The sequence below is a fragment of the Ralstonia sp. OTU4908 genome (genome assembly GCF_038440115.1).
Classification (GTDB): Bacteria; Pseudomonadota; Gammaproteobacteria; order Burkholderiales; family Burkholderiaceae; genus Ralstonia; species Ralstonia pickettii.
Genome location: NZ_JASATD010000009.1, coordinates 112,865 through 168,996, shown reverse-complemented (window position 1 = coordinate 168,996; position 56,132 = coordinate 112,865). Strand labels below are relative to the sequence as shown.

General features: G+C 63.2%; 57 protein-coding genes (1 of these 57 cut by a window edge). 54 read left to right on the top strand and 3 right to left on the bottom strand.

Annotated features, from left to right (window positions below; all coding sequences use genetic code 11):
• Positions 1–262: 262 nt before the first annotated feature.
• The 12 genes from rplJ (at position 263) to recQ (ending at position 23,738) form a co-directional block, all read left to right on the top strand.
• The gene (gene rplJ / locus AAHM38_RS10865; RefSeq protein WP_004634455.1) at positions 263–769 is read left to right on the top strand and encodes a 50S ribosomal protein L10; all 507 of its coding nucleotides are present in this window, start codon (positions 263–265) and stop codon (positions 767–769) included.
• Positions 770–832: 63 nt separating this feature from the next.
• Entirely contained in the window at positions 833–1,207 is a 375-nt protein-coding gene (rplL, locus tag AAHM38_RS10860; RefSeq protein WP_004634456.1) for a 50S ribosomal protein L7/L12, read from the top strand.
• A gap of 449 nt (positions 1,208–1,656) precedes the next feature.
• Positions 1,657–5,763 carry a DNA-directed RNA polymerase subunit beta gene (gene rpoB, locus AAHM38_RS10855; protein ID WP_015855764.1) on the top strand — a complete coding sequence of 1,369 codons (4,107 nt, stop codon included), beginning with the start codon at positions 1,657–1,659 and terminating at the stop codon, positions 5,761–5,763.
• 127 nt (positions 5,764–5,890) lie between these two features.
• Positions 5,891–10,120: a DNA-directed RNA polymerase subunit beta' gene (gene rpoC, locus AAHM38_RS10850; protein ID WP_015855763.1), complete on the top strand. Its 4,230-nt coding sequence runs from the start codon at positions 5,891–5,893 to the stop codon at positions 10,118–10,120.
• Between the two features lie 258 nt (positions 10,121–10,378).
• Positions 10,379–12,232, top strand: coding sequence for a DUF2138 domain-containing protein (locus AAHM38_RS10845; RefSeq protein WP_015855762.1), 1,854 nt, complete (start codon positions 10,379–10,381; stop codon positions 12,230–12,232).
• Positions 12,229–12,933 carry a DUF1175 domain-containing protein gene (locus AAHM38_RS10840; RefSeq protein ID WP_015855761.1) on the top strand — a complete coding sequence of 235 codons (705 nt, stop codon included), beginning with the start codon at positions 12,229–12,231 and terminating at the stop codon, positions 12,931–12,933. The genes AAHM38_RS10845 and AAHM38_RS10840 overlap by 4 nt, the downstream gene beginning before the upstream one ends.
• Positions 12,934–12,941: 8 nt before the next feature.
• Entirely contained in the window at positions 12,942–17,726 is a 4,785-nt protein-coding gene (locus AAHM38_RS10835) for an alpha-2-macroglobulin family protein (RefSeq protein WP_015855760.1), read from the top strand.
• Between the two features lie 7 nt (positions 17,727–17,733).
• Entirely contained in the window at positions 17,734–19,464 is a 1,731-nt protein-coding gene (locus AAHM38_RS10830; RefSeq protein ID WP_015855759.1) for a DUF2300 domain-containing protein, read from the top strand.
• An 8-nt stretch (positions 19,465–19,472) separates the two neighbouring features.
• Entirely contained in the window at positions 19,473–20,264 is a 792-nt protein-coding gene (locus AAHM38_RS10825; protein WP_041668379.1) for a YfaP family protein, read from the top strand.
• A 10-nt stretch (positions 20,265–20,274) separates the two neighbouring features.
• Positions 20,275–21,117 (top strand): YfaP family protein, encoded by an 843-nt coding sequence (locus AAHM38_RS10820; protein WP_015855757.1) that lies wholly within the window; start codon positions 20,275–20,277, stop codon positions 21,115–21,117.
• Between the two features lie 7 nt (positions 21,118–21,124).
• Positions 21,125–21,715, top strand: a complete 591-nt coding sequence (locus AAHM38_RS10815; protein WP_015855756.1) for a class I SAM-dependent methyltransferase — start codon at positions 21,125–21,127, stop codon at positions 21,713–21,715.
• A gap of 112 nt (positions 21,716–21,827) precedes the next feature.
• Complete coding sequence (recQ, locus tag AAHM38_RS10810) at positions 21,828–23,738, top strand: DNA helicase RecQ (protein ID WP_015855755.1); 1,911 nt, start codon at positions 21,828–21,830, stop codon at positions 23,736–23,738.
• Here recQ and AAHM38_RS10805 read toward each other — a convergent pair.
• The gene (locus tag AAHM38_RS10805; protein ID WP_015855754.1) at positions 23,735–24,655 is read right to left on the bottom strand and encodes a LysR family transcriptional regulator; all 921 of its coding nucleotides are present in this window, start codon (positions 24,653–24,655) and stop codon (positions 23,735–23,737) included. The two genes, recQ and AAHM38_RS10805, sit on opposite strands and share 4 nt — an antisense overlap.
• A 99-nt stretch (positions 24,656–24,754) precedes the next feature.
• Here AAHM38_RS10805 and AAHM38_RS10800 point away from each other — a divergent pair, with 99 nt between their 5' ends.
• From AAHM38_RS10800 to dsbD, 36 genes are all read left to right on the top strand, one after another.
• Entirely contained in the window at positions 24,755–26,014 is a 1,260-nt protein-coding gene (locus AAHM38_RS10800) for an MFS transporter (protein WP_015855753.1), read from the top strand.
• Positions 26,015–26,311: 297 nt separating this feature from the next.
• On the top strand, positions 26,312–26,689 hold the full coding sequence (gene rpsL / locus AAHM38_RS10795) for a 30S ribosomal protein S12 (protein ID WP_003265519.1): 378 nt from the start codon (positions 26,312–26,314) through the stop codon (positions 26,687–26,689).
• Positions 26,690–26,875: 186 nt separating this feature from the next.
• Positions 26,876–27,346, top strand: a complete 471-nt coding sequence (gene rpsG, locus AAHM38_RS10790) for a 30S ribosomal protein S7 (protein WP_004634470.1) — start codon at positions 26,876–26,878, stop codon at positions 27,344–27,346.
• Between the two features lie 115 nt (positions 27,347–27,461).
• Complete coding sequence (gene fusA, locus AAHM38_RS10785; RefSeq protein WP_009241889.1) at positions 27,462–29,588, top strand: elongation factor G; 2,127 nt, start codon at positions 27,462–27,464, stop codon at positions 29,586–29,588.
• Positions 29,589–29,671: 83 nt separating this feature from the next.
• Positions 29,672–30,880, top strand: a complete 1,209-nt coding sequence (tuf, locus tag AAHM38_RS10780) for an elongation factor Tu (protein WP_009241890.1) — start codon at positions 29,672–29,674, stop codon at positions 30,878–30,880.
• Between the two features lie 107 nt (positions 30,881–30,987).
• Positions 30,988–31,299, top strand: coding sequence for a 30S ribosomal protein S10 (gene rpsJ / locus AAHM38_RS10775; protein WP_004634473.1), 312 nt, complete (start codon positions 30,988–30,990; stop codon positions 31,297–31,299).
• A 285-nt stretch (positions 31,300–31,584) separates the two neighbouring features.
• On the top strand, positions 31,585–32,238 hold the full coding sequence (gene rplC, locus AAHM38_RS10770) for a 50S ribosomal protein L3 (RefSeq protein ID WP_004634474.1): 654 nt from the start codon (positions 31,585–31,587) through the stop codon (positions 32,236–32,238).
• Positions 32,239–32,249: 11 nt separating this feature from the next.
• Positions 32,250–32,870, top strand: a complete 621-nt coding sequence (gene rplD, locus AAHM38_RS10765) for a 50S ribosomal protein L4 (protein ID WP_004634475.1) — start codon at positions 32,250–32,252, stop codon at positions 32,868–32,870.
• A complete protein-coding gene (rplW, locus tag AAHM38_RS10760) occupies positions 32,867–33,181 on the top strand; it encodes a 50S ribosomal protein L23 (RefSeq protein ID WP_004634476.1) in 315 nt (104 codons plus the stop codon). The genes rplD and rplW overlap by 4 nt, the downstream gene beginning before the upstream one ends.
• A 2-nt stretch (positions 33,182–33,183) precedes the next feature.
• Positions 33,184–34,014, top strand: a complete 831-nt coding sequence (gene rplB, locus AAHM38_RS10755) for a 50S ribosomal protein L2 (protein WP_015855752.1) — start codon at positions 33,184–33,186, stop codon at positions 34,012–34,014.
• 21 nt (positions 34,015–34,035) lie between these two features.
• The gene (rpsS, locus tag AAHM38_RS10750) at positions 34,036–34,311 is read left to right on the top strand and encodes a 30S ribosomal protein S19 (RefSeq protein WP_004634478.1); all 276 of its coding nucleotides are present in this window, start codon (positions 34,036–34,038) and stop codon (positions 34,309–34,311) included.
• 9 nt (positions 34,312–34,320) lie between these two features.
• On the top strand, positions 34,321–34,650 hold the full coding sequence (gene rplV / locus AAHM38_RS10745; protein ID WP_004634479.1) for a 50S ribosomal protein L22: 330 nt from the start codon (positions 34,321–34,323) through the stop codon (positions 34,648–34,650).
• Positions 34,651–34,659: 9 nt separating this feature from the next.
• Entirely contained in the window at positions 34,660–35,454 is a 795-nt protein-coding gene (rpsC, locus tag AAHM38_RS10740) for a 30S ribosomal protein S3 (RefSeq protein WP_012763158.1), read from the top strand.
• 2 nt (positions 35,455–35,456) lie between these two features.
• The gene (gene rplP, locus AAHM38_RS10735; protein ID WP_003264123.1) at positions 35,457–35,873 is read left to right on the top strand and encodes a 50S ribosomal protein L16; all 417 of its coding nucleotides are present in this window, start codon (positions 35,457–35,459) and stop codon (positions 35,871–35,873) included.
• A 12-nt stretch (positions 35,874–35,885) separates the two neighbouring features.
• A complete protein-coding gene (gene rpmC / locus AAHM38_RS10730; protein WP_004634481.1) occupies positions 35,886–36,080 on the top strand; it encodes a 50S ribosomal protein L29 in 195 nt (64 codons plus the stop codon).
• Complete coding sequence (gene rpsQ / locus AAHM38_RS10725) at positions 36,077–36,346, top strand: 30S ribosomal protein S17 (protein WP_004634482.1); 270 nt, start codon at positions 36,077–36,079, stop codon at positions 36,344–36,346. The genes rpmC and rpsQ overlap by 4 nt, the downstream gene beginning before the upstream one ends.
• A 267-nt stretch (positions 36,347–36,613) precedes the next feature.
• Positions 36,614–36,982 carry a 50S ribosomal protein L14 gene (gene rplN, locus AAHM38_RS10720; RefSeq protein ID WP_003264129.1) on the top strand — a complete coding sequence of 123 codons (369 nt, stop codon included), beginning with the start codon at positions 36,614–36,616 and terminating at the stop codon, positions 36,980–36,982.
• Positions 36,983–36,993: 11 nt separating this feature from the next.
• Positions 36,994–37,302 carry a 50S ribosomal protein L24 gene (rplX, locus tag AAHM38_RS10715; protein WP_009241893.1) on the top strand — a complete coding sequence of 103 codons (309 nt, stop codon included), beginning with the start codon at positions 36,994–36,996 and terminating at the stop codon, positions 37,300–37,302.
• A 26-nt stretch (positions 37,303–37,328) separates the two neighbouring features.
• The gene (rplE, locus tag AAHM38_RS10710; RefSeq protein WP_009241894.1) at positions 37,329–37,871 is read left to right on the top strand and encodes a 50S ribosomal protein L5; all 543 of its coding nucleotides are present in this window, start codon (positions 37,329–37,331) and stop codon (positions 37,869–37,871) included.
• Between the two features lie 9 nt (positions 37,872–37,880).
• Positions 37,881–38,186 (top strand): 30S ribosomal protein S14, encoded by a 306-nt coding sequence (rpsN, locus tag AAHM38_RS10705; RefSeq protein ID WP_004634486.1) that lies wholly within the window; start codon positions 37,881–37,883, stop codon positions 38,184–38,186.
• A gap of 27 nt (positions 38,187–38,213) precedes the next feature.
• Positions 38,214–38,609 carry a 30S ribosomal protein S8 gene (rpsH, locus tag AAHM38_RS10700; protein WP_004634489.1) on the top strand — a complete coding sequence of 132 codons (396 nt, stop codon included), beginning with the start codon at positions 38,214–38,216 and terminating at the stop codon, positions 38,607–38,609.
• 12 nt (positions 38,610–38,621) lie between these two features.
• Complete coding sequence (gene rplF / locus AAHM38_RS10695) at positions 38,622–39,155, top strand: 50S ribosomal protein L6 (RefSeq protein WP_012763152.1); 534 nt, start codon at positions 38,622–38,624, stop codon at positions 39,153–39,155.
• A gap of 11 nt (positions 39,156–39,166) precedes the next feature.
• Positions 39,167–39,523, top strand: a complete 357-nt coding sequence (gene rplR / locus AAHM38_RS10690; protein WP_009241896.1) for a 50S ribosomal protein L18 — start codon at positions 39,167–39,169, stop codon at positions 39,521–39,523.
• A gap of 21 nt (positions 39,524–39,544) precedes the next feature.
• Positions 39,545–40,063 carry a 30S ribosomal protein S5 gene (rpsE, locus tag AAHM38_RS10685; RefSeq protein WP_004634493.1) on the top strand — a complete coding sequence of 173 codons (519 nt, stop codon included), beginning with the start codon at positions 39,545–39,547 and terminating at the stop codon, positions 40,061–40,063.
• A gap of 22 nt (positions 40,064–40,085) precedes the next feature.
• A complete protein-coding gene (gene rpmD, locus AAHM38_RS10680) occupies positions 40,086–40,268 on the top strand; it encodes a 50S ribosomal protein L30 (RefSeq protein ID WP_003264137.1) in 183 nt (60 codons plus the stop codon).
• 18 nt (positions 40,269–40,286) lie between these two features.
• Positions 40,287–40,718, top strand: a complete 432-nt coding sequence (gene rplO, locus AAHM38_RS10675; protein ID WP_009241897.1) for a 50S ribosomal protein L15 — start codon at positions 40,287–40,289, stop codon at positions 40,716–40,718.
• A 57-nt stretch (positions 40,719–40,775) separates the two neighbouring features.
• Positions 40,776–42,098 (top strand): preprotein translocase subunit SecY, encoded by a 1,323-nt coding sequence (gene secY, locus AAHM38_RS10670; protein WP_009277656.1) that lies wholly within the window; start codon positions 40,776–40,778, stop codon positions 42,096–42,098.
• 26 nt (positions 42,099–42,124) lie between these two features.
• On the top strand, positions 42,125–42,343 hold the full coding sequence (infA, locus tag AAHM38_RS10665; protein ID WP_009241899.1) for a translation initiation factor IF-1: 219 nt from the start codon (positions 42,125–42,127) through the stop codon (positions 42,341–42,343).
• Positions 42,344–42,373: 30 nt separating this feature from the next.
• Positions 42,374–42,490 (top strand): 50S ribosomal protein L36, encoded by a 117-nt coding sequence (rpmJ, locus tag AAHM38_RS10660; RefSeq protein WP_003264141.1) that lies wholly within the window; start codon positions 42,374–42,376, stop codon positions 42,488–42,490.
• Between the two features lie 21 nt (positions 42,491–42,511).
• Entirely contained in the window at positions 42,512–42,877 is a 366-nt protein-coding gene (gene rpsM / locus AAHM38_RS10655; RefSeq protein ID WP_004634501.1) for a 30S ribosomal protein S13, read from the top strand.
• Between the two features lie 24 nt (positions 42,878–42,901).
• Positions 42,902–43,303: a 30S ribosomal protein S11 gene (gene rpsK / locus AAHM38_RS10650; RefSeq protein WP_003264143.1), complete on the top strand. Its 402-nt coding sequence runs from the start codon at positions 42,902–42,904 to the stop codon at positions 43,301–43,303.
• A 203-nt stretch (positions 43,304–43,506) separates the two neighbouring features.
• Entirely contained in the window at positions 43,507–44,130 is a 624-nt protein-coding gene (gene rpsD, locus AAHM38_RS10645) for a 30S ribosomal protein S4 (RefSeq protein ID WP_012763151.1), read from the top strand.
• A gap of 233 nt (positions 44,131–44,363) precedes the next feature.
• The gene (locus AAHM38_RS10640) at positions 44,364–45,344 is read left to right on the top strand and encodes a DNA-directed RNA polymerase subunit alpha (RefSeq protein ID WP_004634508.1); all 981 of its coding nucleotides are present in this window, start codon (positions 44,364–44,366) and stop codon (positions 45,342–45,344) included.
• Between the two features lie 142 nt (positions 45,345–45,486).
• Positions 45,487–45,885: a 50S ribosomal protein L17 gene (gene rplQ / locus AAHM38_RS10635; protein WP_009241901.1), complete on the top strand. Its 399-nt coding sequence runs from the start codon at positions 45,487–45,489 to the stop codon at positions 45,883–45,885.
• 158 nt (positions 45,886–46,043) lie between these two features.
• Positions 46,044–46,382: a divalent-cation tolerance protein CutA gene (gene cutA / locus AAHM38_RS10630; RefSeq protein ID WP_009241902.1), complete on the top strand. Its 339-nt coding sequence runs from the start codon at positions 46,044–46,046 to the stop codon at positions 46,380–46,382.
• A gap of 18 nt (positions 46,383–46,400) precedes the next feature.
• Positions 46,401–48,239: a protein-disulfide reductase DsbD gene (gene dsbD / locus AAHM38_RS10625; protein ID WP_039373388.1), complete on the top strand. Its 1,839-nt coding sequence runs from the start codon at positions 46,401–46,403 to the stop codon at positions 48,237–48,239.
• Here the strand turns inward: dsbD and hemB are convergent, their stop codons facing one another.
• On the bottom strand, positions 48,240–49,235 hold the full coding sequence (hemB, locus tag AAHM38_RS10620) for a porphobilinogen synthase (protein WP_009241904.1): 996 nt from the start codon (positions 49,233–49,235) through the stop codon (positions 48,240–48,242).
• A 150-nt stretch (positions 49,236–49,385) separates the two neighbouring features.
• Positions 49,386–50,087 carry a ribosome biogenesis GTP-binding protein YihA/YsxC gene (gene yihA / locus AAHM38_RS10615; RefSeq protein WP_012763149.1) on the bottom strand — a complete coding sequence of 234 codons (702 nt, stop codon included), beginning with the start codon at positions 50,085–50,087 and terminating at the stop codon, positions 49,386–49,388.
• A gap of 256 nt (positions 50,088–50,343) precedes the next feature.
• Here yihA and AAHM38_RS10610 point away from each other — a divergent pair, with 256 nt between their 5' ends.
• The 6 genes from AAHM38_RS10610 to AAHM38_RS10585 form a co-directional block, all read left to right on the top strand.
• Complete coding sequence (locus AAHM38_RS10610; RefSeq protein WP_012763148.1) at positions 50,344–51,003, top strand: c-type cytochrome; 660 nt, start codon at positions 50,344–50,346, stop codon at positions 51,001–51,003.
• 112 nt (positions 51,004–51,115) lie between these two features.
• On the top strand, positions 51,116–53,320 hold the full coding sequence (locus AAHM38_RS10605) for a cytochrome c biogenesis protein ResB (protein WP_012763147.1): 2,205 nt from the start codon (positions 51,116–51,118) through the stop codon (positions 53,318–53,320).
• 7 nt (positions 53,321–53,327) lie between these two features.
• Positions 53,328–54,515 (top strand): c-type cytochrome biogenesis protein CcsB, encoded by a 1,188-nt coding sequence (ccsB, locus tag AAHM38_RS10600; RefSeq protein ID WP_012763146.1) that lies wholly within the window; start codon positions 53,328–53,330, stop codon positions 54,513–54,515.
• A 108-nt stretch (positions 54,516–54,623) separates the two neighbouring features.
• Entirely contained in the window at positions 54,624–55,052 is a 429-nt protein-coding gene (locus AAHM38_RS10595; protein WP_012763145.1) for a COG4315 family predicted lipoprotein, read from the top strand.
• A 25-nt stretch (positions 55,053–55,077) separates the two neighbouring features.
• Positions 55,078–55,659 carry an RNA polymerase sigma factor gene (locus tag AAHM38_RS10590; RefSeq protein WP_012763144.1) on the top strand — a complete coding sequence of 194 codons (582 nt, stop codon included), beginning with the start codon at positions 55,078–55,080 and terminating at the stop codon, positions 55,657–55,659.
• An 8-nt stretch (positions 55,660–55,667) separates the two neighbouring features.
• Positions 55,668–56,132 carry the 5' portion of an anti-sigma factor family protein gene (locus tag AAHM38_RS10585; RefSeq protein WP_012763143.1) on the top strand. Its footprint extends 396 nt past the window's final position, so 465 of the gene's 861 nt are visible here — the first part of the coding sequence; its start codon is at positions 55,668–55,670; the stop codon falls past the right edge of the window.

The following is a 56,132-nucleotide window of genomic DNA, read 5'->3' as shown; positions in this document are numbered from 1 at the left end:
AGTGGTAGACGTTTGCGCAAGCAGGCCGACGCCGCTGGTTATCAAAGACCGTTGGCGGTGAAGGGCTCCTTGGAGCCAACACCTTAATCGCAGCCGATTCCGGAAACGGAGCCGATGCTCAGCCAACGCAGATGGCGCCCCCGAAGGGAATGAGTGACTTTGGTATTGCCGAAGTGATTTGTGCCAATCGGACGCCGTACTTTTGGACTGACCGAGGTGACCGCAGCGATTGCGCAAGCCGAAGTCGTTTTGGAGCTTAACCGTGGCACTCAATCTCGAAGATAAGAAGGCCGTCGTGGCCGAGGTAACGGCGCAAGTCGCCAAGGCCTCGACCATCGTCGTTGCTGAATATCGCGGTATCACGGTTGGCGATCTGACCAAGCTGCGCGCGCAAGCGCGCCAGCAAGGCGTTTACCTGCGCGTTCTGAAGAACACGCTGGCACGCCGCGCTGTTGAAGGCACGCCGTTTGCCGAACTCGCCGAGCAACTGACTGGCCCGCTGATCTACGGTATTTCCGAAGACGCAGTGGCCCCGGCCAAGGTGCTGAACGATTTCGCCAAAGGCAATGACAAGCTGGTGCTGCGCGCCGGTTCGTACGATGGCAAGGTTCTCGACGTCGACGCCGTGAAGGCGCTGGCAACGATTCCGAGCCGCGAAGAACTGCTCAGCAAGCTGCTGTTCGTCATGCAGGCTCCGGTGTCGGGCTTTGCCCGCGCCCTGGGTGCCCTGGCTGCCAAGCAAGGCGAAGGCGAGGCTGCAGCGGCCTAATAGGCTGCTCCACCGCTTACAGATCGCACGATCGATACCGAATCACATTCTGGAGTTATTCAAATGGCAATCACCAAAGACGACATCCTGGAAGCCGTTGGCGCGATGTCCGTGATGGAACTGAACGACCTGGTCAAGGCGTTCGAAGAGAAGTTTGGCGTGTCGGCTGCTGCCGTGGCCGTGGCCGGTCCGGCTGCTGCTGGTGGCGCTGCTGCCGCTGAAGAGCAAACCGAATTCACCGTGACGCTGAAGAGCGCCGGCGCGAACAAGGTTGGCGTCATCAAGGCCGTGCGTGAAATCACTGGTCTGGGCCTGAAGGAAGCCAAGGACCTGGTCGATGGCGCACCGAAGCCCGTGAAGGAAGGCGTCGACAAGAAGACCGCCGACGAGCTGGTGAAGAAGCTGGTGGAAGCCGGCGCGGAAGCCGAAGCCAAGTAAGTGCAGGTCTCGCGTGCCGTATCCGGTACGCGATGGAGGCTGGCAAAGGGAGTTTTCCCGGCGCCAGCCTTTTTGCGCTTGTGGGGCCAGTTGTTGAGCGATCCCGCAATCACGCTGTAAGTATCGTTGAAGTCTCTTCGCCGGGTTTTCCGGCAGCCGGCCCAGACAAGGCCAGCAGAGGCCAAACATCAGTGGCACACTAGGCAGCTCGCAGTCCGCTGATGTTTGTCTTCTGAACCGACTGCAGAAGGCAAGTTTGGTCGGGTACTCCCCCGTCCGTAGCATGGGCTCCATGGGCCCATGTGCGAACGGCGCGCGCAGTACCGTCAGCCAGAGGTTGGTAGCGGCCAACCGCCAAATCCCGTCACCAGTCGCTGAACACCTCAAGTGTCAGGCGTGCCTTATCGCCTTAAGTCCGTCGCGCGCACTTGCGATGATTCGGAGATCCCATGGCGTACAGCTTTACCGAGAAAAAGCGTATTCGCAAGAGTTTCGCGAAACGCGCAACGGTTCATCAGGTTCCCTTCCTGCTTGCCACCCAGATTCAATCGTATGCCCAGTTCTTGCAGGAGAACACTCCTGTTGCACAACGCAAGAGCGAAGGTTTGCAAGCGGCGTTCAACGCCATTTTCCCCATCGTGTCGCACAATGGTCTGGCACGCATGGAGTTCGTGTCGTACCACCTGTCCAACCCGCCGTTTGACGTCAAGGAATGTCAACAGCGTGGTCTGACCTTCCACTCGGCGCTGCGCGCAAAAGTGCGCTTGATCATCAACGACCGCGAGAATCCCACCAAGGTCAAGGAGATCAAGGAGCAGGAAGTCTACATGGGCGAAATTCCGCTCATGACCTCCACCGGTTCGTTCGTGATCAACGGGACGGAACGTGTGATCGTGTCCCAGCTGCATCGTTCGCCGGGCGTGTTCTTCGAGCACGACAAGGGCAAGACGCACAGCTCGGGCAAGCTGCTGTTCTCGGCGCGGATCATTCCGTACCGCGGCTCGTGGCTCGATTTCGAATTCGACCCGAAGGACATCCTGTACTTCCGCGTCGACCGCCGCCGCAAGATGCCGGTGACGATCCTGCTGAAGTCGATTGGCCTGACGCCGGAACAGATCCTGGCGCACTTCTTCGTGTTCGATAACTTCACGCTGAAGACCGAAGGCGCACTGATGGAATTCGTGCCCGAGCGTCTGCGCGGTGAAGTCGCTCGCTTCGACATTTCCGACAAGAACGGCAAGGTCGTGGTCGAGAAGGACAAGCGCATCAACGCCAAGCACATCCGCGACCTGGATTCCGCGGGCACCAAGCTGATCAGCGTGCCGGAAGACTACCTGCTGGGCCGCGTGCTGGCGAAGAACATCGTCGATCCGGACACCGGTGAAGTCCTGGCCAACGCCAACGACGAACTGACCGAAGGCGTGCTCGAGAAGCTGCGTGATGCCGGCGTGAAGGAAATCCAGACGCTGTACACGAACGACCTGGATCAGGGTCCGTACATGTCCGCGACGCTGCGCACGGACGACACGGCCGACCAGACCGCCGCGCGTATCGCGATCTATCGCATGATGCGCCCGGGCGAGCCGCCGACCGAAGACGCCGTCGAAGCGCTGTTCCAACGTCTGTTCTACAGCGAAGACTCGTACGACCTGTCGCGCGTTGGCCGCATGAAGGTCAACAGCCGCCTGAACCGCTCGACCGGTACCGGCCCGATGGTGCTGACCGACGAGGACATCCTCGACACGATCAAGCTGCTGGTGAATCTGCGTAACGGCAAGGGCGAAGTGGACGATATCGACCACCTCGGCAACCGTCGCGTGCGTTGCGTCGGCGAACTGGCGGAAAACCAGTTCCGCGCCGGTCTGTCGCGCGTTGAGCGTGCCGTGAAGGAACGTCTGGGTCAGGCCGAGACGGAAAACCTGATGCCGCACGACCTGATCAACTCGAAGCCGATTTCGTCAGCGATCCGCGAGTTCTTCGGTTCGTCGCAGCTGTCGCAGTTCATGGACCAGACCAACCCGCTGTCGGAAGTCACGCACAAGCGTCGTATTTCGGCACTGGGCCCGGGCGGTCTGACGCGCGAGCGTGCGGGCTTTGAAGTCCGTGACGTGCACCCGACCCACTATGGCCGCGTGTGCCCGATCGAAACGCCGGAAGGTCCGAACATTGGTCTGATCAACTCGCTGGCGCTGTACGCACAGCTGAACGACTACGGCTTCCTCGAAACGCCGTACCGCAAGGTTGAAAACGGCAAGCTGACCGACCAGGTGGATTACCTGTCGGCCATCGAGGAAGGCAAGTACGTGGTGGCGCAGGCCAACGCGACGCTTGACAAGGACGGCAACCTGATCGACGAGCTGGTTTCCGCGCGCGAAGGCAGCGAGCGTGAAACCCGTATGGTCACGCCGGACCGCGTGCAGTACATCGACGTGGCACCGTCGCAGATCGTGTCGGCTGCAGCTTCGCTGGTGCCGTTCCTCGAGCACGATGATGCAAACCGTGCACTGATGGGCGCGAACATGCAGCGTCAGGCCGTGCCTTGCCTGCGTGCAGACAAGCCGCTCGTGGGTACGGGCGTCGAGCGCACCGTGGCAGTGGACTCGGGTACCGCCGTGCAGGCAACCCGTGGCGGCGTGGTCGACTATGTTGACGCGAACCGCGTGGTGATCCGCGTGAATGACGACGAAGCCGTGGCCGGTGAAGTCGGCGTGGACATCTACAACCTGATCAAGTACACGCGTTCGAACCAGAACACGAACATCAACCAGCGTCCGATGGTCAAGGTGGGCGACATCGTTGCCCGCGGCGACGTGATTGCTGACGGCGCCTCGACCGACATGGGCGAGCTTGCGCTCGGCCAGAACATGCTGGTCGCGTTCATGCCCTGGAACGGCTACAACTTCGAAGATTCGATCCTGATCTCGGAGCGCGTCGTGGCTGAAGACCGCTACACCTCGATCCACATCGAGGAACTGTCGGTCGTCGCCCGCGACACCAAGCTCGGACCGGAAGAAATCACGCGCGACATCTCGAACCTGGCCGAAGCCCAACTGGCTCGCCTGGACGAGTCGGGCATCACGTACATCGGCGCGGAAGTGGAAGCCGGCGACGTGCTGGTCGGCAAGGTCACGCCCAAGGGCGAGACCCAGCTGACGCCGGAAGAAAAGCTGCTGCGTGCGATCTTCGGTGAGAAGGCGTCCGACGTGAAGGACACCTCGCTGCGCGTGCCGTCGGGCATGAGCGGTACCGTGATCGACGTGCAGGTCTTCACGCGTGAAGGCGTGGTGCGTGACAAGCGTGCCCAGTCGATCATCGACGAAGAGCTGAAGCGCTATCGCCTGGACCTGAACGACCAGCTGCGTATCGTGGAAGGCGATGCCTTCCAGCGTCTGGAGCGTCTGCTGGTGGGCAAGGTTGCCAACGGCGGCCCGAAGAAGCTGGCCAAGGGCACCGCGCTCACGAAGGAATACCTGGGCGATCTGGACAAGTGGCACTGGTTCGACATCCGCCCGGCAGAAGACGAAGTCGCGCTGCAGCTGGAAGCCGTGAAGGTTGCCATCGAGCAGAAGCGCCACGACTTCGACCTCGCGTTCGAAGAGAAGCGCAAGAAGCTCACGCAAGGCGACGAACTGCCGCCGGGCGTGATCAAGATGGTCAAGGTGTATCTGGCCGTGAAGCGTCGCCTGCAGCCGGGCGACAAGATGGCCGGCCGTCACGGTAACAAGGGTGTTGTGTCGAAGATCACCCCGATCGAAGACATGCCGTACATGGCCGACGGCACACCTGCTGACATCGTGCTGAACCCGCTGGGCGTGCCTTCGCGGATGAACGTGGGTCAGATTCTCGAAACCCACCTGGGCTGGGCCGCGCGCGGTCTGGGCGAGCGCATCGGCAACATGCTCAAGGCGCAAGCCAAGGCTGCCGAGATCCGCAAGCTGCTGGAGCAGATCTACAACGAAAGCGGCAAGGTTGAAGATCTGGACAGCCTGTCCGACGCTGAAATCCTCGAGCTGGCCGAGAACCTGAAGAAGGGCGTGCCGTTCGCGACGCCGGTGTTCGATGGTGCGCATGAGGATGAAATCCGCCGCATGCTGGACCTCGCCTATCCGGAAGACATCGCGAAGGAGAAGGGTCTGACCGCTTCCAAGCAGCAGGTCACGCTGTTCGACGGTCGCACCGGTGAAGCCTTCGAGCGTCCGGTCACGCTGGGCGTGATGCACATGCTGAAGCTGCACCACTTGGTCGACGACAAGATGCACGCGCGCTCGACCGGTCCGTACTCGCTGGTGACGCAGCAGCCGCTGGGCGGTAAGGCCCAGTTCGGTGGCCAGCGTTTCGGTGAAATGGAAGTGTGGGCACTCGAAGCGTACGGCGCATCCTACGTGCTGCAGGAAATGCTGACCGTGAAGTCGGATGACGTGAACGGCCGGACCAAGGTGTACGAGAACATCGTCAAGGGCGAGCACTCGATCGATGCCGGCATGCCGGAATCGTTCAACGTGCTGGTGAAGGAAATCCGCTCGCTGGGTATCGACATCGACCTCGAGCGCAACTAAGCGCCGATGCGGTGAGGGCGTGGCGGCAACATCGCCATGCCCTGGTAACAGCAGCCATTGACGAAGATTTAGGGCCGGCGCCTTTGGGTCACACCAAGGCGCCAGCCTCAAACTCAAGGAGTTTGGAATGAAAGCATTGCTCGACCTATTCCGTCAGGTACAGCAAGAAGAGCAGTTTGACGCGATCAAGATCGGCCTCGCGTCGCCTGAGAAAATCCGTTCGTGGTCGTTCGGCGAAGTCAAGAAGCCCGAGACCATCAACTACCGCACGTTCAAGCCCGAGCGTGACGGTCTGTTCTGCGCCAAGATCTTCGGCCCGATCAAGGACTACGAGTGCCTGTGCGGCAAGTACAAGCGCCTGAAGCACCGTGGCGTGATCTGCGAGAAGTGCGGCGTTGAAGTGACGCTGGCCAAGGTGCGCCGTGAGCGCATGGGTCACATTGAACTGGCTGCGCCGACCGCGCACATCTGGTTCCTGAAGTCGCTGCCGTCGCGTCTGGGCATGGTGCTCGACATGACGCTGCGCGACATCGAGCGCGTGCTGTACTTCGAAGCATTCGTCGTGGTTGAGCCGGGCATGACCGCGCTCAAGAAGAGCCAGATCATGTCGGAAGACGACTACCTGGCCAAGTGCGACGAGTACGGCGAAGGCGAATTCGTCGCCATGATGGGCGCCGAAGGCATTCGCGAGCTGCTGCGCGGCATCGACATCGAGAAGCAGATCGAGACGATCCGCGCCGAGCTGCAAGCTACGGGCTCGGAAGCCAAGATCAAGAAGTTCGCCAAGCGCCTGAAGGTGCTCGAGGCATTCCAGCGTTCGGGCATCAAGCCGGACTGGATGATCCTCGAAGTGCTGCCGGTGCTGCCGCCCGAGCTGCGTCCGCTGGTGCCGCTGGACGGCGGCCGTTTCGCCACGTCGGACCTGAACGACCTGTATCGCCGCGTGATCAACCGGAACAACCGTCTGAAGCGTCTGCTCGAGCTGAAGGCGCCGGAGATCATCGTGCGCAACGAAAAGCGCATGCTGCAGGAAGCAGTGGATTCGCTGCTGGACAACGGCCGTCGCGGCAAGGCGATGACCGGCGCCAACAAGCGTCCGCTGAAGTCGCTGGCTGAAATGATCAAGGGTAAGGGCGGCCGTTTCCGTCAGAACCTGCTGGGCAAGCGCGTGGACTACTCGGGCCGTTCGGTCATCGTGGTGGGCCCGACGCTGAAGCTGCATCAGTGCGGCCTGCCCAAGCTGATGGCGCTCGAGCTGTTCAAGCCGTTCATCTTCCACAAGCTGGAAACGATGGGCATCGCCACCACGATCAAGGCGGCGAAGAAGGAAGTGGAAAGCCAGACGCCGGTGGTGTGGGACATCCTCGAAGAGGTGATCCGCGAACACCCGGTGATGCTGAACCGTGCGCCGACGCTGCACCGTCTGGGTATCCAGGCGTTCGAGCCGGTGCTGATCGAAGGCAAGGCCATCCAGCTGCACCCGCTGGTCTGCGCGGCGTTCAACGCCGACTTCGACGGCGACCAGATGGCTGTTCACGTTCCGCTGTCGCTCGAAGCGCAGATGGAAGCGCGCACGCTGATGCTGGCGTCGAACAACGTGCTGTTCCCGGCCAACGGCGATCCGTCGATCGTGCCGTCGCAAGACGTGGTGCTGGGTCTGTACTACACGACCCGCGACAAGATCAACGGCAAGGGCGAGGGCATGACCTTCGCCGACATCTCGGAAGTGATCCGCGCCTACGAGAACAAGGAAGTCGAACTGGCTTCGCGCGTGAACGTGCGGATCACCGAGTATGAGCTGGTGAACCCGGAAGCCGACGGCGACGCCCGTTTTGCACCGAAGATCACGCTGCAATCGACCACGGTCGGCCGCGCGATCCTGTCGGAGATCCTGCCGAAGGGTCTGCCGTTCTCGGTGCTGAACAAGCCGCTGAAGAAGAAGGAAATTTCGCGCCTGATCAACACGGCATTCCGCAAGTGCGGTCTGCGCGAAACCGTGATCTTCGCTGACAAGCTGCTGCAGTCGGGCTTCCGCCTGGCAACGCGCGCCGGTATCTCGATCGCCATCGACGACATGCTGGTGCCGCCGGCCAAGGAGAAGATCATCTCCGAGGCAGCCGCCAAGGTGAAGGAATACGACAAGCAGTACATGTCGGGTCTGGTGACGGACCAGGAGCGTTACAACAACGTCGTGGACATCTGGGGCGCCGCCGGCGACCAGGTGGGCAAGGCGATGATGGAGCAGCTCCAGACCGAAGACGTGGTCGACCGCAACGGCAACACCGTCAAGCAAGAGTCGTTCAACTCCATCTACATGATGGCCGACTCGGGCGCACGGGGTTCCGCAGCGCAGATCCGTCAGCTCGCCGGTATGCGTGGCCTGATGGCCAAGCCGGACGGCTCGATTATTGAGACGCCGATTACCGCGAACTTCCGCGAAGGCCTGAACGTTCTGCAGTACTTCATCTCGACCCACGGTGCACGTAAGGGTCTGGCTGATACGGCACTGAAGACCGCGAACTCGGGTTACCTGACCCGTCGTCTGGTCGACGTGACGCAGGATCTGGTGGTGGTGGAAGACGATTGCGGCACCTCCAACGGCGTGGCCATGAAGGCCCTGGTCGAAGGCGGTGAAGTGATCGAAGCCCTGCGCGACCGTATCCTCGGCCGCGTGGTCGTCAACGACGTGGTGAACCCGGAAACGCAGGAAACTGCGATCGAGGCCGGCACGCTGCTCGACGAAGACATGGTGGACCTGATCGACGCGCTCGGCGTGGACGAAGTGAAGGTCCGCACGCCGCTGTCCTGCGACACGCGTTACGGCCTGTGCGCTAAGTGCTACGGTCGCGACCTCGGCCGCGGTGTGCTGGTCAACTCCGGCGAAGCAGTGGGTGTGATCGCTGCGCAGTCGATCGGTGAACCGGGCACGCAGCTGACGATGCGTACGTTCCACATCGGTGGTGCGGCATCGCGTGCGGCAGTGGCATCGAGCGTGGAAGCGAAGGCAACCGGTACCGTGCGTTTCACGGCGACCATGCGTTACGTCACCAACGCGAAGGGCGAGCAGATCGTCATCTCGCGTTCGGGCGAAGCGCTGATCACCGACGACCACGGCCGTGAGCGTGAGCGCCACAAGATCACGTACGGCGCGACGCTGCTGGTCAAGGATGGTCAGGCCATCAAGGCCGGCACGCAGCTCGCCACGTGGGATCCGCTGACGCGTCCGATCATTTCGGAGTACTCGGGCACCATCAAGTTCGAGAACGTCGAAGAAGGCGTGACCGTCGCCAAGCAGATGGATGAAGTGACCGGTCTGTCGACGCTGGTGGTGATCGATGCGAAGCGTCGTACCGCTGCCACGAAGGGCATCCGTCCGCAAGTGAAGCTGCTCGACTCGTCGGGCGCCGAAGTGAAGATCCCGGGCACGGACCACTCCGTGACCATCGGCTTCCAGGTGGGCGCGCTGATCACCGTGAAGGACGGTCAGCAAGTGCACGTGGGTGAAGTGCTCGCACGTATCCCGACCGAATCGCAGAAGACGCGTGACATTACCGGTGGTCTGCCGCGTGTGGCCGAGCTGTTCGAAGCGCGTTCGCCGAAGGACGCCGCCGTGCTGGCGGAAGTCACCGGTACGGTTTCGTTCGGTAAGGACACCAAGGGCAAGCAGCGCCTGGTGATTACGGATCTCGACGGCAACGCCCACGAGTTCCTGATCGCCAAGGAAAAGCAGGTGCTGGTGCACGACGGCCAGGTGGTCAACAAGGGCGAGATGATCGTCGAAGGCCCGGCCGACCCGCACGACATCCTGCGTCTGAAGGGCGTGGAAGAGCTGGCGACCTACATCGTCGACGAAGTGCAGGACGTGTACCGTCTGCAAGGTGTGAAGATCAACGACAAGCACATCGAAGTGATTGTTCGTCAGATGCTGCGCCGCGTGCAGATTGTCGATACCGGCGACACCCGCTTCATCCCGGGTGAACAGGTGGAGCGTTCGGACCTGCTCGACGAGAACGACAAGGTGATCGCGCTGGGCAAGCGTCCGGCGACCTACGAAAACCTGCTGCTGGGTATTACGAAGGCATCGTTGTCGACCGACAGCTTCATCTCGGCGGCGTCGTTCCAGGAAACCACGCGCGTGCTGACCGAAGCCGCCATCATGGGCAAGGTCGACGACCTGCGTGGTCTGAAGGAAAACGTCATCGTTGGCCGTCTGATCCCGGCCGGTACTGGCCTGGCCTACCACCGCGCCCGCAAGGCGAAGGAAGTGGCCGACCGCGACCGCGCTGCAGCGATTGCCGAAGAAGAAGCCGCTTCGATCTTCGAAACGCCTGCCGTTCAGCAAGAAGGCGACGCGTAAGCGAACGCCAGCAACACCATCAAAGCCCGGCCATGTGCCGGGCTTTTTTTGTCCGTTTTTCGCCAAGGCACCGTGTGCAGACACCAAACAACACTGGTGCTGTCGGGTCCGTATTTTCTTGAGACGTTAACCCGCCTTAACATGCCAACCGCTATGATTTCCCGGCTATAGACCGGCACTTTTTACAATCTGCGCGCCCTCCAGCGGAGCAGATTCCAGCAAGTCGCCGGCCCCTCCAGTCTTGCCGACGATTCCTCCATGAAGCTCACACGCAAGCAGATCGCCGCTGGTGCGGTCGCCCTGGTCGTTGCCGGCGCGGCGGTGGTGCAGATTGTCTGGCACCCGTTTGGCCGCACACGCGCGCTGCACGCCCGCCAGGTCCAGCTCGACCTGACGTATCCCGACGCCCTGATCGACAGCCAAAGCCTGTCGCAACTGCCGCGCGACGTGCTGCGCGTGCCGCTGCTGCGCGATGTGCTGACCGAAGATTTCGTCGCCTATTACGAAGGCAACGAAGACCGCCTCTCGGTGGCCGGTGCGCTGCGCCGCCTGGCGTACGAGCAGAAGCTCGACCTGGCCGAGACGGTGCTCAAGCACGTGTTTGACGAACCCGCCCGCGTGATGCTGTGGCGCGGCCCCGACGACAAGCTGCGCTACTGGGTGCTCTCGATGCAGCGCAACGGCCTCGCCAAGGCGCTGGAAGCCGTCGCCACTGTTGCCACCAGCGACACGCAGCTCACCAAGGTCGCCGACCGGCTCGGCGATTCCGGCGCGCCGGTCTATGCGCTCAGGCTTTCAGCCACGCGTTCGATCCTGATTGCCAGCAAGGGCGACCGGCTGATCGCGCTGTCCGAGCCCGGCATGCTGCTGGACAAGGACGGCAAGCCGATCTCCAAGCAGGCGAACGCGCTGGCGGCGCTGTTCTCCGACGATGCCGGCAAGCGCAATGTGCAAGGCACGGCGTACGCGCTGCCCGCGCAGGAACCGACGGGCCATCACGTTGTGGTGAGCGCCAACTATCTGTCGTTCGGTTATCAGCAGTACTTCCCCGGCATTGAAGCGCTGCGTTTCGACTTCGGTTCGGGCAAGGACGGCACGGGCAACGGCTGGCAGAGCGCCGCGCTCATCGACCCGGCCCGGCTTTCGGCCAAGTGGGATAACGCCGGCCTGTGGCGTGCGTTGCCGACCGATCCTGCCGCGTGCGCGACGCTGCCGGTCGACTGGAAGGCCGCTGGCTCGCTGCTGAAGTCCGTGGCTGGCGATGCCAAGGAGGTCAGCGAAGCCGCCGCGCATGTCGGCGAGGCATTCGCGGGCCCGGCTGCAGTGTGCTGGTACGGCAAGTCGTCGCTGGTGGCGCCGTTGTTCGTCGCGAAGCTGTCGTCGGCATCGCAGGCAGAAGCCGTTAAGCCGGCGCTCGGCGCGCTGTTCGGCAAGATCGTCGGTTCGTACGAAGCCAAGGCGCAGGCCGACGACAAGTCTGGTCCGTACAAGCGCCTGCCGGTGACGACAAGGCCGGGCCCCGCCAACGTCACCCTGTGGCAGCGCCCGGTCAGCGCGCGCTACGGTACAGCGCAATCGGCCGGTGCACCGTTTGCGGCGCAGCTGTCGGCCGATCGCTACTTCCCCGTCACGCTCGCGATTGCGGGCGATGTGGTCGTATTCTCGCCCGACGCGCGTCTCGTCGAAGACGCCTTGGCGGTGCTCGCCAAGCGCTTCCCCGCCGTGGCCGATAGCCTGCCGAAGGACAAGACCGATCGCATCGTCCTGACAATGACGCCCGCATCGCTCGCGCCGCTCGTTCGCCGCGAAGCCGGTGCCGCGCTGCCCGCCGATCAGGAAGCGGTGTTCCTCAACGCGGCGCAGACGCATCTGTTTCCGAAGCTCAAGGCGTTGTCGCGATATGCGCCCGTATCGCTGGCGCTGGATGGCGGTGTGCCGTCGGCGCGCGGCTGGGTGCCGGTGACGTGGCTCTCCAGCGGACGTGGCCTGCCTGCCGGTGGAGACGGCACGCCGCCGCCGGCTGACGCAACGGCAGCGCAAGCTCCGGCGGCCGATGTGCCGACCGCAGCGGCTGCGGCGCCCGCCTCCCAAGACAACACCAGCTCGCAATGACGCTGCGCGCCCAGGCCGCTGCGTTGAACCGCCGCCGTTGGTTGGCGGCGGCGGGCGCCTGCCTGCTCGCTCCGTCTGTACATGCGCTGTCGGGCTGGGCTGATACGGCGCCCGCCGATGCCGATGCCCTTACGCCGGACCAATCCAGCGTGTTCCGCGCGTGGTTCGTTCGCATCGTCAACGAGCAACTCCGCCAAGGCCCGACCCCGCGCTGGACGCACCGTGACTGCGCCGGCCTCGTGCGCTTTGCCGCCGGCGAGGCGCTGCGCCCCCACGACGCCCGCTGGCTGCGCGCCAACGGCATGCGCGATGCGGAATCCACACGGCAACTGCCGCCCGAGCTGAATCTCACGCCTGCCCAGCGCACGCTCACCCAGCGGTGGGCACGCTTCGATGGCAGCACCGGCGCCTATGTTTCGGCGCTGGGGCTCATCCAGCAGAACAGCCGCTTCATCGCCAAGGACGTCAACCAGGCGCTTCCGGGCGATCTGCTCTTCTTCGATCAAGGCGACGACCAGCATCTGATGATCTGGATGGATCGCTACATCGCTTACCACACCGGCACCGTCACCCGCACCGACAACGGCCTGCGCGCGGTTTCGGTTTCTGAACTGATGCAATGGAAAGACTCGCGCTGGCAGCCGCAGAGCGGCAACCCCAACTTCATCGGCGTGTTTCGTCTGGCCTTTTTGACACGGTAGAAAACCTCATGCGCAACCGTTGGCTGTCGTTCAATCTCGTTGCCGCCGTCTGCGTGACGGTGCTGGCGTTGGTCGCTTCGGTGCCGACAGCGCACGCGGCCGACGCGCCGGAAGCGCCGAACCCCACGCTGTTCGACGTGCCGGGCAGCGGCTACGAGCCGATCAAGGGGCAGCCGTTCTTCCTGCTCTCGGATGCGAGCTACGGCACCGATCAGGAAGCGCTGGTCCGCCTCGAAGCCCCGGGCCGCGAGTACAAGGACGAACTGTCCCGCTACGGCGGCGCCGACATCCTCGTCTACCGCGTGCCGCAGCCGCTGGAATTTCTGAAGGCGCAGAAGAACCTGCACCGCATCGACGTCAAGGCCAACTACACGGGCGAAGGCCTGGCCAATACGCTGGCCTATCTGTGGGACAACTGGACGCGCCAGGCCCGCCGCGCCTGGCAGCGCGTGCTGTCGTTCGCCACGCGCAGCAAGGCCGTGGAGACCGCGCCGCAGTTCAGCATGGGCGATCAGATGACCGCGCCCACGCGCTTCTCGAACAACCCGCAGTACGCGCCGCTCAAGGGCTACGAACTGCTGGGCCGCTTCCGCTACCCGATCTGGGATGCCAAGCCCATCGCACCGCCCAAGGACGTGCAGCTCGAAGGCAGCAGCAGCGAATGGATACCGCAGAACGCCGGCAACGTGATGATTCCGGTCGGCAAGCTGCCGGCGGGTTTGTACATCGTTGAAGCCGTGATTGGCGCGTACCGTGCGCACACGCTGTTGTTCGTGTCGGACACCGTGGCCGTTACCAAGGGCACCTCGCAAGGGATGATGGTGTGGACGGCCGAGCGCAAGAGCGGCAAGCCCGTTGCCGGCGCATCGGTCAGCTGGACCGACGGTGTGGGTGTGCTGGCTTCCGGCACCACCGAAGCTGACGGCACGGCCGACCTGCGCCACGTGTCTCCCGAACGCAGCTACGTGATCGGCAGCGACCGCGCGGGCGGCGTGTTCATCTCCGAGAATTTCTACTACGACAGCGAGATCTACAACACCAAGCTGTACGCCTTCACCGATCGTCCGTTGTATCGCCCGGGCGACGAGGTGAGCGTCAAGTTCATCGGCCGCAACTTCAAGAACGCGACCGAATCGACCGTGCCGGCGGCTGGCGACATCAAGCTGCAAGTGCTCGACCCGAATGGCGCACCGGTGGCCACGTCCACCACGCGCCTGACGGGTGAGACCGGTGCCGACGCGCGCTTTACACTGCCGTCTAACGCGCCTGCCGGCGGCTACTCGCTGCGCTTCGACTACAACGGCAGCACATACGGCGGCGCCTTCCGCGTGGCTGAATACATCAAGCCGCACTTTGACGTGAACCTGTCGCTCGACAAGGCGAGCTACGGCACGGGCGAAGCGGTCAAGGGCAAGATCAGCCTGCGCTATCCGGATGGCAAGCCCGTCAAGAACGGCAAGGTGTCGGTCAGCTTGCGCGCGCAGCAGGTGACGATGGTGGAGGGCGAGCTGCGCTACGCGGGCCTGTTCCCCGTCAAGCTGGAGCAGCAGGAACTGACCACCGATGGGGACGGCAACGCCAAGCTTGAACTGCCCGCCGCCAAGGAGCCGAGCCGCTACGTGGTGACCGTGTTTGCCAACGATGGCGCGGCGTACCGCGTGAAGGTCACGCGCGAATTGCTCATCGCGCGCGGGGCCACGCCATACAAGCTGTCGACCACGTCGAACTTCACCACGCCGGGGCAGAGCGACTCGTTCACGCTGACGCCGATGCCGGTGGTGGGTGGCGCAAGCGGTGCCAGCGCGCCGCCCGCCAAGTGGGACTTGGTGCGCCTGGAAACGCGCACGCGCACCGAAGGCACGCTGGCGCCGGATGCCAAGGGCAATGCCACGTTCCCGGTCAAGTTCGACCAGCCGGGTTCGTACACGCTGTCGGTGCGCGATGCGGCCGGTAACCTGCTTGCCGCATCCAGCCACTGGGTGGCCGGCGATGGCGTGCAGACTGTGCCGGGCAACATCGAAATGGTGTTCGACCGCGATCGCTACCAGATTGGCGACACGGCCGAAGCGCTGATCACCTTCCCGCTGCCGGTGGACGATGCGCTGCTCACGCTCGAGCGTGACAAGGTCGAGCACCACGCGCTGCTCACGCGCGGCGGCGAATGGCTCAGCCTGACGAAGGTCACGCCGTCGCAATACCGCGCGCGCATCAAGATCGGCGCGGAGTTCGCGCCCAACATGACGTTCTCGGTGCTGTACGTGCGCGACGGCGACATGGTGTTCCAGAACGCCGGCATCGTCGTCACGCAAACGACGCTGGACCTGGCCGTGCATGCCGACAAGGCCGTCTACGCCCCGGGCGAGACCGTCACGCTGGACCTGACCAGCGCGCTGGCGGGCAAGCCCGTGCCGGCCAACCTGACCGTGTCGGTGGTCGACGAAATGATCTACGTGCTGCAGCCCGAAGTGGCGCCCAGCATCGTCGATTTCTTCTATCACCCACGCCGCAACAGTGTGCGCACCACGTCGAGCCAGAGTTTCATCAGCTACGATCTGGCGCTCGCTTCGCTGCCGGGCAAACCGGGTGGGACGTATGGCCGCCACAACGAGCGCGGCGTGAAGGTGCTGGAGCGGCCCCGCCGCGACGAGCAGGACACCGCCGCTTGGGTCGCCAACCTGCAGACCGGCGCTGACGGCCGCGCCCGCATGACGTTCAAGATGCCGGATTCGCTGGCGCGCTGGCGGATCACGGTGCGTGCGGTGTCCACCACCGGCGCATCGGACGGCGTCGTTGGCCAGCGCACGGCGAGCATTCGCTCTGACAAGCCGCTGTACCTGAAATGGACGGGCCCGCAACGCTTCCGCGAAAACGATCAGCCGCGTCTGGACATGGTCGCCTTCAACCAGACCGACAAGGACATCACCGCCGACTGGATCGTCTCCGGCGCTGGCCTGAACATCAACCAGCGCGTGACGCTCAAGCGCGGCGCCAACTACCTGCGCGCGCCCGTCACGGCGCTGCAGGCGGGTGTCGTGAACGCCGAGCTAAAGCAGGACGACAAGGTTTCGGACCGTCTGCAGACCGCGCTCAGGCTGGATGCAACGGGCTGGCTGGCCGACCGTGAAAATGTCGTCCCGCTCACGCAGCTGCAGGGCACGCGCCTGCCGCTTGGCCTGCCGGCTGATGCGCGCGACGTGCGCCTGCGTGTGGTCGGCAACACCGCCAGCCAGTTCGCCCGCGTGGCGGATGACCTGATCGAGTATCCGTACGGTTGCGCCGAGCAGACGGCCAGCCGCCTGATCCCACTGGCACTCGCCCAGCAGAGCCTGGCAGCCACCGGGACGCGCTTGGGCGATGGCGGTCCGGCCGGCACGCAAGGCGTCGACGCGCTGCTGCGCACGCAACGCCAGCGTCTCGCACTACTGGCAGGCACCAACGGCACCTTCGGCTGGTGGGGCGAGCTGACCACCAGCAGCGCGCTCATCACGTCGTATGCGTATTACGCGGATTGGCTTGCCAGCCGCTCGGTCGGCATCAGCCTGCCGGCAGACAACTGGAAGCAGGTGCTCGAAGCCTACAAGCGCACCAGCCAGAACGAGCCGCTGCTGCACCGCGCGCTGGCCCTGTGGTTCGCCAATGAGATGGGCCTGCCGGTGGCGACGCCGCTCTCGGGCGTGGCGAACGAGCTTGCGCCCACTGGCGGCAAGGCGGCCAAGGCCACGGCTGACGCCGACCCCGCAGCGGGTGACAGCCTGATCTTCGTGGCGCCGGATGCGCCGCGCGGGCGCCAGGTCGCGACGGTGCTGACGGCACAGCTGATGCGCCAGATCGGTCAGCCGGTGCCGGAAGCGCTGGTCTCTGCCGAGATTGCTGCACGCAGTGCGCTGGCTGCCAACACCTCGCCGCTGGTGCAGAGCCTGTTGCTGATGGGCGGCGGGCGCTCGGCTGCCGACCCGGCCCCGCTGCTGGCCCGCGCCAGCGCGGCCCTGCCAACGATGGATCGCGCTGTGGCGCTGGTTTGGCTGCAGAAGGGTTTGGGCGGCCTGCAAGGTGCCAGCGTTGCCGCCATCCAGCCGGCTCTCTCTGCGGGCGGTTGGCAGGCGACGCGCTCTCCGGTTGGTGTGCCGACGTGGCGCTGGACCGGCGCACAAGCCCCCGCCGCGCTGGACCTGACGGCGGCTCCGACCGACGTGACCACCCAATCGGCCATCGTGTCGTACCGCAGCCGCGCGGCTGAGGCCTCCAAGCTGCCGATCACGGTGGAGCGCAAGCTGTACCGTCTTGAGCCGACCGACAGCGCGCCCGCCAAGGCCGATCCAAAGGCGCCCAAGCAGGCGGCGGCCGGCGCCAGCAGCAGTGGCATCGCCTTTACCGCCAAGCCGGTCAAGCCGGGCGACACGCTCGACAGCAATGCGCTCTACGTCGACGAGGTCGTGCTGACGCCGCGCCAGGGCACGTACCGCTACGGCCTAGTCGAAGTGCCGCTGCCGCCTGGGGCCGAAGTGGAGGCCACCACGTGGGGCATCCAGATCGACGGTCTGAAGGGTGAGCCGAACGAAGGCAATGGCGCGCAGGCGTTCGAGCGCAAAGCCGCGTATGAAATGGGCCAGCTCTCGTACAACCAGCCGGTGCCCGCGCTGGAGCGCCCGACCGTGCTGCGCCAGCTGGTGCGCTTCTCGCTGCCTGGCCGCTTTGCGCTGCCGCCGGTGCGCTATTTCCGCATGTACCAGCCGGAAGCCAAAGCGTTCCAAGGCGACGGCAAGACCGCCAGCTATCCGTTCAAGGTGGAGTGATCTGGCGATGCCTTCCCGCCTGCTCGCGCGTGGTTTGCTGACAGGTCTGCTCTGGGCCGGCGGCGCACTCGCGCCTGCCGGGCAGGCTGGGCACGCCGTCGCCGCGCCGGTTGTCCAGTCGCTTTCGCAGCTGCGATATGCCGCTTTGCATGGCGACGAAGCCAAGCTCTGGCAATTCAGCGCTGACCCTGCCGGCGGCGTGCCGCAAGCCACCGCGTTGCCGCGCGACACCGAAACACCGCTCGGCAGCGTCTGGAAACTCTTCGTCTACAGCTATCTCGTCTCGCGCCGCATCAGCACGCCCGACTACACGTGCCACGGTAACGACCCCGAAGAGGTCTACTGCTGCACCGCCGGCAACAGCATCGACCGCGAGCGCGCGCTCATCCAGTCGTGCGGACGCTATTTCGAACCGGTGCGCCTCGGGCTGGACCGCGCAGACTGGCGCCGTTTCTGGCAGCAGGCCGGGGCGCCCACATGGCTGCGCGAGCTGCGTGCCATGCAGCCGACGCATCGCGTGCCGGTCGCCGATCTGCTCACCGCGCTGCGCAGCGTTCCGGCCGATGGGCGCGAAACGGCCGCGCAAACGCTCATCTCGGTGCTGACCGTCGGGCGTGGCGAGGGCACGGTATCGGATTTCGGCGGTCTGCTGCGCGCCAAGACGTGGACGATGCCCGACCCGCAGCGCCCCGGCGCGTCCATCGGCGGCGCCGCGGGCTGGCTGGCCGACGGCACGCCTGTCTGGCTAAGTGGTGCCGGATCGAGCAACCAGGTGCTGGCCGCCGCCGCACCGCGTCTCACATCGTTGATCGAGCAGACGCCCGTGCCCGACGACGATGCCTGTGTCGTGGTGGATTTCTTCGCGCGTTACCCGATTCGCGAAGTGCGCGACGCCAGCGGCAAGCCGGTCGCCGCCGGTCGCCTGGAAGGCCGCTACGCAGTGCGCTTCGTCAACGGCAACACGCTGCCCATCGAGAGCAAGGGGGAGCTGACGCTCGCGCGCCAGAACAACGTGCCGGTCATTACCGGCCGCCTGGGCATGAACGATTACGTGGCACGGGTGGTTGAGCGCGAAGGCGAACTCGCCGAGCCCCAGGCAGCGCGTGCGTTGGCCGTGGCGGCGCGCAGCTACCTCGTGCAGCACGCCTCGCGCGACAAGGGCTGCTACCGCATCGCCGACAGCTCGCGCACCCAGCGTGTGCTGCCGCGCCCGCCGATGGCCGCCGCACGCAAAGCAGCCGAATTTACCGACACGCTGGTATTGGCGGGCCAGTCCGTGCAATACCACGGCACCATCAGCGCGCGCGGCCAGATGAGCTGGACCGCCGCGCGCGCCGCTGCTCAGCGCGGCCAGGGGTTCGACGCCATCCTCGCGCAGTGGTGGCCGCAGGCGACGCTCACGTCATTTCAGAGCCCGGTGGCGGGGGATTGTTCACCCGTGGCAGGGGCACAGCAGTGGCTCCAGGCGCGTGCGCCCGGTTGGTCCGCGCGTCTTCGCGCAGAGGCGGGCTATGAGGCGCCGCCGCTGCCCGCCGTGTGCGTCGTGCACGAGGGCCGGCCGTACGCCGATGCGCGCCGCAACCGGCTGTACGTGCACCGCCTTGCGACCGAGGAAGACCGCATCGCGCTGACGCACGAGTATCTGCACCTCGCCTTTGCGCGCCACCCGCGCGGGCAGGACGAACAGTTTGTCGAGGCGATGGCGCGTCGCCTGATCCGAGGGGAGGGTTTGCTGTGAAGAGTGGGATGACGCGCTTGGCGCTGGGCACCGTCGCGCTGCTGCTGGCCGCTTCGGCGCTGGCTGAGCCGGTGGCCGATCTGGAAGGGCCTATCGGCGGCTGGCGCAACAGCAAGCTGACCAACGAGCTGGAACAGTACACCGCGGCGTATCCGAACCCCCCCGTGGACCGTGGCGCGCAAAAGTACCGCACGCTCATCGCCGGGCGCATCCGCGCGGCGGGCAAGCAGCGCCGCCCGCCGGTGCTCGTCGTCAACGGCAACGCCATGCCGCTGTATGGCGATGGCGAAGGCCGTTTTGCGCGCCCCTGGGCGTTCGGCCCCGGCTCGAACAGCGTCGAAATCGTCAGTGCCGACGGGCAGTCACGCCAACGCCTGCAGTTCTACGAGGCCGACACCACCAAGACATCGGCCAAGCTGCGCGCCGTCCTCACGTGGGACGACCCGCGCGCCGAGGTCGACATGCACGTCATTTCGCCGATTGGCGACCACGCGTTCTGGGCGCAGCCGCTGCTGTCCGACGGCGGCGGCCTCGACGTGGACAGCGTCGACGGTGCCGGGCCGGAGATTTTCTCGACCGCCGCGCCACGCCCGGGCGTGTGGCTGTTCTACGTGAACTATTGGGGCAACTTCAACGCCGGCGGCTACAACTTCGACGAAAAGGCACATGACCGGGATCTCATCACCGCACAATTGACGCTGATCTATAACGAGAACACGCCCAACGAGCGGCGCGAGTTCGTCAGTGTGCCGCTGCGCAAGATCGGCGAGCTGGCGCTGATGAAATCGATCCGCTTCTGACGTGACGCACATGATGCCTTCCACTTTCCGTCTCGCCGCTGCCATCGCGCTGGCCGCGTTTGCGGCCGCTGGCAGCGTGCTTGCGCAAACCGACGCCGGCAATATCGAGATGACTGCGCCGCTCAATGGCTGGCGCAATTCGGCGGGCGATGAATCCCGCTACACGCAGGACGTGCATTACCCGGCCGTATCGGTGTCGACGCCCCAAGGGCAGGGTGTGGCGTCGATGATCGCCGGGCGCATCCGCAACCAGCCGAAGGCTGCTGCAGCAATGGACGAAAGCAAGCCGCGCCGCCGCCGTGGCGCCGACGGCTCGTCGGTGGGCACGCTGATCGTCAATGGCGTGGCCATGCCGCAGCGCATCGAGGCAGACGGTACGTTCTCGCGCCCGTATGCATTTGGCGCCGGCAGCAACAGCGTGGAGGTGCGCAGCGCGCGCGGCGACGCCAAGCGCGTGCAGTTCTACGACAGCTACGCCGGCAAGCAGCGTCCGCGTTTGCGCGTGGTCCTGTCGTGGGACACCGATGGCACCGATCTCGACTTGCACGTCATATCGCCCGATGGCCAGCATGCCTGGTACGGCAACCGCGTGGTCGAAAACGGTGGGGCGCTCGACGTGGACGTCACCACCGGGTATGGTCCCGAGATCTACTCGAACCCGGCCCCCGTGCCCGGCACGTATCTCGTCTACGTGAATTACTACGGCAGCGGCAATGACGGCAGTGCGATCACCACCGCCACCGTCAGCATCATCACCGACGAGAACACGCCGTCCGAGCGCCAGCAGACGTTTGTCGTGCCGATGCGCAAGGCCGGCGATCTGACGCTGTTACGCAGTTTCACGATGAAATAGGATCGCCATGGACTCCCAGACTGTTGCCGCCTACGACACCCTCGCCGAAACCTTCGCGCAGGAGTGGCGCGATCAGCCGGCGCCTGAAGACCTGTATGCGTTGCTGCGCCGTGAGTTCAAGGCAGGCGGCGCCACCGCCGACATCGGCTGCGGCGCGGGCCGCGAGGTGGCGTGGCTCAACGCCAATGGGTATCCCGCCGTCGGCTACGACGCCTCCGCCGGGTTGCTCGAAGCCGCGCGCGAGCAGTATCCGGGGCTGTCGTTTCGGCAGGCGCTGCTGCCCGAGTTGGTCGGTATTGCCGAAGGCGCGTTCGACAACGTCCTCTGCGAGACGGTCATCATGCATCTGCCGCCCGAGCAGATTGGCGCGTCGGTGGAGCGCCTGGTGTCGTTGCTGCGCCCGGGCGGCACGCTGTACCTGAGCTGGCGCGTCACGCCTGAGGCGGATCAGCGCGATGGGCGCGGCAGGCTCTTCACGTCGTTCGATGCGGCGCCCGTGCGCGAGGCGCTGGCCGGCACTGAGGTGGTTTTCGACGAAGCGGCTGTCAGCCAGTCATCGGGGCGGACGATCCATCGCATCGTTGCGCGCACGGTCTGATCGCTGCGTTGCCCACAATCCGAGTGTCCTGATTGACCGCCCCTCGGCGGGGTTTGTCACAATAGCGGTTTCGCCCAGCCCGCGCGTGACACCGCGCGCACCCGCCGTCCCGATGTACGACTCCCCCGCCATAGACCACGCGCTGCAGGCGCTGCCCGAAGACACCGCCGCCGCCACGCATGCGGTGCTGCACGATGTGTTCGGCTACAGCGCATTCCGCGGCCCGCAGGCGGAGATCGTCGCGCACGTCGCCGACGGCGGCGATTGCCTGGTGCTGATGCCCACCGGCGGCGGCAAATCGCTTTGCTATCAGATACCTGCACTCGTGCGGCACCGGCGTGGGCAGGGCGCCGGCATTGTGGTTTCGCCGCTGATCGCGTTGATGCAGGACCAGGTGGCCGCGCTTGAAGAAGCCGGCGTGCGCGCCGCGTACCTCAACTCCGCGCTGACAGGCGCTGAGGCCGCGCAGGTCGAGCGCGATCTGGCGGCGGGCCGGCTGGACCTCGTCTACGTGGCGCCCGAGCGGTTGATGACGCCGCGCTTCCTCGAGCTGCTTGAGCGATCGCGCATCGGCCTGTTCGCCATCGACGAAGCGCACTGCGTGTCGCAGTGGGGGCACGATTTCCGGCCGGAGTACATCCAGCTTTCCGTGCTGCACGAGCGTTTCCCGCACGTGCCTCGCATTGCGCTGACCGCCACGGCCGACGCCGTCACGCGCGACGAAATCGTCGAGCGGCTGGCGCTGACGGACGCGCGCGTCTTCCTCTCGAGCTTCGACCGCCCGAACATCCGCTACACCATCGTCGAGAAGGACAGCGCGCGGCAGCAGCTGCTGCGCTTCATCCGGGCCGAGCACATGGACGGCGACACCTGCGACGCCGGCATCGTCTATTGCCTGTCGCGCAAGAAGGTGGAAGAGACCGCGCAGTGGCTGGCCGAGCAGGGCATCCGCGCGCTGCCGTATCACGCAGGGATGGACTCCCAAGTGCGTGCCCGCCATCAGGCGATCTTCCGCAAGGAGGAGGGCGTCGTGATGGTGGCGACCATCGCTTTCGGCATGGGCATCGACAAGCCGGACGTCCGCTTCGTTGCGCACCTCGATTTGCCCAAGAGCCTGGAGGGTTACTACCAGGAGACCGGCCGCGCGGGCCGCGACGGCCTGCCCGCCAACGCATGGATGGCCTACGGCCTGGCCGACGTGGTGCAGCAGCGCCGCATGATCGACGAGTCCGATGCGGACGACGTGCACAAGCGCGTCTCCACCGCCAAGCTCGAAGCGCTGCTCGGCCTGTGCGAAGCCGCAACCTGCCGCCGCGTGGCGCTGCTTGCGTACTTCGGGGAAAGCAGCCAGCCCTGCGGCAACTGCGATACGTGCCTCACGCCGCCGCAAACCTGGGATGCCACGCGCGAGGCGCAGATGGCGCTGTCGTGTGCATACCGCGTGCAGCAGGCGAGCCGCGTGACCTTTGGCGCCGGCCAGCTCATCGATATCCTGCGCGGCAACGCAACGGAGCGCGTCAAACAGTGGCACCACGAAACGCTCTCTACCTTCGGCATCGGCAGCGATCTGTCCGAAGCCGCGTGGCGCAGCGTGTTCCGACAACTGGTCGCGCAAGGCCTCTTTGCGGTGGACCACGGCGGCCATGGCGCGCTGATCCTGACCGACGCGGCGCGCCCCGTGCTCAAGGGCGCGCAATCGGTGATCCTGCGTCGTCAGGCCGAGAAGGTGCGTGGCGCGTCATCGTCGACGAAGAAGGAGCGTCGCGCCGATCCGGCCGCCGAGCTTTCTACCGAAGCGCAGGTGCGCTGGCAGGCGTTGCGTGCCTGGCGGACGCAGGCTGCGCGCGAGCACAGCGTGCCTGCGTATGTGATCTTCCACGACGCCACGCTGGCGCGCATTGCCGAGACCGATCCCGACTCGCGTGAAGCGCTGGGCGAGCTTCCCGGTATCGGCATGGCCAAGTTGGACCGCTACGGCCAGGCGCTGCTCGACGTACTGGAGAAGTGCCGCGAGCAAGCCTAGGCGGACAGCGGCAGTGGCCCCATCGCGCCGGTGCTGCTCAGGTGGTCGCCCAGGAAATCGACAAACGCCCGCACCTTCGGTAGCAGGTGCACACGCTGCGTGAACACCGCGTGCAGCGGCACCTCCCGCGCCGTGTAGTCGGTCAGCACCGCCTGCAAGCGCCCAGCCGCAACATCGTCACGCACCAGATACGCTGGCCCCAGCGACACGCCCAGCCCTGACCGTGCGGCCTCGCGCAGCACCAGGCTGTTATTGGCGAGCATCGAGCCCGCGACGTGAGCGATATGACGATGGCCGGCGGCGTCCGTCAGCACCCAGTCGTGTGGCCCGTCGTAGTTGGCGTAGACGAGGCAGTTGTGATTGCGCAAATCCTCGGGCGACTGCGGAATGCCCCGCTCGCGAAAATACGATGGCGCCCCGTAGATGGCGTGCGCGCAATTCGCCAGCCGCCGCGCGACCAGCGAAGAGTCCTCGAGCATGCCAATGCGGATCGCCACGTCGATGCGCCCCGCGACCAGATCCGCGTAGCGGTCGTTCATGTCCAGGTCGATCTGCACGGCGGGATAGCGCGCCTGGAATGCGCCCAAGAGCGGCGCCAGCAATGTCACCGCATACGAGGCCGGCGCCGACACGCGCAGCGTGCCGCGCGCCTCGTCGCGCAAGGCGCTCACGGCCTGTTCGGCCGCATCGACGAGCGCCAGGCCCTCGCGGCTTTTCTCGAAGAACGCCGCGCCCGCTTCGGTGAGCGACAGGCGCCGCGTTGTCCGTTGCAGCAGACGCGTCTGCAACCGCGCCTCCAGCCGCGCCAGCGCCTTGCTGATCACCCCGCGCGACATGCCCATCGCCTCGGCCGCCGCCGACAAGCTGCCGCGCTCCACTACCTGCACGAAGATCGCCACATCAGAGAGCCGGTCCATATTTGCGCATGTATGGAAACAATATGGCGCCAGAGCCTACCTTAATCTGCGCGAATCGGCTGTCTACGATGGGTCCTCCGAACCTTCGTCCTGTTCATCATGACTACCGAAGCTCCTGCCATCGCCGATCCCAACCCGCCCGCCGCCGACCGGCTCCCCCTGGGCGCCACGCCGCTGTTTGCCGTCGCCGTCGGGCTTATCGTCATCAACCTGTTCGGCATCCAGCCGCTCATTGCCGAGATCGCCGCGAGCATTGGCTGGACCACCGCCGCCGCTGGCTTGCTCGTCACCGCCACGCTCATCGGCTATGGCATCGGTCTGTTGCTGCTGATGCCGTTGACCGACCTGCAGGACAACCGCGCGCTGGCCTCGCGCACGCTGTGGGGCGCGGTGGCTTCGCTGGCGCTGACCACCGTCGCGCACAGCGGCCAGGTACTGATGCTCGCCGCCTTCGCCATCGGCCTGACGTCGACTGTCATTCAGATGCTGATTGCACTGGCGGGGCGCTTGGCCGCCGACCAGCGGCGCGGGCGCGTGCTGGGCGACATCATGATCGGCCTGAACCTGGGCATCCTGCTCTCCCGCCCGGCCGCCAGCTTCATCGCAGCGCAGTGGGGGTGGCGGGCGTTTTACGGTGCTTCTGGGGTGGCGATTGCCGTGCTGGCCGTCCTGCTGCCGCGCGTGATGCCGACCTTCGTGCCGCCGCGCACGTTGTCATACGGCGCGCTGCTGGGCTCGTACGGCAACCTGCTGCGCAGAGAGCCGGTGTTGCGTCGCCGTGCCGCTACGCAGGCCTTGCTGATGGCGGCGTTCACGCTGTTCTGGACGGCTGTGGCGCTGCGGTTGGTGGCAGCGCCGTTCCATCTTTCGCAAAATGGCATCGGGATCTTCGCGCTGTGCGGTGCGGCCGGTGTCGTGGCCGCGCCGATTGCCGGGCGGCTGGCGGATCGCGGTCTCGTGCGCGTGGGTACGCTGCTCGCGCACGGCTGCGCGGCAACGGGTTTGCTCGTGGCGCTTGCTTCGGCGCTGCTGCCGGGCCTGAGCGTTCCCGTCATGTTGGCGATGCTCGTGGCTGCGGCGCTGTTGCTCGATTTCGGCGCCATCGGCGACCAGGCGCTTGGCCGCTACATGGTCAACACGCTGTCGACCGAGATCCGGGGGCGCGTGAACGGTCTGTACACCGGAGCGTTCTTCTTCGGCGCGGCAGCAGGCGGTGGATTGGCCGGCGTGGCGTGGGCCCGCGCCGGATGGATCGGCGTATCCGTTCTTGCGCTCGGGTTTGTGGCCGCGGCTGCACTTGTCTTCGTATGGCCAGCGCGTGCGCCGCGTGCCATTGGCGCCACACCGCGCCGTTGCTGACCTCTTCACGCGTCGCCAGACTGGCGGCGCGCTTGACGCTTGCAAGACAGGCCGCTATAATGCCAGATTCGAGTTTTTGGCTTCTGGTTTCGCGCGTCCGTGCCCGGCAAATGCCGTGCAAGGCATCTGAAACCAGACGGGCTCGCGCTCTTTGGTCTTGATCTGTTCCCGCAGGTCCTCCCTTCAGAGCGTTCTGCTCGCCACTTCCATAAAACCCGATTGCGCCGTCCGCCTCACAAATGAGGCGTTCACGTTATGTGAGCCGGCGATTTTTCAAAAACCAAGCTGGATTGAACAATGCCAACCATCAATCAACTGGTTCGCAAGCCCCGCGTCTCGGAAAAGCTGAAGAGCAAGAGCCCGGCACTTGAGAACTGCCCGCAGCGTCGCGGCGTGTGCACCCGCGTGTACACCACGACGCCGAAGAAGCCGAACTCGGCACTGCGTAAGGTCGCCAAGGTGCGCCTGACCAACGGTTTCGAAGTCATTTCGTACATCGGCGGTGAAGGCCACAACCTGCAAGAACACAGCGTCGTGCTGATCCGCGGCGGCCGTGTGAAGGACTTGCCGGGTGTGCGTTACCACATCGTGCGCGGCTCCCTTGACCTGCAAGGCGTCAAGGACCGTAAGCAAGCGCGTTCGAAGTACGGCGCGAAGCGTCCGAAGGCGGCCTAAGTCGTCAGTGGGATCGCGCCGCTTTTGCGGTCACGGTCTTGTCATGAGCAGGCGGTACAACGGTGCGTTTTTTGACCGCACTGGCACCGTCGAGTAAGTGGTCACCCGGCTCAGATTGTTGGAAGACAAGCTAGTTGGTGGCCGGAGAACCGAAGCGGTTCTCAACTGAACAGAGAAGGAAAGAAGATGCCACGTCGTCGTGAAGTCCCCAAGCGGGAAATTCTGCCGGACCCGAAGTTCGGCAATGTGGAAGTCGCCAAGTTCATGAACGTCCTGATGCTGGACGGCAAGAAGTCGGTGGCTGAACGTATCGTCTACGGTGCGTTCGACCAGATCGAAAAGAAAGCAGGCAAGGCGCCGATCGAGGTGTTCACGCTGGCTATCGGCAACATCAAGCCGGTGGTCGAAGTGAAGAGCCGTCGTGTTGGTGGCGCCAACTATCAGGTGCCGGTCGAAGTCCGGCCGTCGCGTCGTCTGGCATTGGCGATGCGTTGGCTGCGGGAAGCTGCGAAGAAGCGCAGCGAGAAGTCGATGGCCCTGCGTCTGGCTGGTGAGCTGCTCGAAGCCTCGGAAGGCCGCGGCGGCGCCATGAAGAAGCGCGACGAAGTGCACCGCATGGCTGAAGCCAACAAGGCGTTCTCGCACTTCCGCTTCTAAGCGACGCGACAACGTTGTTGGTTGCTGGGCGGGCTGTGTGCGCACATCTCGCCCATTTGTATTAGGGGCGCTTGGCCGTAGGCCAGCGCCCCGTTGACGAATCTGAGGATTAACCGTGGCTCGTAAGACCCCCATTGAGCGCTACCGTAACATCGGTATCTCCGCTCACATCGACGCCGGCAAGACCACCACGACCGAGCGGATCCTGTTCTACACCGGTGTGAACCACAAGATCGGTGAAGTGCATGATGGCGCCGCCACCATGGACTGGATGGAGCAGGAGCAAGAGCGCGGCATCACCATCACGTCTGCTGCGACCACCGCCTTCTGGAAGGGCATGGGCGGCAACTACCCCGAGCACCGTTTCAACATCATCGACACCCCGGGCCACGTGGACTTCACCATTGAGGTGGAGCGTTCCATGCGTGTGCTGGACGGCGCGTGCATGGTGTACTGCGCAGTGGGTGGCGTGCAGCCGCAGTCGGAAACCGTCTGGCGTCAGGCCAACAAGTACAAGGTGCCGCGTCTGGCGTTCGTCAACAAGATGGACCGTACCGGCGCGAACTTCTTCAAGGTCTACGACCAGCTGAAGACCCGTCTGAAGGCCAACCCGGTGCCCGTCGTGGTGCCCATCGGCGCTGAAGACGGCTTCCAGGGCGTCGTCGATCTGCTGGAAATGAAGGCGATCATTTGGGACGAAGCCAGCCAGGGCGTGAAGTTCGAATACCACGACATCCCGGCCAACCTGGTTGACGTCGCGAACGAGTGGCGCGAGAAGATGGTCGAGTCGGCAGCTGAAGCCAGCGAAGAGCTGATGGAAAAGTACCTGGGCGGCGAAGAGCTGTCCCGTGCTGAGATCGTCAAGGCACTGCGCGACCGTACCATCGCCTGCGAAATCCAGCCGATGCTGTGCGGCACCGCGTTCAAGAACAAGGGCGTGCAGCGCATGCTCGACGCCGTGATCGACTTCCTGCCGTCGCCCGTCGACATTCCGCCGGTTCAAGGCATCGACGAAAACGACGAAGAGAAGAAGCTCGAGCGCAAGGCAGACGACAACGAGAAATTCTCGGCGCTGGCGTTCAAGATCATGACCGACCCGTTCGTTGGTCAGCTGATCTTCTTCCGCGTCTACTCGGGCAAGATCAACTCCGGCGACACCGTGTACAACCCGGTGAAGCAGAAGAAGGAGCGTCTAGGCCGTATTCTGCAGATGCACGCCAACCAGCGCGAAGAAATCAAGGAAGTGCTGGCAGGCGACATCGCCGCTGCGGTGGGCCTGAAGGACGCCACCACGGGCGACACGCTGTGCGACCCGAGCGCCCCGATCATTCTCGAGCGCATGGTGTTCCCGGAGCCGGTGATCTCGCAGGCTGTCGAGCCGAAGACCAAGGCTGACCAGGAAAAGATGGGTATCGCCCTGAACCGCCTGGCTGCTGAAGATCCGTCGTTCCGTGTGCGTACCGATGAAGAATCGGGCCAGACCATCATTTCGGGTATGGGCGAGCTCCACCTCGAAATTCTGGTCGATCGCATGAAGCGCGAATTCGGCGTGGAAGCCAACATTGGCGCCCCGCAAGTTGCCTACCGCGAAACCATCCGCAAGAAGGTCGAAGACGTCGAAGGCAAGTTCGTCAAGCAGTCCGGCGGTCGCGGCCAGTACGGTCACGCTGTGATCACGCTGGAACCGGCGGACGAGGAGGCGAAGAAGGCTGGCAAGAACTTCGAATTCGTCGACGCCATCAAGGGCGGTGTGATTCCTCGCGAATACATTCCGGCGGTCGAGAAGGGTATCGTCGACACGCTGCCGGCCGGTATTCTGGCGGGCTTCCCGGTGGTGGACGTGAAGGTCACGCTGACGTTCGGTTCGTACCACGACGTGGACTCGAACGAAAACGCGTTCCGCATGGCCGGTTCGATGGCTTTCAAGGAAGCCATGCGCCGCGCCACGCCGGTTCTGCTGGAGCCGATGATGGCTGTGGAAGTGGAAACGCCGGAAGACTACACGGGTACCGTGATGGGCGACTTGTCGTCCCGCCGCGGCATCGTGCAGGGCATGGACGATATGGTGGGCGGCGGCAAGATCATCAAGGCCGAAGTCCCGCTGTCGGAAATGTTCGGTTATTCGACGTCGCTGCGCTCGCAAACGCAGGGCCGCGCCACGTACACCATGGAATTCAAGCAATACGCTGAGGCACCGAAGAACATCGCCGAAGCAGTGATGGCTGCCAAGGGTACGAAGTAATCAACGTGTTTTGGCGGCGCGCGCGTGCGTGCCGCCTGCATCCCAAATCTAGTAATTAGCTGATTCCGAATTGAGGAGCTGACATGGCAAAGGAAAAGTTCGAGCGGACCAAGCCGCACGTGAACGTTGGTACGATTGGTCACGTTGACCACGGCAAGACGACGCTGACCGCAGCGATCGCAACCGTGCTGTCGAGCAAGTTCGGTGGTACCGCGAAGAAGTACGACGAAATCGACGCAGCGCCGGAAGAAAAGGCACGCGGCATTACGATCAACACCGCGCACATCGAGTACGAAACGGCCAACCGCCACTACGCGCACGTTGACTGCCCGGGCCACGCCGATTACGTCAAGAACATGATCACCGGTGCCGCCCAGATGGACGGTGCAATCCTCGTGTGCTCGGCCGCTGACGGCCCGATGCCGCAAACGCGTGAGCACATCCTGCTGGCCCGTCAGGTCGGCGTGCCGTACATCATCGTCTTCCTGAACAAGTGCGACATGGTGGACGACGCTGAGCTGCTGGAGCTGGTCGAGATGGAAGTGCGCGAACTTCTGTCGAAGTACGACTTCCCGGGCGACGACACCCCGATCATCAAGGGTTCGGCCAAGCTGGCGCTGGAAGGCGACAAGGGCGAACTGGGCGAAGTGGCCATCATGAACCTGGCCGACGCACTGGACACCTACATCCCGACGCCGGAGCGCGCTGTTGACGGTACGTTCCTGATGCCGGTGGAAGACGTGTTCTCGATCTCGGGTCGCGGCACCGTGGTGACCGGCCGTATCGAGCGCGGCGTGATCAAGGTCGGCGAAGAAATCGAAATCGTCGGTATCGCCATGGACGGCGACAAGCCGAAGATCGACAAGACGACCTGCACGGGCGTGGAAATGTTCCGCAAGCTGCTGGACCAAGGTCAGGCAGGCGACAACGTCGGTATTCTGCTGCGCGGCACGAAGCGCGAAGACGTCCAGCGCGGCCAAGTGCTGGCCAAGCCGGGCTCGATCAAGCCGCACACGGAATTCACGGGCGAGGTCTACATCCTGTCGAAGGACGAAGGCGGCCGTCACACGCCGTTCTTCAACAACTACCGCCCGCAGTTCTACTTCCGTACGACGGACGTGACCGGCTCGATCGCCCTGCCGGAAGGCAAGGAAATGGTCATGCCGGGCGACAACGTGTCGATCACCGTCAAGCTGATCGCCCCGATCGCCATGGAAGAAGGCCTGCGCTTCGCAATCCGTGAAGGTGGTCGTACCGTCGGTGCTGGCGTCGTTGCCAAGATCCTGAAGTAAAAGGCGGATTGATGCGCTGTTCCTCGCAAGGGGTGCGGCGCATCGCCTGTTGCATCGCTCTTTCAATCTACCGGCGGCCCGGCCGCCATGCTCTTTAAGGAAACATCATGCAGAACCAGAAGATCCGTATCCGCCTGAAGGCTTTCGACTATCGCCTGATCGACCAGTCGGCCGCTGAAATCGTCGAGACCGCCAAGCGCACCGGCGCGATCGTCAAGGGCCCGGTGCCCCTGCCGACTCGCATCCAGCGTTTCGACGTTCTGCGTTCGCCGCACGTCAACAAGACCAGTCGCGACCAGTTCGAAATCCGCACGCACCAGCGCCTGATGGACATCGTCGACCCGACGGATAAGACTGTCGACGCGCTGATGAAGCTGGACCTGCCGGCCGGTGTGGACGTCGAGATCAAGCTGCAATAAGCAAGACAACGCTGCCGGATCCTTCCGGTAACGGGCAGACGGCGAGCCAAGTGCTCGCCGTTTTGCTCTTGAGGTGGCGGATGTTGCATTGCACACGACGTCCGGGCGCTATCCGGCAATCGGCCTTGCATATTGTTCGTAACCGGGATATATTGTACGGCTACCCCTTTAGTCAGGGGAGTGGGCTGGCCATTTGGCCTCGCGCCGTCTCTTTAGGCGCAGTCCAGTTCAAGATTCGTAGTATCAATCAGCCCCGGCCAATCGCAGCTGGGAATGGAGCAAACCATGAGCCTTGGCCTTGTAGGTCGCAAGGTTGGCATGACCCGTATTTTCACGGACGACGGCGATTCGATTCCCGTCACCGTGCTCGAGGTCGGCGACAACCGCGTGACGCAAATCAAGACGGACGAGACCGACGGTTATACCGCGGTTCAAGTCACCTTCGGCACCCGACGCGCCAGCCGCGTCACCAAGCCGCTGGCGGGTCATCTCGCCAAAGCCGGCGTGGAAGCGGGCGAAGTCATCAAAGAATTCCGAGTGGATGCCGCTCGTGCCGCTGAATTCCAGCCTGGCGCGAACATCAGCGTCGACCTGTTCGAAGTCGGTCAGAAGATCGACGTCCAGGGTGTGACGATTGGTAAGGGCTACGCCGGTACCATCAAGCGCTACAACTTCTCGTCGGGCCGCGCCTCGCACGGTAACTCGCGCTCGCACAACGTGCCGGGCTCGATCGGTATGGCGCAGGATCCGGGCCGCGTGTTCCCGGGTAAGCGCATGACCGGTCACATGGGTGACGTCACCCGTACCGTCCAGAATCTGGAAATCGCCAAGATCGACGCAGAGCGCAAGCTGCTGCTGGTCAAGGGTGCGATTCCGGGCGCCAAGGGCGGTCAAGTCATCGTCACGCCGGCCGTGAAGGCCCGCGCCAAGAAGGCATAAGGAGCAAACGCATGGAACTGAAGCTGCTCCAGGACAACGGTCAACTCGGCGCCGGCGTTGCTGCCTCGCCGGAAGTGTTCGGCCGTGACTACAACGAAGCCCTCGTTCACCAAGTCGTCGTCGCTTACCAGGCCAACGCTCGCAGCGGTAACCGTAAGCAGAAGGACCGTGAAGAGGTCAAGCACACGACCAAGAAGCCGTGGCGTCAAAAGGGTACGGGCCGCGCCCGTGCAGGTATGAGCTCCTCCCCGCTGTGGCGCGGGGGTGGTCGTATCTTCCCGAACAGCCCGGAAGAAAACTTCTCGCAGAAGGTCAACAAGAAGATGTACCGCGCCGGCATGCGCTCGATTTATTCGCAGCTCGCCCGTGAAGGTCGCATCAACGTCGTTGACAGCCTGTCCGTCGACGCGCCCAAAACCAAGCTGCTGGCCGACAAGTTCCGCGCCATGGGCCTGGATTCGGTGCTCGTGATTACCGATAACCTGGACGAAAACCTCTTCCTGGCATCGCGCAACCTGGCGCACGTGCTCGTGGTTGAGCCGCGTCACGCCGACCCGCTGTCGCTCGTGCACTACAAGAAGGTGCTCGTGACCAAGGCAGCCGTCGCGCAGATCGAGGAGTTGCTGAAATGACGCAAGTTGCCAAGAACGACCATCGCCTGATGCAGGTGCTGCTGGCACCTGTGGTGTCTGAAAAGGCAACCCTGGTGGCCGAGAAGAACGAACAGGTCGTGTTCGAAGTGGCTCGCGACGCCAACAAGGGCGAAGTGAAGGCTGCTGTCGAGCTGCTGTTCAAGGTCGAAGTCGAGTCCGTCCAGATCCTGAACCAGAAGGGCAAGCAAAAGCGCTTCGGCCGCTTCATGGGTCGTCGTGACCACGTGAAGAAGGCCTATGTGTCGCTGAAGCCGGGCCAGGAAATCAATTTTGAAGCGGAGGCCAAGTAATCATGGCACTCGTCAAAACCAAGCCGACATCGCCGGGCCGCCGCTCGATGGTGAAGGTCGTTAACCCCGACCTTCACAAGGGCGCGCCGCACGGTCCGCTGCTGGAAAAGCAAATCCAGAAGTCGGGTCGTAACAACAACGGCCACATCACTACCCGTCACAAGGGCGGTGGTCACAAGCATCACTATCGCATCGTCGATTTCAAGCGTAACGACAAGGACGGTATCCCGGCCAAGATCGAACGCCTGGAATACGACCCGAACCGTAGCGCCAACATCGCGCTCGTGCTGTTCGCTGACGGCGAACGCCGCTACATCATCGCCCCGAAGGGCGCTGTGGTTGGCCAAGCCATCGCCAACGGCTCGGAAGCGCCGATCAAGGCCGGTAACAACCTGCCGATCCGCAACATCCCTGTCGGTACGACGATCCACTGCGTGGAAATCCTGCCGGGCAAGGGCGCTCAAGTTGCCCGTTCGGCCGGTACGTCCGCCGTGCTGCTGGCTCGCGAAGGCATCTACGCTCAAGTGCGTCTGCGCTCGGGTGAAGTGCGCCGCGTGCACATTGAGTGCCGCGCGACCATTGGTGAAGTCGGCAACGAAGAGCACAGCCTGCGCCAGATCGGCAAGGCCGGTGCAACCCGTTGGCGCGGTATTCGCCCGACCGTTCGCGGTGTGGTGATGAACCCGGTCGATCACCCGCATGGTGGTGGTGAAGGTAAGACTGCTGCTGGCCGTGATCCGGTGTCCCCGTGGGGTACGCCGACCAAGGGCTACCGCACCCGTCGTAACAAGCGCACTGACAGCATGATCGTTCAGCGCCGTCACAAGCGTTAATCGGTAGGTAGGAGCTTAGATATGACTCGTTCCGTAAAAAAGGGTCCTTTCATTGACGCCCACCTGCTGAAGAAGGTTGAGGCGGCAGTGCAAACGAAGGACAAGAAGCCCATCAAGACTTGGTCGCGTCGTTCGACCATTCTGCCGGACTTCATCGGCCTGACGATCGCCGTTCACAACGGCCGTCAGCACGTGCCCGTGTATGTCACGGAAAACATGGTTGGCCACAAGCTCGGCGAATTTGCGCTCACGCGTACGTTCAAGGGCCACGCTGCCGACAAGAAAGCGAAGCGATAAGGGGCAATCATGGAAGTTAAAGCGATTCATCGCGGCGCCCGTATCTCCGCACAGAAGACGCGCCTGGTCGCTGACCAGATTCGCGGCCTGTCGATCGAGCGCGCGCTCAACGTGCTGACGTTCAGCCCGAAGAAGGCGGCTGGCATCGTGAAGAAGGTGGTTGAGTCCGCCATCGCGAACGCCGAGCACAATGAAGGCGCCGATATCGACGAGCTGAAGGTCAAGTCGATCTACATCGACAAGGCCACGTCGCTCAAGCGTTTCACGGCGCGTGCGAAGGGCCGTGGCAACCGCATCGAGAAACAAACCTGTCACATCACTGTGACGCTGGGCAACTAAGGGGTCACGATGGGACAGAAGATTCATCCGACTGGCTTCCGTCTGGCTGTCAGCCGTAACTGGGCATCGCGTTGGTACGCGAGCAACACCCAGTTTGCCGGCATGCTCAAGGAAGACATCGAGGTTCGCGAGTTTCTGAAGAAGAAGCTGAAGAACGCGTCGGTGGGCCGCGTGGTCATCGAGCGTCCGGCCAAGAATGCTCGTATCACCATTTACAGCTCACGTCCGGGCGTGGTGATCGGCAAGAAGGGCGAGGACATCGAACTGCTGAAGGCCGAACTGCAGCGTCGCATGGGCGTGCCCGTGCACGTTAACATCGAAGAAATCCGCAAGCCGGAAGTCGATGCACAGCTGATCGCCGATTCGATCACGCAGCAGCTCGAGCGCCGCATCATGTTCCGTCGCGCAATGAAGCGCGCGATGCAGAACGCGATGCGTCTGGGTGCCCAAGGCATCAAGATCATGAGCTCGGGCCGTCTGAACGGCATCGAAATCGCCCGTACCGAGTGGTACCGCGAAGGCCGTGTGCCCCTGCACACGCTGCGCGCAGATATCGACTACGGCTTCTCCGAAGCGGAAACCACCTACGGCATCATCGGTGTCAAGGTGTGGGTATACAAGGGTGACCACCTCGGTCGCAACGACGCACCCGTCGTGGAAGAGCCGCAAGAAGAGCGCCGCAAGCGTCCGGGTCGCCCGGAAGGTCGTCGCCGTGAGGGCGAAGGTCGCCCGGCCGGTCAGCGCCGCGGTGCTGGTGCTGGTGCAGGTGCCCGTCGTGGCGCCGACGCCAAGACTGGAGAATAAACATGCTGCAACCTAAGCGCAGGAAGTACCGCAAGGAGCAGAAGGGCCGTAACACCGGTATCGCGACGCGCGGCAACGCAGTCTCGTTCGGCGAGTTCGGTCTGAAGGCGATGGGCCGCGGCCGTCTGACCGCGCGTCAGATTGAGTCGGCCCGTCGTGCGATGACCCGTCACATCAAGCGTGGCGGCCGCATTTGGATCCGGATTTTCCCGGACAAGCCGATCTCGAAGAAGCCTGCCGAAGTCCGTATGGGTAACGGTAAGGGCAACCCGGAATACTACGTGGCTGAAATTCAGCCGGGCAAGATGCTGTACGAAATGGACGGCGTTGGCGAAGAACTGGCACGCGAGGCATTCCGCCTGGCCGCTGCCAAGCTGCCGATCGCGACCAGCTTCGTGGTGCGTCAGGTCGGAACGTAAGGAGCACACACCATGAAAGCATCCGAACTGCGCGACAAAGATGTCGCCGGGCTGAACCAGGAGCTCTCCGAGCTGCTGAAGGCTCAATTTGGCCTGCGCATGCAAAAAGCGACGCAACAGCTGCAGAACACCAGCCAGCTGAAGAAGGTGCGTCGTGACATCGCGCGTGTCCGCACCGTGCTGGGCCAGAAGGGGAACCAGAAATGACTGAAGCCGCAACGTCCCTGAAGCGCACGCTCGTCGGTCGCGTTGTCAGCAACAAGATGGACAAGACCGTCACGGTCCTGATCGAAAACCGCGTCAAGCATCCGCTGTACGGCAAGTACGTGGTGCGCTCGAAGAAGTACCACGCGCACGACGAAGCCAATCAGTACAACGAAGGCGACAAGGTTGAGATCACGGAGTCGCGTCCGCTTTCCCGCACGAAGTCGTGGGTGGTGTCACGTCTGCTTGAAGCTGCACGCGTGATCTAAAACAACAGCGGAGCAGTTTGCTGTTGCAAGGCCGAGATTATGTGATATAGTCTCGGTCTTTCCCTTTCAGAGGGTGGCTGGCAAATCTGCTGGTGGCTCGGGTGAGGGAAAAAGCGAATGGGCCAGGCGGCAATCGCCGTCGGGCAGCTACCGACTTCAAGTTGATCAACCCAATCGCAGTTGGCGCAATGCCAGCAGCCGGCGGGACCAAGACTGATCGCCTCTGCGCATTGTGCGTTTGGCGAATTAAGTTGGGACGAGAACACCATGATTCAGACAGAAAGCCGGCTCGAAGTGGCCGATAACACGGGTGCGCGTGAAGTCATGTGCATCAAGGTGCTGGGCGGTTCGAAGCGCCGCTACGCCAGCGTCGGCGACATCATCAAGGTCAGCGTCAAGGACGCTGCCCCGCGTGGTCGCGTGAAGAAGGGCGATATCTACAATGCCGTGGTGGTGCGTACCGCCAAGGGCGTGCGCCGTCCCGACGGCTCGCTCATCAAGTTCGACGGCAATGCCGCCGTGCTGCTGAACACCAAGCTTGAGCCGATCGGCACCCGTATCTTCGGGCCGGTCACTCGCGAACTCCGTACCGAGCGCTTCATGAAGATCGTGTCGCTCGCGCCGGAAGTGCTGTAAACGGAGGCCGCATGAACAAGATTCGCAAGGGCGATCGCGTCATCGTCCGTACCGGTAAAGACAAGGGCAAGCAAGGTACGGTGCTGGCCGTGCTCGCCGAGCATGTGACGGTTGAAGGCGTGAACGTTGCCAAGAAGCACGTGCGTCCGAACCCAATGCTGGGTACCACGGGTGGTGTGGTCGACAAGGTCATGCCCATCCATATTTCGAACGTTGCGCTCGTGGATGCCAATGGCAAGCCGTCGCGCGTTGGCATCAAGGTTGAAGGCGGCGTGAAGACGCGCGTGCTGAAGACCACCGGTGCTGCCGTCGGCGCTTGATTCTGGGCAATAGAGAGGAGTTGAGCATGACTGCACGTCTGCAAGAGTTTTACAAAGAGAAGGTTGTGCCCGAACTGATCAAGCAGTTTGGTTACAAGTCCGTGATGGAAGTGCCGCGCATCACCAAGATCACCCTGAACATGGGTCTTGGTGAAGCCATCAATGACAAGAAGGTCATCGAGCACGCCACGGGCGACCTGATCAAGATCGCTGGCCAGAAGCCCATCGTGACGAAAGCCCGCAAGGCTATCGCCGGCTTCAAGATTCGCCAGGGTTACCCGATCGGTACGATGGTCACGCTGCGTGGCCAACGGATGTACGAATTCCTGGATCGCTTCATCACCGTGTCGCTGCCCCGCGTGCGCGACTTCCGTGGTGTGTCGGGTAAGGCGTTCGATGGTCGCGGCAACTACAACATCGGTGTGAAAGAGCAGATCATTTTCCCCGAGATCGAGTACGACAAGATCGACGCACTCCGTGGTCTGAACATCAGCATCACGACGACTGCGAAGAACGACGAGGAAGCGAAGGCGCTCCTCAATGCGTTCAAGTTCCCGTTCCGTAATTAAGGGGTTACCGTGGCTAAATTGTCTCTGATCGAACGCGAGAAGAAGCGTGCCAAGCTCGTGGCCAAGTACGCTGAGAAGCGCGCCGCTCTCGAAGCCATCGTGGCCGACCAAAGCAAGTCGGAAGAAGAGCGCTACGAAGCGCGTCTGAAATTGCAAGCGCTGCCGCGCAACGCAAATCCGACGCGTCAGCGCAACCGCTGCTCGATCACCGGTCGTCCCCGCGGTACGTTCCGTAAGTTCGGCCTGGCGCGTAACAAGCTCCGCGAGATCGCCTTCAAGGGCGAGATCCCGGGTCTGACGAAAGCCAGCTGGTAATCACGCACAGGCTACAGGAGAAACAGTATGAGCATGAGCGATCCGATCGCCGATATGCTGACGCGTATCCGCAACGCGCAAGCGGTGGAAAAAGCGTCGGTGGTCATGCCGTCGTCGAAGCTGAAGGTGGCAATCGCCAAAGTCCTGAAGGACGAAGGCTACATCGACGAATTCGCCGTGACCGAGCAGGGTGGCAAGTCCACGCTGACGATTGGTCTGAAGTACTACGCTGGCCGCCCGGTCATCGAGCGCCTGGAGCGCGTCTCGAAGCCTGGTCTGCGTGTGTACAAGGGCCGTAATGAAATTCCGCAAGTGATGAACGGCCTGGGTGTCGCCATCATCTCGACCCCGCAGGGTCTGATGACGGACCGCCGCGCCCGCGCAACCGGTGTCGGTGGCGAAGTCATTTGCTACGTCGCCTAAGGGAGGGGAACCATGTCTCGCGTAGGTAAGGCTCCCATCGCGCTGCCCAAGGGCGCCGAAGTTAATTTCGCTGGTGGTCTGCTGACCGTTAAGGGCCCGCTGGGCACCCTGACCCAGCCGATCCACTCGCTGGTCAAGGTCACCACCGACAACGGCACGATCACGTTCGCGCCGGCAGATGAGTCGCGTGAAGCCAATGCGCTGCAAGGTACGATGCGCGCCCTGACGGCCAACATGGTCAAGGGTGTGACGACGGGCTTCGAGCGCAAGCTGAACCTGGTCGGCGTGGGTTACCGGGCATCGGTTCAGGGCACCGCTCTGAAGCTGCAACTCGGTTTCTCGCACGACGTGATCCATGAGATGCCGGAAGGCGTGAAGGCGGAAACGCCGACGCAAACCGAGATCATCATCAAGGGTTCGGATAAGCAAAAAGTTGGTCAGGTCGCCGCTGAAGTGCGTGGTTATCGTCCGCCGGAGCCTTACAAGGGCAAGGGTGTGCGCTACGCCGATGAGCGTGTGATCCTGAAGGAAACCAAGAAGAAGTAAGGGTGCACATCATGAACAAAAATGACTCGCGTCTGCGCCGTGCACGTCAGACCCGCCTGAAAATTGCGGAACTGAACGTCGCCCGTCTGGCTGTGCACCGTACGAACCTGCACATTTATGCGCAGGTCTTCTCGGAAGATGGCACCAAGGTCCTGGCTTCGGCCTCGACGGCGGAAGCCGAAGTCCGCAAGGAACTGAACGGCAACGGTGGCAACACCGCTGCTGCCACCCTGGTGGGTAAGCGTATCGCTGAGAAGGCGAAGGCTGCCGGCATCGAAGCCGTGGCGTTCGATCGCTCGGGTTTCCGTTATCACGGTCGCGTAAAGGCTCTGGCCGACGCGGCACGCGAAGCTGGCCTGAAGTTCTAAGCCGGCATAGAGGATATCGTCATGGCAAAAATTCAACCTAAGGTCCAAGGGGACGAACGCGACGACGGTCTTCGCGAGAAGATGATCGCGGTCAACCGTGTGACCAAGGTGGTCAAGGGCGGCCGGATTCTCGGTTTCGCTGCTCTGACTGTGGTCGGCGACGGCGACGGCCGTATCGGCATGGGCAAGGGTAAGGCTAAGGAAGTCCCGGTGGCCGTGCAGAAGGCAATGGACGAAGCCCGTCGCAAGATGGTCAAGGTCCCGCTGAAGAACGGTACGCTGCAGCACGAAGTGGTTGGCAAGCATGGCGCCGCGAAGGTGCAGATGATGCCCGCGAAGGACGGTACCGGCGTGATCGCCGGCGGCCCGATGCGCGCTATCTTCGAAGTGATGGGCGTGACGAACATCGTGACCAAGTCGCACGGTTCGACCAATCCTTACAACATGGTGCGCGCAACGCTGGATGGCCTGCGCAAGATGAGCACCCCGGCCGAAGTTGCCGCCAAGCGTGGCAAGTCGGTCGAAGAGATCCTCGGCTAAGCCGAAGGGATAGGTGAACGATATGTCGCAGAAAACCGTGAAAGTCCAACTCGTGCGCAGCCTGATCGGCACGCGCGAAGACCACCGCGCCACGGTGCGCGGCCTGGGCCTGCGCCGCATGAACTCGGTGTCCGAATTGCAGGACACGCCCGCAGTGCGCGGCATGATCAACAAGGTGTCCTACCTGGTCAAGGTCATCGGCTAAGGCAAGACGGAGAAGAACATGCAACTGAATAACCTGAAGCCGGCAGCCGGCTCCAAGCACGCCAAGCGCCGCGTTGGTCGCGGTATTGGTTCGGGCCTGGGCAAGACGGCTGGTCGTGGTCACAAGGGTCAGAAGTCGCGTTCGGGTGGTTTCCATAAGGTCGGCTTCGAAGGCGGCCAGATGCCCCTGCATCGTCGTCTGCCCAAGCGTGGTTTCACCTCGCTGACCAAGGAATTCACCGCTGAAGTGCGTCTGGGCGACCTGGCGGGCCTGCCGATCGAAGAAATCGATCTGCTGTCCCTCAAGCAAGCCGGCCTCGTTGGCGAGATGGTCAAGAGCGCCAAGGTGATCCTGTCGGGCGAAATCGACAAGAAGGTCACTCTGAAGGGTATCAGCGCGACGGCTGGGGCGAAAGCTGCAATCGAAGCGGCTGGTGGCTCGCTGGCCTAATAGCCTGCTGTTTCACACTGACGGAGCATCCGTTTGGCCACGGCGAAACCTAATGTGATGGCCCAGGCCAAGAACACGGCCAAGTACGGCGATCTTCGCCGTCGGTTGGTGTTCCTGGTTCTGGCACTGCTGGTGTACCGGATCGGCGCGCACATTCCTGTGCCCGGTATCGATCCGGATCAACTGGCGCAGCTTTTCCAACGGCAGTCGGGTGGCATCCTCGGGATGTTCAACCTGTTCTCCGGTGGTGCGCTGTCGCGTTTCACGGTGTTTGCGCTGGGGATCATGCCGTACATCTCGGCGTCGATCATCATGCAACTGCTGACGATCGTGTTGCCGCAGCTGGAATCGTTGAAGAAGGAAGGCCAAGCCGGCCAGCGCAAGATTACGCAGTACACGCGCTACGGTACGGTCGTCCTGGCAACGTTCCAGGCGCTGGGGATTGCAGTGGCACTCGAAGCGCAGCCGGGTCTGGTTTTGGATCCGGGTCTGATGTTCCGGGCCACCGCCGTGATTACGCTGGTGACGGGCACCATGTTCCTGATGTGGCTGGGTGAGCAGATCACCGAGCGTGGTCTGGGCAACGGGATCTCGATCATCATTTTCGGCGGGATTGCTGCCGGGCTGCCCAATGCGATCGGCGGGTTGTTCGAGCTGGTGCGTACGGGATCGATGGGGATTTTCTCGGCGATCCTGGTGGTGGCGATTATTGGTGCGGTGACGTTCGTGGTTGTGTTCATCGAACGGGGCCAGCGCAAGATCCTCGTCAATTACGCCAAGCGGCAGGTTGGTAACAAGATTTATGGCGGACAGTCGTCGCATCTGCCGCTGAAGTTGAATATGGCCGGGGTGATTCCGCCGATCTTTGCGTCGTCGATCATTCTGTTCCCGGCCACGATCGCGGGCTGGTTTACAGCTGGCAACTCGACGAATCCGGTTGCACGGGTTGTCAAGGACCTCGCGGCAACGCTGTCGCCGGGTCAGCCGGTGTACATCCTGCTGTATGCAGCGGCGATCATCTTCTTCTGTTTCTTCTACACCGCGCTGGTCTATAACAGCCGGGAAGTGGCGGATAACCTGAAGAAAAGTGGGGCGTTCATTCCGGGCATCCGTCCGGGCGAGCAAACCACGCGGTATATCGACAAGATTCTGGTGCGGTTGACCCTGGCGGGTGCGATCTACATCACGCTGGTGTGTCTGTTGCCGGAGTTCTTGGTGCTGCGCTGGAATGTGCCGTTCTACTTCGGTGGGACATCCCTGTTGATCATCGTGGTTGTCACGATGGACTTCATGGCGCAAGTGCAGTCCTACGTGATGTCTCAGCAGTACGAGTCTTTGATGAAGAAGGCGAATTTCAAGGGAAACCTGACGCTCCGCTAAGAGCGATCGCACGAACCTGAAGGGACATGGCTAAAGATGACGCGATCCAGATGCAGGGCGAGGTGCTGGAAAACCTCCCCAACGCAACGTTTCGCGTCAAGCTAGAGAACGGCCACGTAGTGTTAGGCCATATTTCCGGCAAGATGCGCATGCATTACATCCGCATCTTGCCCGGGGACAAGGTGACGGTCGAATTGACCCCGTATGATCTGTCCCGCGCGCGCATCGTATTCCGGGCGAAGTGAGCGGACTGGAATTGAAGGAAGAGGAAAATCATGAAAGTGCTGGCTTCTGTTAAGCGCATTTGCCGCAACTGCAAAATCATCAAGCGCAAGGGCGTGGTGCGTGTGATCTGCTCGTCGGACCCGCGTCATAAGCAGCGCCAAGGCTAATTTCGCAAAGAGGATTGACGAATGGCACGTATCGCAGGGGTCAACATCCCCAACCACAAACATACCGTGATTGGCCTGACGGCGATCTACGGTATCGGCCGCTCGCGCGCTCAGAAGATTTGCGAGGCTACTGGCATCCCGACCGACAAGAAGGTCAAGGACCTGACGGATCCGGACCAGGACGCGCTGCGTAAGGAAATCGAGAAGTTCCTCGTTGAAGGCGATCTGCGCCGTGAAACGACGATGAACATCAAGCGCCTGATGGATCTGGGCTGCTACCGTGGCGTGCGCCATCGCAAGGGCCTGCCGATGCGTGGTCAGCGTACCCGCACCAATGCCCGTACCCGTAAGGGTCCGCGCAAGGCCGGCGTCGCGCTCAAGAAGTAATCCGTCGGGTAAAGGATAGGAACTATGGCAAAAGCAGCGAATACCGCCGCCCAGCGCGCGCGCAAGAAGGTTCGCAAGAACGTCGCCGACGGCATCGCGCACGTTCACGCGTCGTTCAACAACACAATCATCACGATCACCGACCGCCAGGGCAACGCTCTGTCGTGGGCGACGTCGGGTGGCCAAGGCTTCAAGGGCTCGCGTAAGTCGACGCCGTTCGCCGCCCAGGTTGCGGCTGAAAGTGCTGGCCGCGTGGCGCAGGACCAAGGCATCAAGAACCTGGAAGTGCGCATCAAGGGCCCGGGCCCGGGTCGTGAATCGGCTGTGCGTGCACTGAACAACCTGGGTATCAAGATCCAGTTGATCGAAGACGTGACGCCGGTGCCGCATAACGGCTGCCGCCCGCCGAAGCGTCGTCGTATCTAAGCGATTCGACCGACCGCGCCCGCTGTTGGCGAGGTCGGTCTGCGGGTGCTATACTCGCCCGCTTGCCTGTCTTCCGGATTTCCCGGAAGGCGGGTTTCGTCTTTTCATAAGCCCACTGTTCGCTGCGGTCCCGTTGTTAGGGCTGAGCAGGCGGACCATCCGAAGCCGTGCGCCTCGGATGACTGATAACGAAGGAACATAACGTGGCACGCTATACCGGTCCCAAGGCGAAACTGTCTCGCCGCGAAGGTACTGACCTTTTCCTGAAGAGCGCACGTCGCTCCCTCGCCGACAAGTGCAAGCTGGACAGCAAGCCTGGTCAGCACGGCCGCACCTCCGGCGCCCGCACCTCCGACTACGGCAACCAACTGCGTGAAAAGCAGAAGGTCAAGCGCATCTACGGCGTGCTTGAGCGTCAGTTCCGCCGCTACTTCGCTGAAGCCGATCGTCGCAAGGGCAACACGGGTGAGACCCTGTTGCAACTGCTGGAATCGCGCTTGGACAACGTCGTGTACCGCATGGGCTTCGGCTCGACCCGCGCAGAGGCGCGTCAGCTGGTGTCGCACAAGGCGATTCTGGTGAACGGTCAAGCCCTGAACGTGCCGTCGGCCCAGATCAAGACGGGCGACGTGATTGCCATCCGTGAAAAGTCGAAGAAGCAAGTGCGTATTGCTGAATCGCTGACGCTGGCAGAGCAAACCGGCTTCCCGACGTGGGTTGCTGTGGATGCCAAGAAGATGGAAGGCACCTTCAAGCAAGTTCCGGATCGCGCAGATATCGCCGGCGACATCAACGAAAGCCTGATCGTCGAATTGTATTCGCGTTAATGACGAGGCCCGTACCGCAAGGTGCGGGCTTGTGCGCCTTTTGGGGACGCTCATCGTCTACATTGTGTTCGAGCGCTGGATATCACTGGTGCGCAGATCCAATCCGAATCGTTACGTGCCGCAACGCGATTGCGGCACGCGCGTCTTCCGTCACGTATTCCGTGGCGGATTCTTTTAGTCCCCGTCAGCCTTATCGGTGTAACGAGCCGAGGGTATTGAAATAGGACAACCTAATGCAAACAGCACTCCTGAAGCCCAAAATTATTGCGGTTGAGCCGCTTGGCGATCATCACGCGAAGGTCGTCATGGAACCGTTCGAGCGCGGCTACGGCCACACGCTCGGTAACGCGCTGCGCCGCGTGCTGCTGTCGTCGATGGTCGGCTATGCACCGACCGAAGTGACGATCGCTGGGGTCGTCCACGAGTACTCCACCATCGATGGCGTTCAGGAAGACGTCGTCAACCTGTTGCTGAACCTGAAGGGCGTGGTGTTCAAGCTGCACAACCGTGATGAAGTCACGGTGTCGCTGCGCAAGGAAGGCGAAGGCGTGGTGACTGCGGCCGATATCGAGCTGCCGCACGATGTCGAAATCATCAACCCGGGTCACGTCATTGCGAACCTGTCGGCTGGCGGCAAGCTCGATCTGCAGCTGAAGGTCGAGCAAGGCCGCGGCTATGTGCCGGGCAACGTGCGCAAGTTCGGCGATGAGTCGAGCAAGGTCATCGGCCGCATTGTGCTGGACGCATCGTTCGCGCCGGTGCGCCGTGTGTCGTACGCCGTTGAGTCCGCTCGCGTGGAGCAGCGTACCGACCTCGACAAGCTGGTGATGAACATCGAAACCAATGGCGTGATTTCGCCGGAAGAGGCGATCCGCCAGTCGGCTCGCATTCTGGTGGATCAGCTGTCGGTGTTTGCCGCGTTGGAAGGCACTGAAAGCGCCGCCGAGGCCGCCGCCGCCCGTGCACCGCAGATCGATCCGATCCTGCTGCGCCCGGTCGACGACCTGGAGCTGACGGTGCGTTCGGCCAACTGCCTGAAGGCGGAAAACATCTACTACATCGGCGATCTGATCCAGCGTACCGAGAACGAACTGCTCAAGACCCCGAACCTGGGTCGCAAGTCGCTCAACGAGATCAAGGAAGTCCTCGCTTCGCGTGGCCTGACGCTCGGCATGAAGCTCGAGAACTGGCCGCCCGCAGGTCTGGAGAAGTAAGTTGCAGTGCTCGGCCGGTGCGTTCGCATCGGCCGGTTTTCCCGCCGTTGCTGTCTGAACGGCCTATTGTTAAAGGCTACCGGCCCGCGCCTCGCAAGAGGTGATAGAAGAGCTGGTCAAACACTCTTAAGAAGGAATCATCATGCGTCACCGTCATGGTTTGCGGAAACTGAACCGCACCTCGTCGCACCGTCTCGCGATGCTGCGCAACATGTCCAACTCGCTGCTGCAGCACGAGCTGATCAAGACCACCGTGCCGAAGGCCAAGGAGCTGCGCAAGGTTGTCGAGCCGCTGATCACGCTGGCCAAGAAGGACACCGTCGCCAACCGCCGTCTGGCATTCGCCCGCCTGCGCGACCGCGACATGGTTACCAAGCTGTTCAACGAACTGGGCCCGCGTTTCGCGACCCGTCCGGGCGGCTATACCCGTATCCTGAAGTTCGGCTTCCGCCAGGGCGACAATGCGCCGATGGCGCTGGTCGAGCTGCTGGACCGTCCGGAAGTTGCTGAAGCAGTCGATGCCGAAGCTGCTGCCGAGTAAGGTCAGCCTAGGTTTGCCTGTGTGACATGACGTCGCGCCGGGTGAGCCGCCAAATGCGTGTTTTCATGCGCATTACAATGAAGCCAGGATTCGCATCCTGGCTTTTTTGTTAGCTGCGTCGGGTCTTCTTTCAGCCCGGACACGTGTGTGGAGAACAAATGTCTGACGGAACCGATGTGCTGCTCGTCTTGACCAACGTGCCTGATGCTGCCAGTGCCGACCGGGTTACCCAACTCGTGTTGGAATCGCGGGCGGCAGCCTGCGTCAATCGCTTGTCAGAGTGCGCTTCAACGTACTGGTGGAACGGCGTGTTGGAGCGCGCAACGGAGATCCCCTTGCTGATCAAGACCACGCGTGCCGCTTACCCCCAATTGGAGGCCGCGGTGCGCCAGGCCCATCCGTATGAGGTGCCTGAAATCATCGCTGTGCCAGTGGTAGCCGGTTTGCTGGCCTATCTTGCGTGGGTAGCTGGCGAAACGCGCCCCGCTTCTGTTTGATGTTCGATTGCCGTTGATATGACTTCCTCTTCGTTTCCGTCGATGCGGCGTGTGCTGCAACTGCTGATGTTGCTAATGGCTGTGGCGATGTTGCGCGTGCCTGCCTACGGCGGAGACGAGTTCCTGCCACCCGAGCAAGCTTTCCGCTTTTCCGCCATGCAGGTGGACGGGCAAACCGTTGAGGTCAAGTTCGGCATCGCTGACGGCTACTACATGTATCGCGAGCGGCTGGCGGTCGCTGCGGATCCGGCAACCGTCACATTCGCGCCGCTCGAGCTCCCTGCTGGCAAGATCAAGCGCGACGAAAACTTCGGCAAAGAGGTGGAAACCTATCGCCACGAACTCGTCTTCCACGTGAGGGCGCAAAGCGCCTCCGTGCCGTTCACGCTGATCGTCACTTCGCAAGGCTGCGCGGATCAAGGGCTGTGCTACCCGCCGATGAAGAGCCGCTTCCAGGTGCGTCCGTCGTCCGCTTCGGTCGTGCCGGTCGCTCCGGCTGCCACGGCGGCAGACAGCATCGAGCCCGAAGGCAAACAAGGACGGATTGCCAGCACGCTCGATAGCGGCAACCTCGGCGCGATCGCCGCGCTGTTCTTTGGTCTGGGCTTGCTGCTGACCTTTACGCCGTGTGTGCTGCCGATGCTGCCGATCGTGTCAGCCATTGTGGTGGGGGAGCACGCCACGCGTATGCGGGCGGCATTCGTGTCGGTGGGCTACGTGCTCGGCATGGCTATTGTTTATACGGCGCTTGGCGTGGCGGCCGGGCTGGCAGGCCAGGGGCTGCAGGCGGCGCTGCAGAATGCCTGGGTGCTGGGTGCCTTTGCGCTGCTGATTGCGCTGCTGTCGTTATCGATGTTCGGCTTGTACGAGCTGCGATTGCCGGCGGCGTGGCACCACCACTTGACGCAGGCATCCAACAAGCTCAGTGGCGGTCAGGTGGTAGGTGCTGCCGTCATGGGCGCGCTGTCTGCCTTGATTGTGTCGCCGTGTGTGACGGCACCGCTGGCGGGGGCGCTCGTCTATATCTCGCAGACGGGCAACGCGGCGGTGGGTGGGACGGCACTGTTCGCGCTGTCCATGGGGATGGGCGTTCCGCTGATTCTCGTGGGCGTGGGTGCGGGCAATCTGCTGCCACGTTCGGGGCATTGGCTGGTGGTGACCAAGGCGGTCTTCGGTTTCATCCTGCTGGCGGTGGCTTGGTACATCGTGCAGCCTGTGTTGCCATCGTGGGTGGCGATGGTTGGCTGGGGTGCGTTGCTAATTGGCGCGGCCGTGTTTTTGCGGACGTTCGATTCGCTGCCCGATGGCGCAGGCAACGTGCAGCGCTTGGGCAAGGTGATTGGCGTGGTGCTGGCGCTGGCCGGCGCGGCGCAATTGGTGGGCGTGGCCGCAGGCGGGCGCGATCCGCTGCAGCCGTTGGCGGGCGTACTGCGTGCCTCGACGGTGGCGAGTACTTCCACGTTGACCTTCAAGCGCGTGAAGAGCGTGACTGAGCTTGGTGCCGAAGTGCGCAACGCTAGCGCAGCGGGCAAACCTGTGATGCTCGATTTCTACGCCGACTGGTGCGTGAGCTGCAAGGAGATGGAGCGCCTGACCTTTACCGATGTGCGTGTGCGCAAGGCGCTTGCCGATGTGGTGCTGCTGCAGGCTGACGTGACTGCCAATAATGCGGACGACCAAGCGCTGCTCAAGCGCTTCGGCCTATTCGGCCCGCCCGGCACGGTCTTCTTTGATACGCAGGGCCGCGAGGTTCAGGCTCGCGTGATCGGCTTTGAGCGCGCCGATACGTTTCTCGCCAGCCTGCGCCGCGCGCTCGGTGCAAGCGGCGCAGCACAGCCGGCGAAGGCTTCCACCTGATCAGCCGCGCAGCAGGCGTGCGGCGTCCAGCGCGAAATAGGTCAGGATGCCGTTCGCGCCGGCGCGCTTGAACGCCAGCAGCGACTCGAGCACGACCTTGTCGTGATCGAGCCAGCCGTTCTGCGCGGCGGCCTTCAGCATCGCGTATTCACCGCTGACCTGATAGACGTACGTGGGAAAGCGGAACTCATCCTTCACGCGTCGCACGATATCGAGGTACGGCATGCCGGGCTTGACCATCACCATGTCGGCGCCTTCGGCGATGTCGAGTGCCACTTCGCGCAACGCCTCGTCCGAGTTGGCCGGGTCCATCTGGTAAGTCATCTTGTTGCTCTTGCCCAGATTGGCGGCCGAGCCCACCGCATCACGGAACGGGCCGTAGAACGCCGAAGCGTACTTTGCCGCATAGGCCATGATGCGGGTGTAGATGTGGTCGTCGTTCTCCAGCGCCAGGCGGATCGCACCGATGCGGCCATCCATCATGTCCGACGGCGCGACGATGTCCACGCCCGCCTCGGCTTGCACCAGCGCCTGGCGTATCAGAATGTCGACGGTCTCTTCGTTGAGCACATAGCCGTTGGCATCGAGCACGCCGTCCTGGCCGTGGCTCGTGTACGGATCGAGCGCCACGTCGGTCAGAATCCCCAGTTCAGGGAAGCGCGCCTTGAGCGCTTTCACCGCGCGCGGGATCAGTCCGTCCGCATTGGCGGCCTCGATGCCATCCGGCGTCTTGAGCGACGGCTCGATGACAGGGAACAGCGCCAGCACTGGAATGCCAAGCTGCACGCACTGCTCTGCCACGCCCAACAGTACATCGATCGACACGCGCTCCACGCCCGGCATGGACGGCACGGCTTGGCGCACATTGGTGCCTTCCAGGATGAAGACGGGGTAGATGAGGTCGTCGGGAGTGAGGCGCGATTCGCGCATCATGCGGCGGGAGAAATCGTCGCGGCGCATGCGGCGCGGACGATGGTCGGGGAAGCTCGCGATCATTTCAGCAGACCCTAAGAACACACTGTGAAGTTTCGAAACCTTTGTCGCGATTATCCATCCTATGCACGGACAATGCGCCAGCGACGCTGATGCAGCGTCCCCCGCGGCTCCTCCCTGACGCGGGTTCCCATCGATGGCTCGATGGGGTCGTTACCCCCGTTGCGCGTTTGGCGACGGGGTTTTTTTTGCCTGTTCGGCTTGCGGCTGGGGCTCCAGCGCCTCTGGCAGGCACAGCCAGCCGGCGACAATTCGCTGCGCTTCTTCAATGCCGCGGCGCTTCAGGCTCGAGAACAGCTGCACCGTCAGCGACACATCACCGTCGATCTGCGCACGGTAATCGGCCAGCACCTTGCGTGCCGCCATGAGCGCGCGCGAGGCATCGTTATTGGTCAGCTTGTCCGCCTTCGTGAGCAGCACGTGGATCGGCTTGCCTGTCGGCAGGAACCATTCGACCATCTGGCAATCGAGGTCGGTAAACGGCCGGCGCGCGTCCATCATGATGACGAGCCCGGCGAGTTGTTGGCGCGCCTGGACGTAGTCGCCCAGCAGATGAACCCAGTGCGATTTCGTCTCGCCAGGTGCTTCGGCATAGCCGTAACCGGGCAGGTCGACCAGAAAGCCGAGCGGGTCTTCCGCCTTGGCAGGCATCACCGAGAAGTAGTTGATGTGCTGCGTGCGGCCGGGCGTCTTGCTGGAAAACGCCAGCCGCTTCTGATTGCACAGGATATTGATTGCGGTCGATTTGCCTGCGTTGGAGCGGCCCGCAAACGCGACTTCCGGCACGGCGGTCGCCGGTAAATCACGCAGATGATTGACGGTGATGAAGAAACGGGCTTGATGCAGAAGCGACATGCGCGGCAGTACCTGTAAACTGCAGTTCAGAACTGCGTGGTTGCTGCGCCGCGAGGTCGCATTGCAGAGGTGTTATTGTACAATACGCCGGTTTACGGACGTCCCCACCAGATCCGTCGCAGGACCGCCCCGAGGCCCGGGCCGGTCCGTTTTCATGCGCTGATCCGGCACGAGGAGAAGGGGGCGCCCGGCGCCGCAGGGTCCCGCATAGGGCGGCGCACGCAGCATTCGAAAACAATCTAAACAAGGTGTGCGAATGAACCGCATCGCGAACGTTTTTGCTGTCGCAACGCTGTCCCTGGCATCGGCCTTTTCCGTGGTCCATGCCGAAGAGCAAAAAGTCGCCAAGGCCGACGCCGCGCGCGGCGAAACGATCTTCAACAACGGTGTGCCGGCCAATGGCGTGCCCGCGTGTACCAGTTGTCACGGCGCCGGCGGCAACAGCGCCATGAACGTCAACCCGAAGCTGGCCGGCCAGCACGCCGAATACGTCGAAAAGCAGCTCAAGGATTTCAAGGCAAAGACTGATCGCAACCACCCGGTCATGTCGCTGTACGCCAGTGCGCTGTCGGATCAGGACATGAAGGACATTGGCGCCTACCTGGGCAAGCAACCGGCCTGGAAGCCGGGATCGGCCAAGAGCAAGGACACGATCGAACTGGGCCAGAAGCTGTATCGCGGCGGGGACGCCAAGCGCGGTATCGCAGCGTGCGCAGGCTGTCACGGCCCGACGGGTGCTGGCATCCCGGCGCAGTATCCGCGTATCGCCGGTCAGTTCTCTGAATACACGGAGGCTCAACTGGTGGCCTTCCAGAGCGGCGCCCGCAAGAACAGCGTACAGATGCACGACCTGGCCGGTCGCATGACGGCCCAGCAGATCAAGGCGGTGGCCGACTACATTGCCGGCCTGCGCTAATCTGCCGCACCCGGCTGTCATGTGACGGCCGCACAATCAATAAGAAGAACAGGGTGGCAATGCGCCTGGCATCGCCACCCTGTTTTCGTTTCTGAACAGGTTTTTTCCCCGCATGTCTTCGGTCTCCACTTCCGGCGTCCAGATTCGCTCCCGTCGTCGCGCGTTGCGCGAAACGGTCGAGCTGCTGTCGTCGATGCGTTTTGCGATCAGCCTGCTGACGGTGATCGCCATCGCCAGCGTGATCGGCACGGTGCTCAAGCAGAACGATCCGTATCCGAACTACGTCAACCAATTCGGGCCGTTCTGGGCCGACGTATTCCGATCGCTGACGCTGCCGACCGTCTATAGCGCGTGGTGGTTTCTGCTGATCCTGACGTTCCTGGTGGTTTCGACCTCGCTGTGCATCGTGCGCAATGCGCCCAAGATGCTGGCCGACATGCGCGCCTGGCGCGAGAACGTGCGCGAAGGCAGCCTGCGCGCGTTCCATCACCGTGACGAATTTGATTCCCCCGTCGATATCGCCACCGTGACGGCACGCCTGGCCGCGCTTGCGCAGAACCGAGGTTTCCGCATCAAGGCGTTCGCGCGGGAGGGTGGAGCGACGCTCATCACGGCAAAGGCGGGGGCGGGCAACAAGATCGGCTACATCCTGGCGCACACGGCCATCGTCGTGATCTGCATCGGCGGATTGCTCGACGGCGACATGATGATCCGCGCGCAGATGTGGTTTGGCGGCAAGTCGCCCATCAAGGGCAACGCGGTGATCAGCGACATCGGACCGGAGCATCGGCTGTCGACGTCGAACCCGGGCTTTCGCGGCAACGCCTTCGTGCCGGAAGGTTCGACCGTCAGCACGGCGATTTTGAACATCGCGGATGGCGCCCTGATCCAGGATCTGCCGTTCACGATCACGCTCAAGAAGTTCACCGTCGAGCATTATTCGACCGGCATGCCCAAGCTGTTCGCCAGCGACATCGTCGTGACCGACCGCCGCACCGGCAAGCAGACCGCTGCGCGCGTGGAGGTGAACAAGCCGTTTGTGTATGACGGCGTGGCGATCTATCAGTCGAGCTTTGAAGATGGCGGCTCGAAACTGAAGTTGATCGGCTATCCGATGCACGGCGACAACGCCAAGACGTTCGACATGTCGGGCGTCGTCGGCGAAAGCTCGAAGCTCACCGGCAAGGGCGGCGACTACACGGTCGAGTTCTCCGACTTCCGCCTGATGAATGTCGAAACGGTGACGGACGCTTCCGGCAAGCAGGACGCACGTGGCGTCGGCAAAAAGGGCGGCGCGGAAAACGGTCTGCGCGCGGAGCTTGGCAACGTCACCAAGATGACGCGCGAGCGCGACCTGCGTAACGTCGGCCCGTCGGTGCAGTACAAGCTGCGCGACGCTAACGGGCAAGCACACGAGTTCAGCAACTACATGCTGCCGGTCACGCTCGACGGGCAATCGGTGTTCCTGGCCGGCATGCGCTCGCAGCCGGACGAGCCGTTCCGCTATCTGCGCATTCCTGCCGATGCGCAAGGCACCGTGGCCGACTGGATGCGCCTGCGCGCCGCGCTGCAGAATCCGGCGATGCGGGGTGAAGCGGCGCGCCGATTTTCGCTGCTCTCCATGCCCGGCGAGCAGCGCGCGGAACTGCGCAACCAGTTGATGGAAAGCGCCCGTCGCGCGCTCGATCTCTTTGCCGGCGCCGCTGACGTGAAGGACGGCTCCGCAGGTGCACAGGGCGGCTTTGCCGCGGTGGCCACGTTCCTGCAGAAATCGGTGCCGGAAGGCGAGCGTGAGAAGGCCGCCGATGTGCTGATGAAGATCATCAACAGTTCCATGTGGGAACTGTGGCAATTGGCCCGCGCCCAGGACGGGCAGCCTGCGCCAACCGTCGATGCCGCGAGCAGCCAGTGGTTGCAGAGCGCCATCAACGCGCTGTCGGACAATGTCTTCTATGGGGCGCCGGTCTATCTGCAGTTGAGCGACTTCCAGCAGGTGCAGGCGAGCGTCTTCCAGCTCACGCGTGCGCCGGGCAAAAACATCGTGTATCTTGGGTCGCTGCTGCTGGTGCTGGGCGTGTTTTCCATGTTTTACGTGCGAGAACGCCGCTGGTGGCTGTGGATCAGACCGCAATCCGGTCATGCCAACGAAAGCGCCTCCGGTGCACATGTGCTGACCGCCATGTCGACCATGCGCCGCACGCTCGACTTCGACCGCGAGTTCGAGCGCCTCAAGCACGATATCCGCGCCGCGGCAGGTGCCCAAGCCGCCCCCGATGCCGCCAGTGCAGCGAGCGTCGACCCCAAACCAACGAAGTGAGCAGGTGATGGAAGCGACCAATCCCCAAACGACCGTGGCGAGCGCTGATCTGGGTGCGCTGAAGCGTGCGTCGTATTTCCGCCGCCTGGGCTGGTTTGACTGGCTGTTTGCTGCAATGCTGGCCGCCGGCGCCGGTTACGCCTTCTCGCGCTACGGGGCCTACATGGACGGCTACGAGCGCGGCATTCTCGTTGCCGCAGTGCCTGCCTTCGCATGGCTGGGCTGGACGTGGAAGCCGGTGCGCGTACTGATGATCGGCATCGCCGTGTTGTCGCTGTTCGGCATCACGCAATACGCCGGCGCCAATGGGCCGGATCTCGCCCGCGCTGAACACGCCTTCTTCCTCAAGTATTTCCTTGCCAGCCAGTCCGCCATCCTGTGGATGAGCGCGCTGATCTTCCTGTCCACGCTGTTCTTCTGGACTGGGCTGGCGCTGCGCTGGGAAGCGGGCGGGGCCATCGGCAGCAAGCTGTGCTGGGCAGCGGTGGTGCTGGGCCTGACCGGCATGTTGGTGCGATGGTACGAGTCGTACCTGGTCGGCGCAGACATTGGTCACATCCCCATCTCGAATCTGTACGAGGTGTTCATCCTCTTTACGTTGATCACCTCGCTCTTCTATCTGTACTACGAGCAGCGTTACAAGACGCGCGCGCTGGGCCCCTTCGTGATGCTGGTGGTGTCGGCGGCGGTGGGCTTTCTGCTGTGGTACACGGTGTCGCGCGGCGCGCAGGAGATCCAGCCGCTGGTGCCGGCATTGCAGAGCTGGTGGATGAAGATCCACGTACCGGCCAATTTCATCGGCTACGGCACGTTCGCCCTGTCGGCCATGGTCGGTGCGGCTTATCTGCTGAAGGAGCACGGCGTGCTGGCCGATCGGCTCCCGTCCCTCGAGGTGCTGGACGACGTGATGTACAAGGCCATCACCGTTGGATTTGCGTTCTTCACGATCGCCACGATTCTCGGCGCGCTGTGGGCGGCTGACGCCTGGGGCGGCTACTGGAGCTGGGATCCGAAGGAAACCTGGGCGCTGATCGTTTGGCTGAACTACGCCGCCTGGCTGCACATGCGCCTGATGAAGGGCCTGCGTGGTCGCATGGCGGCCTGGTGGGCGCTGATCGGCCTGTTGGTGACGACGTTCGCCTTCCTCGGTGTGAACATGTTCCTCTCGGGCCTGCACAGCTACGGCGAGCTGTAAGCCGTCAGTCACAAAAAAATCTCGGCAGACTGGAATAAAGACGCGCCTGGCGTGTTTACTGCTCAGTGAGGGCGCGATCGGCGCGCCTCTCCATCCAAGGAGAAGAAGATGAGCCAGTCTGCAGCTTCCCAGAAGTTGTTCAATCCGCGCGCCGCGTTGGCCGGCGCCGCGCTGCTCGCTGCATTCGGTTTGGCAGGCTGCAGCGGCATGGGCATGGGGGCGTCGTCGACGCCGTCGGCTGTTAAGGTGACCAACGGCACGCTCACGGATGAGCACGGCATGGCGCTTTACACGTTCGACCGTGACGCCACGGCCGGCAAGAGCGCCTGCAATGGCAAGTGCGCCGACAACTGGCCGCCGCTGGCCGCCAACGATGCCGATAAGCCGTCCGGCGATTACACCATCATCACGCGCGACGACGGCAAGAAGCAGTGGGCCTACCGCGGCAAGCCGCTCTACCTCTGGACCAAGGACAAGATGCCGGGTGACCAGACCGGCGATGGCTTCATGAACGTTTGGCACATCGCCAAGCCGTAAGCACGCCGCCCACGCTCGCGCTTCCATGTCCGATCTGGCCAGCCGGCTGATTGCACTCACCCCTCGCCTGCGCCGGCACGCGCGCGGCCTCGTGCGTGACGCGAGCCGCGCCGACGACCTCCTCCAGGACACACTTGAACGCGCCTGGCGGTACCGCTGGCGCTTCCAATTGCGCCCCCGGCTCGGCCCGATCGGCCAAATCGGCCAGATCGGAGTCAAGGATGAGAGTGATGGGCTGTTTGCCTGGCTGCTGACCATCATGCATCGGCTGCACCTGAACGCCGTGCGCCGGCCCGATCGGCTCGAGCTGAGCGAGGTGCCCCCTGATATCCCCGTCGACGACGACCCCGGGTTGCGCCGCGATCTGCTGCGCGCGCTGGCGACGCTGCCTGAAGACCAGCGCGCGGTCTTGCTGCTCGTCGGTCTGGAGCAGTTCGCCTACAAGGAAGCCGCCGACGTGCTGGGCGTGCCGGTCGGTACGGTGATGTCGCGTCTGTCGCGTGCGCGCGAGCGGATGCGTGTGGCACTTGAGGGGGCGCCCATTGCATCCGGTGTATTTTCGGCACCCGGCGACGGCGGCAGCGCAATGCTGCACCGCGTGAAGTGAGGCTCGCCATGTCCTCCAATTCCATTCATATCGACGAACTCCATGCGTACGCCGACGGCCGCTTGCCAGCGGCACGCCGCGCTGAGGTTGAGGCCTATCTTGCCGCGCACCCCGGTGCCGCGGCCGAAGTTGCGGCTTGGCGCGAAACGGACGCGCAGTTGCACCGCGCGCTCGATCCGTTGCTCAACGAACCGGTGCCGCAGCGCCGGATTCCGGCAGCGATCCTCGGGGCGGCACGCCGGCCCACGGCGACCGGCTTTGGCGCGATGCGCAACTGGGGCGTGGTGGCGCTAAGCGTCGCCTGCCTGGCCATCGGGTCCGGGGCCGGCTGGCTGAGCCGAGGTGTCGTCGAGCGCACCATGCCCATGCAGCGGTTCGCCAATGACGCACTCGTATCGCACGTCGTCTTCGCTCCCGAGTCGAAACACATTGTGGAAGTGCCGGCCGACGAAGAGGCACATCTGGTCACATGG

What these genes read in the sequence shown, in the direction of transcription:
- rpsE (WP_004634493.1), top strand. Translation starts at nt 39,545, where the DNA reads ATGGCAAAAATTCAACCTAAGGTCCAAGGGGACGAACGCGACGACGGT.
- rplC (WP_004634474.1), top strand. Translation starts at nt 31,585, where the DNA reads ATGAGCCTTGGCCTTGTAGGTCGCAAGGTTGGCATGACCCGTATTTTC.
- AAHM38_RS10830 (WP_015855759.1), top strand. Translation starts at nt 17,734, where the DNA reads ATGCCTTCCCGCCTGCTCGCGCGTGGTTTGCTGACAGGTCTGCTCTGG.
- cutA (WP_009241902.1), top strand. Translation starts at nt 46,044, where the DNA reads ATGTCTGACGGAACCGATGTGCTGCTCGTCTTGACCAACGTGCCTGAT.
- rplE (WP_009241894.1), top strand. Translation starts at nt 37,329, where the DNA reads ATGACTGCACGTCTGCAAGAGTTTTACAAAGAGAAGGTTGTGCCCGAA.
- rpsG (WP_004634470.1), top strand. Translation starts at nt 26,876, where the DNA reads ATGCCACGTCGTCGTGAAGTCCCCAAGCGGGAAATTCTGCCGGACCCG.
- rpmJ (WP_003264141.1), top strand. Translation starts at nt 42,374, where the DNA reads ATGAAAGTGCTGGCTTCTGTTAAGCGCATTTGCCGCAACTGCAAAATC.
- secY (WP_009277656.1), top strand. Translation starts at nt 40,776, where the DNA reads ATGGCCCAGGCCAAGAACACGGCCAAGTACGGCGATCTTCGCCGTCGG.
- AAHM38_RS10845 (WP_015855762.1), top strand. Translation starts at nt 10,379, where the DNA reads ATGAAGCTCACACGCAAGCAGATCGCCGCTGGTGCGGTCGCCCTGGTC.
- rplQ (WP_009241901.1), top strand. Translation starts at nt 45,487, where the DNA reads ATGCGTCACCGTCATGGTTTGCGGAAACTGAACCGCACCTCGTCGCAC.
- rpsS (WP_004634478.1), top strand. Translation starts at nt 34,036, where the DNA reads ATGACTCGTTCCGTAAAAAAGGGTCCTTTCATTGACGCCCACCTGCTG.
- rplF (WP_012763152.1), top strand. Translation starts at nt 38,622, where the DNA reads ATGTCTCGCGTAGGTAAGGCTCCCATCGCGCTGCCCAAGGGCGCCGAA.
- AAHM38_RS10825 (WP_041668379.1), top strand. Translation starts at nt 19,473, where the DNA reads ATGACGCGCTTGGCGCTGGGCACCGTCGCGCTGCTGCTGGCCGCTTCG.
- AAHM38_RS10605 (WP_012763147.1), top strand. Translation starts at nt 51,116, where the DNA reads ATGTCTTCGGTCTCCACTTCCGGCGTCCAGATTCGCTCCCGTCGTCGC.
- infA (WP_009241899.1), top strand. Translation starts at nt 42,125, where the DNA reads ATGGCTAAAGATGACGCGATCCAGATGCAGGGCGAGGTGCTGGAAAAC.
- AAHM38_RS10590 (WP_012763144.1), top strand. Translation starts at nt 55,078, where the DNA reads ATGTCCGATCTGGCCAGCCGGCTGATTGCACTCACCCCTCGCCTGCGC.
- AAHM38_RS10800 (WP_015855753.1), top strand. Translation starts at nt 24,755, where the DNA reads ATGACTACCGAAGCTCCTGCCATCGCCGATCCCAACCCGCCCGCCGCC.
- AAHM38_RS10640 (WP_004634508.1), top strand. Translation starts at nt 44,364, where the DNA reads ATGCAAACAGCACTCCTGAAGCCCAAAATTATTGCGGTTGAGCCGCTT.
- dsbD (WP_039373388.1), top strand. Translation starts at nt 46,401, where the DNA reads ATGACTTCCTCTTCGTTTCCGTCGATGCGGCGTGTGCTGCAACTGCTG.
- yihA (WP_012763149.1), bottom strand. Translation starts at nt 50,087, where the DNA reads ATGTCGCTTCTGCATCAAGCCCGTTTCTTCATCACCGTCAATCATCTG.
- rplX (WP_009241893.1), top strand. Translation starts at nt 36,994, where the DNA reads ATGAACAAGATTCGCAAGGGCGATCGCGTCATCGTCCGTACCGGTAAA.
- rpsH (WP_004634489.1), top strand. Translation starts at nt 38,214, where the DNA reads ATGAGCATGAGCGATCCGATCGCCGATATGCTGACGCGTATCCGCAAC.
- rplP (WP_003264123.1), top strand. Translation starts at nt 35,457, where the DNA reads ATGCTGCAACCTAAGCGCAGGAAGTACCGCAAGGAGCAGAAGGGCCGT.
- rpoC (WP_015855763.1), top strand. Translation starts at nt 5,891, where the DNA reads ATGAAAGCATTGCTCGACCTATTCCGTCAGGTACAGCAAGAAGAGCAG.
- rpsL (WP_003265519.1), top strand. Translation starts at nt 26,312, where the DNA reads ATGCCAACCATCAATCAACTGGTTCGCAAGCCCCGCGTCTCGGAAAAG.
- rpsJ (WP_004634473.1), top strand. Translation starts at nt 30,988, where the DNA reads ATGCAGAACCAGAAGATCCGTATCCGCCTGAAGGCTTTCGACTATCGC.
- AAHM38_RS10595 (WP_012763145.1), top strand. Translation starts at nt 54,624, where the DNA reads ATGAGCCAGTCTGCAGCTTCCCAGAAGTTGTTCAATCCGCGCGCCGCG.
- rplD (WP_004634475.1), top strand. Translation starts at nt 32,250, where the DNA reads ATGGAACTGAAGCTGCTCCAGGACAACGGTCAACTCGGCGCCGGCGTT.
- AAHM38_RS10835 (WP_015855760.1), top strand. Translation starts at nt 12,942, where the DNA reads ATGCGCAACCGTTGGCTGTCGTTCAATCTCGTTGCCGCCGTCTGCGTG.
- rplL (WP_004634456.1), top strand. Translation starts at nt 833, where the DNA reads ATGGCAATCACCAAAGACGACATCCTGGAAGCCGTTGGCGCGATGTCC.
- AAHM38_RS10820 (WP_015855757.1), top strand. Translation starts at nt 20,275, where the DNA reads ATGATGCCTTCCACTTTCCGTCTCGCCGCTGCCATCGCGCTGGCCGCG.
- rplR (WP_009241896.1), top strand. Translation starts at nt 39,167, where the DNA reads ATGAACAAAAATGACTCGCGTCTGCGCCGTGCACGTCAGACCCGCCTG.
- rplV (WP_004634479.1), top strand. Translation starts at nt 34,321, where the DNA reads ATGGAAGTTAAAGCGATTCATCGCGGCGCCCGTATCTCCGCACAGAAG.
- hemB (WP_009241904.1), bottom strand. Translation starts at nt 49,235, where the DNA reads ATGATCGCGAGCTTCCCCGACCATCGTCCGCGCCGCATGCGCCGCGAC.
- rpoB (WP_015855764.1), top strand. Translation starts at nt 1,657, where the DNA reads ATGGCGTACAGCTTTACCGAGAAAAAGCGTATTCGCAAGAGTTTCGCG.
- rpsK (WP_003264143.1), top strand. Translation starts at nt 42,902, where the DNA reads ATGGCAAAAGCAGCGAATACCGCCGCCCAGCGCGCGCGCAAGAAGGTT.
- rplO (WP_009241897.1), top strand. Translation starts at nt 40,287, where the DNA reads ATGCAACTGAATAACCTGAAGCCGGCAGCCGGCTCCAAGCACGCCAAG.
- AAHM38_RS10815 (WP_015855756.1), top strand. Translation starts at nt 21,125, where the DNA reads ATGGACTCCCAGACTGTTGCCGCCTACGACACCCTCGCCGAAACCTTC.
- tuf (WP_009241890.1), top strand. Translation starts at nt 29,672, where the DNA reads ATGGCAAAGGAAAAGTTCGAGCGGACCAAGCCGCACGTGAACGTTGGT.
- rpsQ (WP_004634482.1), top strand. Translation starts at nt 36,077, where the DNA reads ATGACTGAAGCCGCAACGTCCCTGAAGCGCACGCTCGTCGGTCGCGTT.
- ccsB (WP_012763146.1), top strand. Translation starts at nt 53,328, where the DNA reads ATGGAAGCGACCAATCCCCAAACGACCGTGGCGAGCGCTGATCTGGGT.
- AAHM38_RS10805 (WP_015855754.1), bottom strand. Translation starts at nt 24,655, where the DNA reads ATGGACCGGCTCTCTGATGTGGCGATCTTCGTGCAGGTAGTGGAGCGC.
- rplW (WP_004634476.1), top strand. Translation starts at nt 32,867, where the DNA reads ATGACGCAAGTTGCCAAGAACGACCATCGCCTGATGCAGGTGCTGCTG.
- rplN (WP_003264129.1), top strand. Translation starts at nt 36,614, where the DNA reads ATGATTCAGACAGAAAGCCGGCTCGAAGTGGCCGATAACACGGGTGCG.
- rpmD (WP_003264137.1), top strand. Translation starts at nt 40,086, where the DNA reads ATGTCGCAGAAAACCGTGAAAGTCCAACTCGTGCGCAGCCTGATCGGC.
- recQ (WP_015855755.1), top strand. Translation starts at nt 21,828, where the DNA reads ATGTACGACTCCCCCGCCATAGACCACGCGCTGCAGGCGCTGCCCGAA.
- AAHM38_RS10610 (WP_012763148.1), top strand. Translation starts at nt 50,344, where the DNA reads ATGAACCGCATCGCGAACGTTTTTGCTGTCGCAACGCTGTCCCTGGCA.
- rplB (WP_015855752.1), top strand. Translation starts at nt 33,184, where the DNA reads ATGGCACTCGTCAAAACCAAGCCGACATCGCCGGGCCGCCGCTCGATG.
- rpsM (WP_004634501.1), top strand. Translation starts at nt 42,512, where the DNA reads ATGGCACGTATCGCAGGGGTCAACATCCCCAACCACAAACATACCGTG.
- rpmC (WP_004634481.1), top strand. Translation starts at nt 35,886, where the DNA reads ATGAAAGCATCCGAACTGCGCGACAAAGATGTCGCCGGGCTGAACCAG.
- rpsC (WP_012763158.1), top strand. Translation starts at nt 34,660, where the DNA reads ATGGGACAGAAGATTCATCCGACTGGCTTCCGTCTGGCTGTCAGCCGT.
- AAHM38_RS10840 (WP_015855761.1), top strand. Translation starts at nt 12,229, where the DNA reads ATGACGCTGCGCGCCCAGGCCGCTGCGTTGAACCGCCGCCGTTGGTTG.